This is a genomic window from Actinoplanes sp. NPDC051851 (assembly GCF_040681165.1).
Taxonomy (GTDB): Bacteria; Actinomycetota; Actinomycetes; order Mycobacteriales; family Micromonosporaceae; genus Actinoplanes.
Map to the genome: position 1 here is coordinate 1 of NZ_JBFAYF010000066.1, position 48,755 is coordinate 48,755.

The 48,755-nt window shown below is 73.4% G+C and carries 43 protein-coding genes and 1 riboswitch; of the genes, 21 read left to right on the top strand and 22 right to left on the bottom strand.

Going from position 1 to position 48,755, the window contains the following annotated elements:
• Positions 1-163: 163 nt before the first annotated feature.
• On the bottom strand, positions 164-322 hold the full coding sequence (locus AB0M08_RS39420; protein ID WP_364505130.1) for a hypothetical protein: 159 nt from the start codon (positions 320-322) through the stop codon (positions 164-166).
• Between the two features lie 131 nt (positions 323-453).
• Here AB0M08_RS39420 and AB0M08_RS39425 point away from each other — a divergent pair, with 131 nt between their 5' ends.
• The 6 genes from AB0M08_RS39425 to AB0M08_RS39450 all read left to right on the top strand — a co-directional run bounded on the left by AB0M08_RS39425 (position 454) and on the right by AB0M08_RS39450 (position 7,045).
• Positions 454-1,965, top strand: coding sequence for an MFS transporter (locus AB0M08_RS39425; protein WP_364505132.1), 1,512 nt, complete (start codon positions 454-456; stop codon positions 1,963-1,965).
• A complete protein-coding gene (locus AB0M08_RS39430; protein WP_364505134.1) occupies positions 1,962-2,567 on the top strand; it encodes a TetR family transcriptional regulator in 606 nt (201 codons plus the stop codon). The genes AB0M08_RS39425 and AB0M08_RS39430 overlap by 4 nt, the downstream gene beginning before the upstream one ends.
• A 91-nt stretch (positions 2,568-2,658) precedes the next feature.
• Positions 2,659-3,648: an ABC transporter substrate-binding protein gene (locus AB0M08_RS39435; protein ID WP_364505136.1), complete on the top strand. Its 990-nt coding sequence runs from the start codon at positions 2,659-2,661 to the stop codon at positions 3,646-3,648.
• On the top strand, positions 3,648-4,448 hold the full coding sequence (locus AB0M08_RS39440; protein ID WP_364505138.1) for a methyltransferase domain-containing protein: 801 nt from the start codon (positions 3,648-3,650) through the stop codon (positions 4,446-4,448). Before AB0M08_RS39435 ends, AB0M08_RS39440 begins: the two co-directional genes overlap by 1 nt.
• Positions 4,449-4,497: 49 nt before the next feature.
• Entirely contained in the window at positions 4,498-5,256 is a 759-nt protein-coding gene (locus AB0M08_RS39445) for an ABC transporter permease (protein WP_364505139.1), read from the top strand.
• Between the two features lie 256 nt (positions 5,257-5,512).
• The gene (locus tag AB0M08_RS39450; RefSeq protein WP_364505141.1) at positions 5,513-7,045 is read left to right on the top strand and encodes an SLC13 family permease; all 1,533 of its coding nucleotides are present in this window, start codon (positions 5,513-5,515) and stop codon (positions 7,043-7,045) included.
• Here the strand turns inward: AB0M08_RS39450 and AB0M08_RS39455 are convergent.
• Positions 7,029-7,649, bottom strand: a complete 621-nt coding sequence (locus AB0M08_RS39455) for an ATP-binding protein (protein ID WP_364505143.1) — start codon at positions 7,647-7,649, stop codon at positions 7,029-7,031. The genes AB0M08_RS39450 and AB0M08_RS39455 overlap by 17 nt on opposite strands.
• Positions 7,650-7,806: 157 nt before the next feature.
• Positions 7,807-8,031 (bottom strand): hypothetical protein, encoded by a 225-nt coding sequence (locus AB0M08_RS39460; RefSeq protein ID WP_364505145.1) that lies wholly within the window; start codon positions 8,029-8,031, stop codon positions 7,807-7,809.
• Between the two features lie 445 nt (positions 8,032-8,476).
• Here AB0M08_RS39460 and AB0M08_RS39465 point away from each other — a divergent pair, with 445 nt between their 5' ends.
• The gene (locus tag AB0M08_RS39465) at positions 8,477-8,668 is read left to right on the top strand and encodes a hypothetical protein (protein ID WP_364505147.1); all 192 of its coding nucleotides are present in this window, start codon (positions 8,477-8,479) and stop codon (positions 8,666-8,668) included.
• Positions 8,669-8,791: 123 nt separating this feature from the next.
• Here the strand turns inward: AB0M08_RS39465 and AB0M08_RS39470 are convergent, their stop codons facing one another.
• The 3 genes from AB0M08_RS39470 to AB0M08_RS39480 all read right to left on the bottom strand — a co-directional run bounded on the left by AB0M08_RS39470 (position 8,792) and on the right by AB0M08_RS39480 (position 10,665).
• Positions 8,792-9,349: a hypothetical protein gene (locus tag AB0M08_RS39470; RefSeq protein WP_364505149.1), complete on the bottom strand. Its 558-nt coding sequence runs from the start codon at positions 9,347-9,349 to the stop codon at positions 8,792-8,794.
• Between the two features lie 86 nt (positions 9,350-9,435).
• The gene (locus tag AB0M08_RS39475) at positions 9,436-10,206 is read right to left on the bottom strand and encodes an LLM class F420-dependent oxidoreductase (RefSeq protein ID WP_364505151.1); all 771 of its coding nucleotides are present in this window, start codon (positions 10,204-10,206) and stop codon (positions 9,436-9,438) included.
• A 9-nt stretch (positions 10,207-10,215) separates the two neighbouring features.
• Complete coding sequence (locus tag AB0M08_RS39480; RefSeq protein WP_364505153.1) at positions 10,216-10,665, bottom strand: hypothetical protein; 450 nt, start codon at positions 10,663-10,665, stop codon at positions 10,216-10,218.
• 184 nt (positions 10,666-10,849) lie between these two features.
• On the opposite strand from AB0M08_RS39480, the gene AB0M08_RS39485 reads away from it, so the two are divergent.
• The 3 genes from AB0M08_RS39485 (at position 10,850) to AB0M08_RS39495 (ending at position 14,788) form a co-directional block, all read left to right on the top strand.
• Positions 10,850-12,622, top strand: coding sequence for a LamG domain-containing protein (locus tag AB0M08_RS39485; protein WP_364505154.1), 1,773 nt, complete (start codon positions 10,850-10,852; stop codon positions 12,620-12,622).
• Positions 12,623-12,671: 49 nt separating this feature from the next.
• Positions 12,672-13,301 carry a DUF4241 domain-containing protein gene (locus tag AB0M08_RS39490; RefSeq protein WP_364505156.1) on the top strand — a complete coding sequence of 210 codons (630 nt, stop codon included), beginning with the start codon at positions 12,672-12,674 and terminating at the stop codon, positions 13,299-13,301.
• A gap of 419 nt (positions 13,302-13,720) precedes the next feature.
• Positions 13,721-14,788, top strand: coding sequence for an amidohydrolase family protein (locus AB0M08_RS39495; RefSeq protein ID WP_364505158.1), 1,068 nt, complete (start codon positions 13,721-13,723; stop codon positions 14,786-14,788).
• On the opposite strand, the gene AB0M08_RS39500 is transcribed toward AB0M08_RS39495, so the two are convergent.
• Positions 14,777-15,340, bottom strand: coding sequence for a TetR/AcrR family transcriptional regulator (locus tag AB0M08_RS39500; protein WP_364505160.1), 564 nt, complete (start codon positions 15,338-15,340; stop codon positions 14,777-14,779). The two genes, AB0M08_RS39495 and AB0M08_RS39500, sit on opposite strands and share 12 nt — an antisense overlap.
• A gap of 72 nt (positions 15,341-15,412) precedes the next feature.
• Here AB0M08_RS39500 and AB0M08_RS39505 point away from each other — a divergent pair, with 72 nt between their 5' ends.
• Positions 15,413-16,819, top strand: a complete 1,407-nt coding sequence (locus tag AB0M08_RS39505; RefSeq protein ID WP_364505162.1) for an MFS transporter — start codon at positions 15,413-15,415, stop codon at positions 16,817-16,819.
• 10 nt (positions 16,820-16,829) lie between these two features.
• Here AB0M08_RS39505 and folP read toward each other — a convergent pair whose 3' ends face one another.
• Positions 16,830-17,696, bottom strand: coding sequence for a dihydropteroate synthase (gene folP / locus AB0M08_RS39510; protein WP_364505164.1), 867 nt, complete (start codon positions 17,694-17,696; stop codon positions 16,830-16,832).
• Between the two features lie 183 nt (positions 17,697-17,879).
• On the opposite strand from folP, the gene AB0M08_RS39515 reads away from it, so the two are divergent.
• Together AB0M08_RS39515 and AB0M08_RS39520 are read left to right on the top strand one after the other, a co-directional pair.
• On the top strand, positions 17,880-18,095 hold the full coding sequence (locus AB0M08_RS39515; protein ID WP_364505166.1) for an LLM class flavin-dependent oxidoreductase: 216 nt from the start codon (positions 17,880-17,882) through the stop codon (positions 18,093-18,095).
• Between the two features lie 224 nt (positions 18,096-18,319).
• Complete coding sequence (locus AB0M08_RS39520) at positions 18,320-18,874, top strand: hypothetical protein (RefSeq protein ID WP_364505167.1); 555 nt, start codon at positions 18,320-18,322, stop codon at positions 18,872-18,874.
• Between the two features lie 4 nt (positions 18,875-18,878).
• Here AB0M08_RS39520 and AB0M08_RS39525 read toward each other — a convergent pair whose 3' ends face one another.
• Positions 18,879-20,186: a DUF222 domain-containing protein gene (locus tag AB0M08_RS39525; RefSeq protein WP_364505169.1), complete on the bottom strand. Its 1,308-nt coding sequence runs from the start codon at positions 20,184-20,186 to the stop codon at positions 18,879-18,881.
• 397 nt (positions 20,187-20,583) lie between these two features.
• Between AB0M08_RS39525 and AB0M08_RS39530 the strand changes: the two genes are divergently transcribed.
• Positions 20,584-21,126 carry a GNAT family N-acetyltransferase gene (locus AB0M08_RS39530; RefSeq protein WP_364505171.1) on the top strand — a complete coding sequence of 181 codons (543 nt, stop codon included), beginning with the start codon at positions 20,584-20,586 and terminating at the stop codon, positions 21,124-21,126.
• On the opposite strand, the gene AB0M08_RS39535 is transcribed toward AB0M08_RS39530, so the two are convergent.
• From AB0M08_RS39535 to AB0M08_RS39550, 4 genes are all read right to left on the bottom strand, one after another.
• Positions 21,105-21,659 carry a helix-turn-helix domain-containing protein gene (locus AB0M08_RS39535; protein ID WP_364505173.1) on the bottom strand — a complete coding sequence of 185 codons (555 nt, stop codon included), beginning with the start codon at positions 21,657-21,659 and terminating at the stop codon, positions 21,105-21,107. The genes AB0M08_RS39530 and AB0M08_RS39535 overlap by 22 nt on opposite strands.
• A 9-nt stretch (positions 21,660-21,668) precedes the next feature.
• Positions 21,669-25,424: a thiol reductant ABC exporter subunit CydC gene (gene cydC / locus AB0M08_RS39540; RefSeq protein WP_364505211.1), complete on the bottom strand. Its 3,756-nt coding sequence runs from the start codon at positions 25,422-25,424 to the stop codon at positions 21,669-21,671.
• Between the two features lie 161 nt (positions 25,425-25,585).
• Positions 25,586-26,566 carry a cytochrome d ubiquinol oxidase subunit II gene (cydB, locus tag AB0M08_RS39545; RefSeq protein WP_364505175.1) on the bottom strand — a complete coding sequence of 327 codons (981 nt, stop codon included), beginning with the start codon at positions 26,564-26,566 and terminating at the stop codon, positions 25,586-25,588.
• Between the two features lie 12 nt (positions 26,567-26,578).
• On the bottom strand, positions 26,579-28,000 hold the full coding sequence (locus AB0M08_RS39550; protein WP_364505177.1) for a cytochrome ubiquinol oxidase subunit I: 1,422 nt from the start codon (positions 27,998-28,000) through the stop codon (positions 26,579-26,581).
• Between the two features lie 76 nt (positions 28,001-28,076).
• Here AB0M08_RS39550 and AB0M08_RS39555 point away from each other — a divergent pair, with 76 nt between their 5' ends.
• The 3 genes from AB0M08_RS39555 (at position 28,077) to AB0M08_RS39565 (ending at position 30,594) form a co-directional block, all read left to right on the top strand.
• On the top strand, positions 28,077-28,430 hold the full coding sequence (locus AB0M08_RS39555) for a BlaI/MecI/CopY family transcriptional regulator (RefSeq protein ID WP_364505179.1): 354 nt from the start codon (positions 28,077-28,079) through the stop codon (positions 28,428-28,430).
• The gene (locus AB0M08_RS39560; protein WP_364505181.1) at positions 28,427-29,341 is read left to right on the top strand and encodes a M56 family metallopeptidase; all 915 of its coding nucleotides are present in this window, start codon (positions 28,427-28,429) and stop codon (positions 29,339-29,341) included. The genes AB0M08_RS39555 and AB0M08_RS39560 overlap by 4 nt, the downstream gene beginning before the upstream one ends.
• Before the next feature lie 119 nt (positions 29,342-29,460).
• Positions 29,461-29,594: riboswitch (cyclic di-AMP (ydaO/yuaA leader) on the top strand.
• A gap of 16 nt (positions 29,595-29,610) precedes the next feature.
• Positions 29,611-30,594, top strand: a complete 984-nt coding sequence (locus AB0M08_RS39565) for an NlpC/P60 family protein (protein ID WP_364505183.1) — start codon at positions 29,611-29,613, stop codon at positions 30,592-30,594.
• Positions 30,595-30,702: 108 nt separating this feature from the next.
• On the opposite strand, the gene AB0M08_RS39570 is transcribed toward AB0M08_RS39565, so the two are convergent.
• Positions 30,703-31,122 (bottom strand): MarR family transcriptional regulator, encoded by a 420-nt coding sequence (locus AB0M08_RS39570; RefSeq protein ID WP_364505185.1) that lies wholly within the window; start codon positions 31,120-31,122, stop codon positions 30,703-30,705.
• 68 nt (positions 31,123-31,190) lie between these two features.
• On the opposite strand from AB0M08_RS39570, the gene AB0M08_RS39575 reads away from it, so the two are divergent.
• The 4 genes from AB0M08_RS39575 (at position 31,191) to AB0M08_RS39590 (ending at position 36,233) form a co-directional block, all read left to right on the top strand.
• Positions 31,191-32,288, top strand: coding sequence for an epoxide hydrolase family protein (locus AB0M08_RS39575; protein WP_364505187.1), 1,098 nt, complete (start codon positions 31,191-31,193; stop codon positions 32,286-32,288).
• Between the two features lie 177 nt (positions 32,289-32,465).
• Positions 32,466-33,935 (top strand): AAA family ATPase, encoded by a 1,470-nt coding sequence (locus AB0M08_RS39580; RefSeq protein WP_364505189.1) that lies wholly within the window; start codon positions 32,466-32,468, stop codon positions 33,933-33,935.
• The gene (locus tag AB0M08_RS39585) at positions 33,932-34,912 is read left to right on the top strand and encodes a tetratricopeptide repeat protein (RefSeq protein WP_364505191.1); all 981 of its coding nucleotides are present in this window, start codon (positions 33,932-33,934) and stop codon (positions 34,910-34,912) included. Before AB0M08_RS39580 ends, AB0M08_RS39585 begins: the two co-directional genes overlap by 4 nt.
• Before the next feature lie 214 nt (positions 34,913-35,126).
• Positions 35,127-36,233, top strand: coding sequence for a phosphatase PAP2 family protein (locus tag AB0M08_RS39590; RefSeq protein WP_364505193.1), 1,107 nt, complete (start codon positions 35,127-35,129; stop codon positions 36,231-36,233).
• Here the strand turns inward: AB0M08_RS39590 and AB0M08_RS39595 are convergent.
• From AB0M08_RS39595 to AB0M08_RS39630, 8 genes are all read right to left on the bottom strand, one after another.
• Positions 36,230-39,697 carry a hypothetical protein gene (locus tag AB0M08_RS39595; protein WP_364505195.1) on the bottom strand — a complete coding sequence of 1,156 codons (3,468 nt, stop codon included), beginning with the start codon at positions 39,695-39,697 and terminating at the stop codon, positions 36,230-36,232. The genes AB0M08_RS39590 and AB0M08_RS39595 overlap by 4 nt on opposite strands.
• Positions 39,694-41,382 carry a toll/interleukin-1 receptor domain-containing protein gene (locus tag AB0M08_RS39600; protein ID WP_364505197.1) on the bottom strand — a complete coding sequence of 563 codons (1,689 nt, stop codon included), beginning with the start codon at positions 41,380-41,382 and terminating at the stop codon, positions 39,694-39,696. The genes AB0M08_RS39595 and AB0M08_RS39600 overlap by 4 nt, the downstream gene beginning before the upstream one ends.
• Entirely contained in the window at positions 41,379-42,899 is a 1,521-nt protein-coding gene (locus AB0M08_RS39605; RefSeq protein WP_364505199.1) for a tetratricopeptide repeat protein, read from the bottom strand. The genes AB0M08_RS39600 and AB0M08_RS39605 overlap by 4 nt, the downstream gene beginning before the upstream one ends.
• Before the next feature lie 77 nt (positions 42,900-42,976).
• Positions 42,977-43,213 carry a hypothetical protein gene (locus AB0M08_RS39610; protein WP_364505201.1) on the bottom strand — a complete coding sequence of 79 codons (237 nt, stop codon included), beginning with the start codon at positions 43,211-43,213 and terminating at the stop codon, positions 42,977-42,979.
• Positions 43,213-44,757 (bottom strand): hypothetical protein, encoded by a 1,545-nt coding sequence (locus AB0M08_RS39615; protein WP_364505203.1) that lies wholly within the window; start codon positions 44,755-44,757, stop codon positions 43,213-43,215. Before AB0M08_RS39615 ends, AB0M08_RS39610 begins: the two co-directional genes overlap by 1 nt.
• Complete coding sequence (locus AB0M08_RS39620) at positions 44,754-46,214, bottom strand: hypothetical protein (RefSeq protein ID WP_364505205.1); 1,461 nt, start codon at positions 46,212-46,214, stop codon at positions 44,754-44,756. Before AB0M08_RS39620 ends, AB0M08_RS39615 begins: the two co-directional genes overlap by 4 nt.
• 100 nt (positions 46,215-46,314) lie before the next feature.
• On the bottom strand, positions 46,315-48,234 hold the full coding sequence (locus tag AB0M08_RS39625) for an Hsp70 family protein (protein ID WP_364505207.1): 1,920 nt from the start codon (positions 48,232-48,234) through the stop codon (positions 46,315-46,317).
• A 6-nt stretch (positions 48,235-48,240) separates the two neighbouring features.
• Positions 48,241-48,546: a hypothetical protein gene (locus AB0M08_RS39630; protein ID WP_364505209.1), complete on the bottom strand. Its 306-nt coding sequence runs from the start codon at positions 48,544-48,546 to the stop codon at positions 48,241-48,243.
• Positions 48,547-48,755: the final 209 nt, after the last annotated feature.

Consider the following 48,755-nt stretch of genomic DNA (forward strand, 5'->3'; position numbering starts at 1 on the left):
GGTTGGGGCCGTGGGTGCCCATGCAGGGCATAGACGCTCCACCGCCCTGCATGGGCACCCACGGCCCCAACCGTCCCAGGGCGAGAAAGCCACGTTCCCCGCATCGCCGCCGTGCACCGGGAGTCCACCCCGCCCGGCTGAGGAGAGGGCCGGCGCGCCCGGTTCAGCCGTGGGCGAGGTTGACGAAGAACGTGCCGATGTTCGTGAAGATCTGGGCGAACCCGTCGCCGATCCCGCGCGCCACGTCGGCCGCCGGCCCCGGGTTGGTGCCGATCCAGAAGACCAGCAGGAACACCAGTACCCAGCCGAGGATTTTCTTCATGTCAGCCCCACCCTAGCGTCGCCATCCAAGATCGTGACATAACCACGCCGTTCTGTGGTGTCGGCACGCTGACGCTGAGGAGAAGCTGAGCGAACTGAAAGCGGCTGTGTTTTGACAGTTACTCTCAAATCATGGTTACTTCCACAGCGCGCTGGTTCGCGCTCGCGGCACTCTGTTTCTGCACCCTGGCGATCGGATTGGACGGGACGGTGCTCAGCGTGGCGTTGCCCACACTGGCTCAGGACCTGGGCGCCTCCACCGGTGATCTGCAGTGGTTCACCACCTCCTACCTGCTGGTCCTCGCCGCCGGGCTGCTGCCGGCCGGGATGCTCGGGGACCGGTTCGGGCGCAAGCGGTTCCTGCTCGGGGCGCTGGTGCTGTTCGGGGTGGCGTCCGCCTGGTGCGCGTGGGCGGCCACCACCGGGCAGCTGATCGCGGCCCGGGCGGCCCTCGGGCTCGCCTCGGCGGTGATCATGCCGCTGATCGGGGCGGTGCTCACCGTGGTCTTCGACGAGGAGACCCGGCCGCGGGCCCTCTCCATCTGGGTGACCATGAACGCGCTCGGCATCCCGCTCGGGCCGCTGCTCGGGGGCTGGCTGCTCGACCACTTCTGGTGGGGCTCGGTCTTCCTGATCAACCTGCCGATCGTGGTGTTCGGGCTGCTCGCCGTGGTGGCGTGGGTGCCCGAGTCGCACGGTGACCGGAACCGGCGCCTGGACGTGCCCGGCGTGCTGCTCTCGGCGACGGGTCTGGTGGCGCTGACGTATGGGATCATCGAGGCGGGCGAGCGGGGCCTGACCGACCCGTGGGCGCTGGCCACCGTGGTGGCCGGGGTGGTGGCGCTGGGCGGGCTGGCCGTCTGGCAACGGCGGGCCGCGTCTCCGCTGATCGATCTGGACCTCTTCCGGTCCCGGGGATTCACCGGCGGGGCGCTGCTCTCCACGGTGGCCAGCTTCGCGTTCTTCGGGCTGCTCTTCGCGCTGCCGCAGTTCTTCCAGGCGGTCGGCGGGCAGGACGCGTTCGGCACCGGGCTGCGGCTGCTCCCGGTCATCGGCGGGCTGCTCGTCGGGGCGCGGCTGGTGGCGAGGCTGGGCGTACGGCTCGTGGTCGGTGCCGGGCTGGTGCTGATGGCGGGCGCGTTGCTCGCCGGGGCGCGGACCGGTGCGGACTCCGGATACGGTTACGTCGCGGCCTGGGTGGCGGTGGCCGGGGCCGGGCTCGGGTTCACCATGCCGCCGGCGATGAACGCGGCGATCGGCGCGCTCACCCCCGAGCGCAGCGGGGTCGGCTCCGGGCTGATCCAGGCGATGCGCCAGGTGGGCAGCGCGATCGGGGTGGCGATCCTCGGGACGGTGCTGAACGCCGGGTACCGGGATCAGGTCGACGTCACCGGGCTGCCCGCCGGGGCGGGGGACGCGGTGCGGGACAGCGCGGCGGCGGGGGTGGCCGTGGCGCGGCGGCTCGGGGACGCGGAGCTGCTGGACTCGGTGCGGCGGGCGTTCACCGGCGGGATGGACACGGCGCTGGTCGCCACCGGGCTGGTCGCGCTCGCCGGGGTGATCCTGGTGCTGATCCTGCCGCGACGGCGGGTGCGCCCGGCCGGCGGGGAGGAGACGATCGTGCTGGCAGAATCGGGGGTATGACACCGCCCCCGACCAGCCTGCGCGAGCGCAAGAAGGCGAAGACCCGGGCCGCCATCCGCGAGCACGCGATGCGATTGTTCGAGGAGCAGGGGTACGGCGCGACCACCGTGGACCAGATCGCGGAGGCGGCCGAGGTCTCGCCGAGCACGTTCTTCCGGTATTTCCCGGCGAAGGAGGACGTGATCCTGGTCGACGACTGGGACACGGTCATGGTGGCGGCGGTGCGCGCGCAGCCCGCGAAGGTCACGCCGATCCAGGCGGTGATCCGCGGGATGGAGCAGTCGCTGGCCGGGTTCACCCCGGAGGACTGGGCGGCGGAGGCCCGTCGCCAGAAGCTCTTCGCCGAGGTTCCGGAGCTTCGGGTACGCGCGATGCACCAGCTCGGTGCCACCGTCGACCTGATGGCCGAGGTGATCGCCGAACGGGCCGGGCTGACGGCCGGGACGCTGTCGGTGCGCGCGATGGCCGGGGCGATCATCGGGGTGGTCATGGCGACCGTGCCGGCGGGGAATCTCTCGGGCGAGAGCGTACTGGAGAAGTCTGATTTTGATCAGTTGAAGACGGCGCTGGGGCTGCTGGAGCGCGGGCTGCCCCTGGAGTGAGGCGGGTCGGCTCCCCGACTCTGCGGGACCGTGACCATGGCATCGATGTGTATCGTTTGCCTAGGTTGTCGCTGACGTGGGGGTTCCGGCCATGAGGCGTCTCTCCGCAACATTCGCCGCGATCGTCGTGAGTGTGCTGATCGTCGCGGGCTGCGGCTCCCCGCAACAGGACGGGGAACCGGCGGCGGACCAGGTCACCTACCTGACGGCCTTCGGCGCGGTGGGGCGGGACGCGTTCGCCTGGGTGGCGCTGGAGAAGGGCTACTTCCGCGATGCGGGACTGGACGTCACCATTCAGCTCGGGGCGGCCACCGGGGAGAACCTCAAGGTGATGGCGGCGGGCCGGGCCCAGTTCTCCAACCTGGACCTGACCGGCACCTGGATCCTGGCCGGCAAGGGGCAGTACACGGACGTCCGGGCGATCGCGGCGATCCACCAGCGGTCCCTGGTCTCGATCGTCAGTCTCGAGGGCTCCGGGATCACCGCACCCCGCCTGCTGGAGGGCCACCGGATGGGCGCCGCGACCGGGTCGGTCAATCAACTGCTCTTTCCCGCGTACGCGAGACTGGCCGGCATCGACCCGGAGAAGGTGACCATCGTCGACGCACAGCCGGCCCAGCTGGCGGCGCTGCTGGCGAGCGGGCGGGTCGACGCGCTGAGCACGTTCCTGATCGGCGTCCGCGGGGTCGAGAAGGCGGCCGGCGGGCGGCGGACCGTGGTGCTGCCGTACAGCGACTACCTGCCGGACCTGTTCGGGAACGGGATCATCACCACCGCGGCGATCGCGCGGGACCGGCCGGAGCTGGCGGAACGGTTCCGGGACGCGGCGCTCAAGGGGCTCGCGTACGCGATGGAGCACCCGGACGAGGCCGCGCAGATCATGAAGAAGGCCCAGCCCGCGGCGGACGTCACCGCGGCGGTCGGCGAGATCGAGCTGATGGCGCCGTACGTGAAATCCTCGGGAGTGATCGAGCGGAGCCGGGTCGAGAAGGCGCTCGGTACGCTCCACGACGCGGGGCTGATCCCGGCGGGTGTCCCGGCGGACGCGGTGGTGGACTTCGACCTGGCGCCGGGCAGCTGATGGCGGGGCCGTCGTACCGGTACTCGTTCGACAACGGCGACCCGATCGCGGCGCGGCGGCACCGGATCCTGGCCGAGATCGGCGACCCGGTCACCGTGGCGCGCCTCGAGGCCCTGGGCGATCTCCGCGGGCGGCGGTGCCTGGAACTCGGGGCCGGCGCCGGCAGCGTCGCGGCGTGGCTGGCCGGGCGGGGCGCCGAGGTGCTCGCGACCGACCTCGACGTGCGGCACCTGCGGGCGGACCGGGGCTACACCGTGCTGCGGCACGACCTGACCGCCGAGCCGGTGCCGGAGTCGCCGTGGGATCTGATCCACGCCCGGCTCCTGCTGCTGCACCTGCCCGGCCGGGAGGAGATCCTGCGCCGGCTGGCGTCGGCCCTCGCGCCGGGCGGGGCGCTGCTGGTGGAGGAGTGGGCCTCCGGGTACCGCGGGCTGGTGCTGGCGGCGCCGGACCCGGAGTCGGCGGCGCTCGTCGACCGGTACCAGGACGTGCTCGTCGAGAGGCTGCTGCCGGGGAACGGGCACGATCCGTACTGGGCCGGGCGGGTGCACGGGGCGATGGTGGAGGCCGGGCTGACCGGGGTGGATACCGAGATCCGCGCCGGGTCGTGGGCGGGCGGGACGGCGGGGGCGCTGCTGCACGCGGTGAACCTGGTCCAGTTGCGGGAGGGGTTCCTGGCGGCGGGGTTCAGCGCGGCGGAGCTGGACCGGCTGTCGGCGCTCTGCGCGGATCCGCGGCTGGTGGTGCGCGGGCACCTGCTCTATTCGACCCTGGGGCGGGCTCGGCGCGATGCGGGCTGACGGGGTGCGGGCTGACGGGGCGCGGGCTGACGGGGCGCGGGCTGACCGGGTGCCGCGGTGGGGTGGGTGGTGGCTGCCGGTGCTCGGGCCGGGGGTGGCCGTGGGGGTGTGGTGGGCGGTGACCGTGGTCTTCGGGATCCGGGAGTTCTTCCTGCCGGGGCCGGGGGACATCGTGGCGGCGTTCCGGGCGCAGCCGGGGTACCTGTTGCGGGAGGCGGGGACGACGCTCGTCGAGACGGTGGTGGGGTTCGGGGTCGCGGCCGCCGGTGGGCTGGTGCTCGCGGTGGTGCTGACCGCCTGGCGGGGGCTGGAACGGGCCGCGATGCCGGTGCTGGTGGCGCTGAACGCGGTGCCGAAGGTGGCGGTGGCGCCGCTGCTCGTGGTCTGGCTCGGGTTCGGGATGCGGCCCAAGATCGTGCTGGTGGTGCTGATCTGCTTCTTCCCGATCCTGGTGTCGGCGATGGCCGGGCTCACCTCGACGCCGGCCGAACTGGGGGAGCTGAGCCGGTCGCTGTCGGCGTCGGTGCGGGACACCTACCTCAAGATCCGGCTGCCGTGGGCGCTGCCGCAGGTCTTCGTGGGGCTGCGGGTGGCGGTCTCACTCGCGGTGATCGGGGCGGTGGTGGCGGAGATCAGCAACCCGGGTGCGGGCCTCGGGGCGGTGATCGTGCAGTCCGGGATGTCGTTCGACACGCCACTCGCGTTCGCGGCGATCGTGCTGCTGGCGATCCTGAGCACCGGGCTGTTCTACCTGGTCGTGGCGGTGGAACGGGCGCTGGTGCCGTGGGCGCGGGCGATCACCGGGTGAGCGCGCCGCCGGGTGGGGCGCGGGCGCGGGGTGGTCGCACGGGGCGGGGGTGGTCGTGCGGGGGCGGGGGTGGTCGTGCGGGGGCGGGGGCGATCGCACGGGGCGGGGGTGGTCGCGCGGGGCGGGGGCTTTTGAGTGCGGTGGGGGAGCCGTGGAGTGTCACTCAACGGCGGGGAGGGCCTTTTGAGCGCGGCGGGGGAGTGGTGGCGCGTACCGGAAGAGGTTGAAAGGTTTTCGGAAAGGGTAAGGGCGGCGGATGTACTACGCGGCGGAGACGATCACGGATGCGGGGACGGGGCAGCTCGTCGTGGCGGCGGTGCTGGGGATCGCGGTGGTGGTGCTGCTGATCGCGTGGGCGAAATGGCATCCGTTCCTGGCGCTGATCGTGGGGTCGGGGGTGCTCGGGCTGGTCGCGGGGGCCTCGCCGGGGGACACCGTGGACTCGTTCACCGGCGGGGTGGGTACGACCGCGGGGAACGTGGGGGTGCTGATCGCGCTCGGGGCGATGATCGGGGCGCTGCTCGCCGAGTCGGGCGGGGCGGACGGGATCGTCAACCGGATCGTGGACCGGGTGCCGGGGCGGGCGCTGCCGTGGGCGATGGCGGGGGTGGCGGCGCTGATCGGGCTGCCGCTCTTCTTCGAGGTCGGCGTGGTGCTGCTGGTGCCGATCGTGCTGCTGGTGGCCCGGCGGACCGGCGCCGGGCTGCTGCGGCTGGGCATTCCGGCGCTGGCCGGGCTCTCGGTGCTGCACGGGCTGGTGCCGCCGCATCCGGGGCCGCTCGTGGCGATCTCCAACCTGAACGCCGACCTCGGGCTGACGCTGATGTTCGGGATCGTGTGCGCGATCCCGACCGTGATCGTTGCGGGGCCGGTGTTCGCTCATGTCATCGCGCCGCGGGTGCCGGTGGCGGTGCCCGCTGCGTCCTCTTCATCCTCCGCTGCCTCGCCCTCCGCCACCGCCTCGTCCTCTTCCTCGTCCGCCTCTTCCTCGTCCGCCTCGTCCTCTTCCTCCGCAGTCTCTTCCTCTGCCGACGCTGATCAGAATCGGGCGGAAGGGCGGCCCGGGAACCCGGAGGATCTCGACGCGGACGGGGTGCCGGACCGGGCCGAGAGGGCGCGGCGGGATCCCGGGTTCGCGGCGGCGGTGCTGACCGTGCTGCTGCCGGTGGCGCTGATGCTGGCGCGGGGGACCGCGGAGATCGCGCTGCCGGACGGGAACACCACCCGGGAGGCGCTCGAAGTGATCGGGGAGCCGGTGGTCGCGCTGCTGGCCGGGGTGCTGGTGGCGATGTGGGCGCTCGGGTACCGGGCCGGATTCGATCGGCGGCAGACGTCCGCGGTGGTCGGCGGGGCGCTTCCCGCGATCGCCGGGATCCTGCTGATCGTGGCGGCCGGGGGTGGGTTCAAGCAGGTGCTCGTGGATGCCGGCGTGGGGGACGTGATCGCGGACGCGGCGACCGGCGCCCACGTGAACGCGCTGGTGCTCGGATTCCTGGTGGCGGTCGGGATCCGGGTGGCGACCGGGTCGGCGACGGTTGCCACGATCACCGCGGCAGGGATCGTGGCGCCCCTCGCGGCGAGCCTGGCGAAGCCCGAGGTGGCGCTGCTGGCGCTCGCGATCGGTGCCGGGTCGCTCTTCTTCTCGCACCTCAACGACGCCGGGTTCTGGCTGGTCAAGGAGTACTTCGGGATGACGGTGGGCCAGACGATCAAGACCTGGTCGGTGATGGAGACGATCATCTCGGTGGTGGGGTTCGGGTGCGTGATGCTGCTCAGCCTGGTGGTCTGATCCCTGTCGCCGTCCTGAGGGGCAGGCGCACTGAGACCAGGGTGCCGCCCTCCGGGCACGCGCCGATGTGGGCGGTGCCGCCGAGCTCGGTGGCGCGCTCCCGGATGCCGGCCGGGCCGACGCCCGCGCGGTACCGTTCCGGCAGGCCGCGGCCGTCGTCGCTGATCTCCACGGTGAGGTCGTCGTGCTTCTCCGGGCCTGTCATAGCCGGGCCTGTCATCGCCGGGCCCGCCTTCGTCAAGCACACCTTCGTCACGCGTATCGAGCAGCGGGTCGCGCCCGCGTGCCGGACCACGTTGGTGATCGACTCGGAGACGATGTGGTATGCCGCCACCTCGACGGCGGCCGGCAGCGGCACGATCCCGCCGTCGTCGTCGACCGTGATCGCCACGGTGCCGCCGCCGCTCAGGTGCAGGGCCCGCTCGCGCAGCGCGGCGAGCAGACCGAGCTGGTCCAGCGCGGGCGGGCGCAGGCCGTAGACCAGGCGGCCCACCACCCGGCGCAGGTACCGGTGGGTCGGGGAGAACGCGAGCGCGACCACGGCGGCGGGCAGCACGCTCCTGCCCGCGCCCAGCGCGGTGGCCACCAGCAGGTACGCGAGCATCAGGCCGGCGGTGGCCAGGCCGTGGACGAGTGCCGCGCAGCACCACCTGGATGTCGAAGAGCCGGTAGCGGAGTACGGCGAGACCGAGCGCGAACGGGAACGGGGTGAAGACCAGGGTGGTCAGCATGTCCCAGGGCAGCAGCGGGTGGCTGGTGATTTACTTCGGTATTCGGCCGAGGAGCATGTAGAGGGTGGCGCCGAAGCCGAACGTGGACACCGAGAGCCGCATCAGCCGCCGCGCCTCCGGGCTGGGCGCGACCCGGTAGCCGGTGAGGAACGCGGCGCCGATCAGAAACGGGAAGACGTTCGCGGCCGGGGTGGAGGGGGAGGCCCGGATGCGGTACGAGGCGCTGCGGGAGCGGCTCGCGGAGGAGCTCGGCATCGATCCGAGTCAGCGGATGGACGGCGTTCGGGTGGAGCTCCTGAGCGGCGTGCCGGAGCCGGGCTGTGTGGTCCCGGGCGGTGCGTCTCCGGTTGCCGCGCTGCCGGGCGGTGCGTCTCCGGTCGGCGCGTCGGCGGGTGGGGTGCACCGGGGTGCTCACGTTGCTGCTGGCCGGGGAGGACACCACGGCGGCGGCTGCGGGGTGGGCGCTGTATCACCGGTTCTCCGTTCGCTTCTCAGCCCGGTTCTCTGCAGGTTCTCAGCCGGGGGCCGTTGCGGTCGGGCGGGTGATCGTTCCGGTGGACGGGCGGACCGGTGGACTCGCCAGCGGTATCGGGAGTACGCGCGGAGCCGGCAGGAGCGCACGCTGCGGCCGCACGGGGAACGGCGGACGCTCTTCGCTCCCGATCTGGTCGGGACGGCGGAGGAGATCGTCGAGCGGCTGGTGGCGGATCCCGTGGTGGCGGGAGCGAGCGCGTTGCGGCTGGAGCTGCCGTACGAGTCCGACAGGGAGGAGTACGAGCAGATCCTGAGCGACACCGTCACCCTGATCGCGCCGCGTCTCGGCTGGTCCGGGGTGCGCGACGACGCGGCTGCGGTGGGCGTACCGGAAGGAGGGGTTGACCGGTCGTTGTGATCGTGCGGTTCGTGTGGCTCGTGTGATGAGGGTCGGTGACCGGCCGTGCGACGATCGCGTTGGTGTGGTGCCGGCTGTGCCGTCGCCGGTCGTCGGCCGGGGTGGGGGCGTCGCGTCGTGCTGTCAGATCCAGGCGATGGGATCGTCGATCCGGTGCAGCTGGAGGAAGACGCCGTAGGTGTACGCGCCCAGCTCTCGTGGTCGGCGGATCTCCTCGGAGGCGGGACGACCGGCGGGATCGAACGGGTGGAACCGGCCCCTCGCGTCCATGCCGATCCGCTGGGTGCGGCCGGTCAGCAGGAGGAGTTTCGCCAGGTCGTGTTCCTCCTGCCAGCGAGGGCAGGGGGCGGCCTTCACCTCGATGGCGAGGTGGTTCACCGAGGTGCCCCGCTGGTGGTAGACCAGGTCCGGGACGATCTTCCGCCTCCGTCGTGCGCCGGTGGGCGGGTTCGGTCGCTCGAAGGACTTGACGGAGCGGGCGCTTCGTTCGTACTCCATGTCGAGGCGCAGGTGCGGGGAGGCCGGCAGCCGAGTCAGCTCGCGATCCAGGTAGATCATCAGCCGGGCGACGACGGCCCGCTCGGTCGTACCCGTCAGATCGCCGTCGCGGGAGCGCAACGTCTCGATCGCGGCGTCGAGGGCGGTCGCGAGCTCGGGGCGGCCCGGAAGCGTCAGGGGCACCGTTCCTCGTCTCCTCGCTGGTCAGGGGAGTCCACGCCGGAAACCGGGGCGTGGCGGAAGGCCGGTCGGGGCCCTCCGCCACGGGGTCATGCGTTGCGCTTGTCTCGCCATGACAGGATCTCGCGGAGCTCGGTCAGGTCCGGGTCCGGGCCACCCGTGCCGACGGTGAAGAGGCGGGCGCCGAGTTCGTACATGCGGTCGCGGGAATCGGGGCCGCCGGCGACCGAGACCTCGATCTCGGACGGGTCGCGGCCGATCGTCGCGCAGTGGCCGCGCAGCACGCCCAGCTTGTGCTCCAGGGTGTCGGCGTCGGCGAAGCTGTGCCAGATGTCGGCGTGCTTCGCGACCAGGCGGAGCGTCTTCTTCTCACCGCCGCCGCCAATCAGGACCGGGATGTCGCGGGTCGGGGGCGGGTTGAGCTTCGCCCAGCGGGACTCGATGCGGGGGAGCGCGGTGGCCAGGTCGTCGAGGCGGCCGCCGGCGGTGCCGAACTCGTAGCCGTACTCGGTGTAGTCGCGTTCGAACCAGCCGGAGCCGATGCCGAGGATGAGGCGGCCACCGGAGATGTGGTCGACGGTGCGGGCCATGTCGGCGAGCAGTTCGGGGTTGCGGTAGCTGTTGCAGGAGACCAGGGCGCCGATGTCGACGCGGGAGGTGGACTCGGCCCAGGCGGCGAGCATGGTCCAGCACTCGAAGTGCAGCCCGTCCGGCTCGCCGTAGAGCGGGTAGAAGTGGTCCCAGTTGAACAGGATGTCGACGCCGAGGTCCTCGGCCTCGGAGGCGGTGCGGCGGATGGTCGCGTAGTCCATGTGCTGGGGCTGAAGTTGGAGCCCGATGCGGACCGGCCTATCGATCATCCGTCGAGATTACGTGCACGTGCCGTCGAGTTTCTGGCCGATCGTGCTGAAGTCACCGTCCAGGAAGGCCTTCGGGTCCTCGGCCGTGGAGCCCGTGGTGAGGGTGGCGGCGATCTCGTCGACGGCGGCGCGCTGGGTGGCGTCGGCGCTCTTCGCGCCGGCCGCGGTGACGTCGGTGGCCATGGTGGCGAAGGTGGTGCGCAGGCCCTCCTCCGCGGCGTCGGTGCTGCCGGTCGCGTACTCGGCGAGGCGGACCGCGCCGTCGGTGAGGATCTTGTAGATGGCGGTGCAGACGTACTCCGGGCGGCTCGCGGAGGCGGAGGGGACCGGGGCCACACTGAACGGCACGGGCACGGAGCCGGGCGCGACGGCGATCTCGCAACCCGCGGCCGAGGCCGCGGACCCCAGCAGGAGCGGCGCGATCAGGGTGAGGCGCAGGGCGGTGCGGCGAGCCGGCACGGCATTCCTCCTTCTCGATTCGCGTACGCGGGCAGCATAGTGCGTGCTCACCACCGGCGCTCGCCGTCGCCGCGGCAGCGGTGGACATCGGCGCGACCTTTGCCGGGCGGGGAAGTTAACCACCAACGTGGCCAACAACCCCAAAAAAGGAAAATCAGCTGTTCGGCGCGTGCTATTGCTCGGAATGTCGACCCTCCTCGTCGCGGTGGGCGGCACCGCGTTCGCCGAGATCGTCTCCTCCGACCCGGTGAGTTCTCCCTCCTTCGACGGCCCGGTCTACGCGGTGGCGTACCGGGGGGACACCGTGTACGTGGGTGGCAGCTTCACCCGGGCGGTGGTCGGCGGCAAAAGCGTGCCGCGGGCCCGCCTGGCGGCGTTCGACGGGCGGACCGGGACGCTGCTTGACTGGAAGCCCAGCGCGGACGGGGTCGTACGGGCCCTCGCCGTCGACGGTGACGTGGTCTACGCGGCCGGCGACTTCGACGAGATCAACGGGGAGTGGCGGGACGCGGTCGCCGGGATCGGGGCCGCCAGCGGTGCCCTGACCTCGCTGCGGCACAGCGTGCAGGGCCAGCCGAACGCGCTCGCCGCCGGTCACGGGCGGGTCTACCTCGGGGGCAGGATCACCGCGGTCGACGGGGTGCCACGGACCAACCTGGCCGCGTTCACCGTCGCCACCGGTGCGCTGGACCCGTGGCGGCCGAACACGGACGACACGGTACGGGCGCTCGCCGTCGGGTCCGACCGGGTCTACCTGGGCGGCTCGTTCCACAAGACGAACCGGGTCAGCTCGACGCTGCGCCTGACCGCGGTCGACCCGGTCACCGGGCTCGTCGACCGCAGCTTCCAGCCCAGGCCGGTGTCCCAGGTGTTCGCGCTGGCCACGGCGCCGGACGACGACGGGGTGTACGCGGCACTGGGTGGGCAGGGGGGACGGGCGGTGTCGTACACCCGGGGCGGGGCCACCCGGTGGACCCGGGTCTTCGACGGGGACGCCCAGGCGATCACGGTGCTCGGCGGGACCGTCTACGTCGGCGGGCACTTCGACAGAGCCTGCACGACCGGCAACAACGGGACCCGGGGGCTCTGCACCGACGGGTCGGTGGCCCGGGGCAAGCTGGCCGCCGTCGATGAGCAGGGCAACCTGCTGGCGTGGGCGCCCCAGGCGAACGGGGTGGCCGGGACACGGTCGCTGGCGGCGAACGCGGCGCTCAGCGAGGTCAGCGCGGTCGGCGACTTCACGGTGATCAACGGGATGTCCCGCAAGCGGTATGCGGCGTTCGCGGATCCGGACCGCTACATGGAGAGCACGGCCGCGCAGGCGGAGCCGGGGTATGTGGCCGCCTACAACTTCGACACCACGGTGGCGGACGGGACGTTCGACGACGGGTCGGGACACCGGCACCTGTTGCGGGCGGTGACCAGGAACGGGGGCGTACCCCAACTGGTGGATCATGGAAACGGCCAGGCGCTGAGGTTCCCGGCCAAGTGCACCGGCGCGGCCTGCCCGCGCCTGGTGCTGCAGGCCGAGCCCTCCGCGGAGCTCGACCCCGGCAGCCGCCCGATCCGGTTCGGGGCGACCGTGCTGCTCTCGCCGGCGGAGACGTCGAGCGGCGAGAACATCGTGCAGAAGGGGTACTCGCACGGCGGTGGCCAGTACAAACTCCAGGTGGACGGGGTGTCCGGGAAGCCGAGCTGCGGCATCGGGGACACCGTCCTGTACCTGGCGCGCAGCCGGGCACCGGTGTCGGACGGCAGATGGCACTCGCTGGAGTGCCGGCGGACCGGGTCGACGCTGTCGATGGTGGTGGACGACGTGGTGCAGGCGATCGTGCCGGTGCCGGCCGAGCTGGCGGTGCGGACCGCGGCGCCGTTCACGGTCGGGGGCAAGGGCGCCGGTGTGGACAACGACCAGTTCCACGGGACGCTCGACGACGTCTGGGTTCATATCGGGTAATCAGGTTCACGGGGGTTGATGGGTAACCCTGGTCCGGTACCTTCCCCGCATGCTTGATCTCGACCGGCTTCTGCGGGCCGGAGCCCGCTACCCCTCCGACGACGTGACGTTCGTCGTCGAGCGGCATCCGCTCGGCGACGTCGTCCTCCCCACCGGCCAGGTCGTCGGGTTCGACCCGGGCGTCGCCGACGACGTCGACCAGCCCTTCACGGCGACCGTCCCACCCGGCGCGTACCCGGCGGTGGCCTGGATCGCGGCGCTGTACAAGGAGGACGAGGAGTGGCAGCGGCGGGTCGCCGCGCTGCAGCTGGTGATCCGTGACGAGCCGGTGGCGTCGTGGGAGCCGGCGCTGGTCGACGGGGACGACCCCGGTGAGCTCGGCGATGACGAGTACTTCGGGTACGGCGTGGACACCGGGGCGGGCACGCTCGCCGACATCACGGTGTCGCACGTGCTCGCCGACTGGGACGCCGAGGAGTTCGAGTCGGCCTTCGACCCGGAGGAGTTCCCCGAGGCGCCGGTCCCCGGGCTGTACGACGTGGTGGTCGACGAGCCGTCCGGGGCGAACCTGATCATGGTGGAGTCGGGGTGGGGGGACGGGTTCTATCCGACCTTCGTGGGGCGTACCGCGGAAGGTGAGGTCGCCTGTTTCCTCACCGACTTCATGGTCATCCCCTGATGACGGACCGGTGATGGGCGGCGCAGCGTGTGCCGGTCGGAGGTCCGGCACACGCTGTCCTGCGTCGCCACCGGTGTGACCGGCGGGCGGTGCTCTCCGCGCCGGGCGCCTGGCCGGGCGAGACGGGGTCGGACCGGCCGGACGAAGCCGGTGCCGCTCGCGGTGACCATCGCCGTGCGGGATTGAAGGTCATGGTTGCAGGCGTGTTGCGTCAGTGCAACAGTCCGCACCCGGATCGTTTCACCGGTATGGCCCCGCCGGCGTGGGCCCCGCCGGCGTGGGCTCCGCTGGTGCGGGTTTCACTGGTACGGCTTCGTCGGTATGGGCTCTGTTGGTGCGGGTTTCGTCGGTGCGGGTTTCGTTGGTATGGGCTTCGTTTGGTACGGGCGTCGTCGGCATGGCGAGGACGGAGTGACATCGTGGCGGTGCTGAGGGTTCGGGGGCGTGCGCTGCCGGACGGGGAGCCGGTGGATCTGTACGCCGACGGTGACCGCTGGACCGACGACCCGGTTCCGGGCGCCACCCTGGTGGCCGAGGGCTGGCTGTTGCCGGGGCTGGTGGACGCGCACACCCATCCCGGCGCGGAGCGGGTCGGCCTGCCGCTCGACGAGGAGACCCTCCGGGCCGACCTGCGGGGGCACCTGGACGCCGGAGTGGCGCTGATCCGGGCGCCCGGCCTGGCGGGCGACGGTGAGCCTCCCGCCTGGTTCGGGCGGGATCCGGACAGCCCTCGGGCGGTCCACGCCGGACCCTGGATCGCGCAGCGGGGACAGTTCTTCGACGGCTGGGGGCGGCGGCCCTCGCTCGCCGACCTGCCGGACGTCGCGGCGGCGCAGGCGGCCCGGACCGGGTGGGCGAAGATCGTGGTCGACTGGCAGCCGGAGGACGAGGTGATGCCGGTCGAGGTGCTGCGTGAGGCGGTCGCGCGGGTGCACGCGGTGGGCGGGCGGCTCGCGGTGCACTCGCAGCAGGCGGCCGGCGGGGTGGTCGCGGTCGAGGCCGGAGTGGACTCGCTGGAACACGGGATGTGCCTGGACTCGGCGCTGCTGCCCCGGATGGCCGCGCTGGGGATGGCACTGACGCCGACGCTCGCGGCGATCAACCAGTCGCTGGCCCGGCGGCTGGCGTCGCCGGACGACGCGGTGCGGACGGGCTCGTACGTCCAGGGTGCGAGCGCGCACGGCGGCCTGGTCGCCGCGGCGGCGGAGGCGGGGGTGACCGTGCTGGCCGGGACCGATTCGCGGCCGCACGGGCGGGTCGCCGGCGAGGTCAGGGCGATGGTGGCGGCGGGGGTACCGTCGCATCAGGCGCTGGGCGCGGCCTCGTGGGGCGCCCGCGCCTACCTGGGCCTGCCGGGCCTGGTCGCGGGCGCGCCGGCCGACGCGGTGGTGTACGACGTCGATCCCCGGGACGATCTCGGGATACTGGACCATCCGCGGGCGGTCGTCCTCCGCGGGAGGCTGGTTCGCGGCCGGTCACTGCTCTGAGGCGCCGCCGGGTGTGCCGAAGGTGCTGATCAGCTCGGTCATCCAGGGCTGGAGGGGGACCTGGTCCGGGCCCATGACGTGCATGGAACCCAGGACCGTGATCAGCATGCCCATGGCGAAGAAGTCGCGGGCCTCCTCCGCGGTCGCGCCGGTCAGCTCGCGGACCGTCTCGTAGAGGCTGCCGTAGCAGGCGCGCACGGCGTCGCCGACGGCCGGGTCGGCGCTGGCGGCGAAGCCGTGCAGCAGGACGATCAGCAGCTCGCGTTCGGCCAGCAGGTCGGTGTAGGCGTCGCCGAGGCCGGCCAGGGTGGGGTTCGACGCCGCGGCGTCACGCCACTTCTGCTCGATCCGTGAACCCGCGTAGCGCAGGGTGGCGAGGAAGAGTTCCTGCTTGCTGCCGAAGATCCGGATCACGTACGGCTGGGAGACCCCGGCCAGCCGGGCGACCTGGTCGGTGGTGGTGCCGGCGTAGCCGCCCTGCGTGAACGCGGTGAGGGCGACGGTGACGAGCTGCTCCTGGCGTTCCTGGGCGGTGAAGCGTGTCCGGGTCATGGTTGACATGTTATCAGTCGATGCTTACCTTCTTTAGTTATCAGTGAATAACAACTTCAGGGGGTACGTGTCGTGAGCACCGCCGTACAGGAAGAAGCGACGCAACCGGCAGGAGGCCGGGCGGCCAGGCCGTTCGCCGCTGTGCTGGCCGCCGTGGGGATCCCGACCTTCATGGTCGCGCTGGACAACCTGGTCGTGAGCACCGCGCTGCCGGTCATCCGCACCGAACTGCACGCGTCCATCACCGACCTGCAGTGGTTCGTCAACGCCTACACGCTGCCGTTCGCAGCGTTCCTGCTGACCGCCGCCGCGCTCGGCGACCGGCTCGGGCGGCGACGGATGTTCCTGACCGGGCTCGTGGTCTTCACACTCGCCTCGGCCGGCGCCGCGCTCGCCACCGAAGCATGGCAGCTCACCCTGGCCCGGGCGATCCAGGGCCTCGGCGGAGCGGCGATCCAGCCGCTGGCGCTCACACTGCTCGCCCAGGCGGTGCCGGACCGGCTGCGCAACGCGGCGATCGGGGTCTGGGGCGGCATCACCGGGCTCGGCGTCGCGGTCGGACCGGTGGTCGGCGGGGCGGTCGTCGACGGGCTGCACTGGTCCTGGATCTTCTGGCTCAACGTGCCGATCGGCGTGGTCGCGGTGGTGCTGGCCCGCGGGGTGCTCGACGAGTCGCGCGGCGGCGGCCGCAGGCTGGACCCGCTCGGCCTGCTGCTGTCGTCGAGCGGGATGCTGCTGCTGATCTGGGGCGTCGTCGACGGGCCCGACCGAGGCTGGACCGATGGCCGGGTGCCGGTGATGCTCGGCACGGGTGTCGTGCTGATGGCCGCGTTCCTGGTCTGGCAGGGCCGCAACCGTACGCCGATGCTGCCGCTGGCATTGTTCCGTGCGCCCGGATTCAGCCTGGTGAACGTGGTGACGCTGACCTTCGCGGCCGGGGCGTTCGGGTCGGTCTTCCTGTTCGCCCAGTTCTTCCAGGTGGTGCAGGGGCTGAGCCCGCTGCAGTCCGGGGTGCGCACGCTGCCCTGGACCGCGGCGCCGATGATCGTCGCCCCGCTGGCCGGGCTGCTCGCCGGGAGGGTGGGGCAGCGGGTGCTGATCGTGACCGGTCAGGTCTTCCTCGCGGCAGGAATCGCCTGGATGGGGCTGGTCACCTCGGCGACGATGACCTACCCGGAGCTGATCGGCGGGCTGGTACTGGCCGGTATCGGGATGGGCCTGACCTTCGCGCCGATCTCGACGCTGGTGCTGGCGAGTGTGGACGAGTCGCAGCGAGGGGTGGCGTCGGGAGCCAACAACACCATCCGGGAGTTCGGGGTGGCGGCGGGTGTCGCGGCCCTCTCCTCGATCTTCAGCTCGTACGGGGGGTTCACGAGCCGGCAGGCGTTCGTCGACGGGACGGTGCCGGCGGTCCTGGTCGGGGCCGGGGTGATCGCGGCGGGCGCGGTCGTCGCGCTGTGGCTGCCCCGCCGGGCCTGAGCGCCCGCGCTCAGATGTTGTGCCGCAGGCGGACGGGGTCGCGCCAGCCGAGCATGGCCTCCGTCATGCGGATCGCGTCGACGGCGGCGCGGACGTCGTGGACCCGCATGATCCGGGCGCCGCGCAGGATGCAGAAGACGACGGCGGCGAGGGTGCCGGGGAGGCGTTCGTGCTGGGGACGGTCCAGGGTCTCGCCGATGAAATCCTTGTTGCTGAGGGCCGCGAGCAGGGGGTAGCCGATCGCGGTGATCTCGTCGAGGCGCCGGGTCAGGTCGAGCGAGTGGCGGGTGTTCTTGTTCAGGTCGTGGCCGGGATCGATGATGATCTGGTCCGGGCGGACGCCGCGGGAGAGGGCGAGCTCGACCTTCTCCCGCAGGAAGGCACCGACCTCGGTGGTCACATCGTCGTAGCGGGGGCTGGGATAATGGGTGCGCGGCGCGGCCAGGCTGTGGCAGATGACCAGTTGGGCGTCGGTGCCGGCGACCGCGTCGGCCATCGCCGGGTCACGCAGGCCCGAGGTGTCGTTGACCACCCCGGCGCCCATCGCGATCACCTCGCGGGCGACCTCGGGGCGGAACGTGTCGACCGAGACCACGGCAAGGTCGCGGGCGGCCTCGACGACGGGCAGCACCCGGTCCAGTTCCTCGGCGGCGGTCACCTCGGGGCCCGGCGCGAACGGGACGCCGCCGATGTCGATCCAGTCGGCGCCGTCGGCTGCCGCGGCGCGCACCGCCTCGGTCGCCTTCTCCAGGGCGAAGGTGCGCCCCCGGTCGTGGAACGAGTCCGGCGTGCGGTTCACGATCGCCATCACGGCGACCCGGCGGGAGAAGTCGAAGGTCCGGCCGCCGATCACCCGTACGCCGCTGTCGTTGCCCACGATAGGCGACCCTAACAGGCCGTTCATGCTCCCCCGCCGGGGGAATGGCCAGGTCATGAGAGTGGGGTACAGGCTCGAGGCCGAGGTGTTCGGCCCTCGGGAGCCGATCCGGCAGGCGCACCGTGGGAGCGGGCCGGATTCGACTTCGCGGCGATCGGCGATCACTGCCATCCATGGCTGGCCGTGCAGGAACACTCGCCGTTCGCGCGGAACGTGCTGAGCGCGATCGCGGCGCAGACCGGCACGCTGGGGCCGGCGACCGGGGTGACCTGCCCCTCGATGCGCTACCACCCGGCGATCATCGCGCAGGCCGCGGCCACCCTGGCGATCATTTCGGAGGGGCGGTTCGCGGCTCGGGGTGGGCTCAGCACGGGGTCGGCCAGGGATTTCCCGTGCTAAGGGAAGAGCAGGCCCGGCTTGCCAGGTGTTGTAGCGCATCAACCTGCTGTGGCATCGGGGCTGCCGGCTGAGGCGCTCACCGGACGCCTTCGTCCGGATCACTATTCCGCTGCCGGCCGGGGATCGTTCACGGCGGACTGGGGCGTCGCCCCAGGCATTGATGGAACATATCAAGCGAGAGCCGGTCGAACTGGGTCATTGACCGCGCTGTCTAGCTTGGGCGCATGCGGATCCCGTTCGCCCGGACCAGCGCTGAGACCAACCTCTTCATGGAACTCAACCCGTGCTCGTGCGGGAACGGGGCCTTTCCCGGGCGGCAGCTGCCGTGGGGGATATCGGTACTGGAGGTGTCCCGTCAGCTGACGGTGCGGTACGACTGGGACTGCCCCGGATGCGGGACACACCGCGAGTTCGACTTCCGTACCCCGAAGGACCCGGAGCCGTTCCCCCGTCCCGGCGAACAGTTCCGCTGGGGTGACGGGACCACACCCTCCGAACTGCTCGACCCGGGTGAGTGGATGCTGGTCGCGGACCGGTACGCCGGATCCGTCCGGCTCACCGACCCGGACCGCCGGGTGCACTGCGCGATGGCCGCCGCGGCGGTCGACGAGGTGCTGCTCTTCGTGAAGCGCCGGCTGGTCGGGGCGCACGCGGTGCCCAGGTCGGCCTTCTGGACGCCGGTGGGCAAGGCCCGGTACGAGGAGATGCCGTTCCTCTTCGAGCGGCCGATGCTCGAGGTCACCCGGGACACGTACCGGAACCTCGCGAACGAGCCGTGAGGGATCAGGGATCGGGCTGGCGGACCGGTGGCCGGTGCAGGATGTTGCGCTGCGGCGTTTGACGGGGATCGACCCAGCGGGGCGGGATGAAGTCGGGTAGCCCGTCGGAGCCGCACCGCACCCGCCAGCCACCCTCGTGGACCAGCCGATGATGTCGGCGGCACACCATGACGCCGTTCGAGACATCGGTGTTCCCGCCCTCGGCCCAGGAGATCATGTGGTGGGCGTCGCACCAACGGGACAGCATGTCGCAGTCGGGGAAGGCACATCCGCCGTCCCGGGCCGCCATCGCCTGGCGCTGCGCCGGGCTGAACAACCGCCGGCCGCGGCCCAGATCCAGAGGCATCCCCTCACCGTTCAGAACGATCGGGACGAGCCCCGCGTCGCAGGCCATCCGCCGCGCGACCTCGGCGCTGACGCGGGCACCGCTCTCGGTGGTCGCCGCGCCGGTGCCGGTCAGCAGGGATTCGTAGTCGATGATCACGGTGACCTGCGACGACTGACCGCCACTGGTGGGGAGGTCTTCCGTGCGCATCGCCAACCGGCAGATCTCCACCAGCGCGTCGGCCCGCCGCTGCCGTGGTGACCGGTTGTCGCCGTGGCCGGCGCCCTCATCGCTGCCGAGGTGATCGGTGGAGACCTTGTCCCTCGCTCCGGGCGCCGGGGTGCACAGTGGCGCGAGCGCGGCCTGCACGACGGCGGCGTCCTCGACGGTCAGGCATCCGGTGATCCGGACGTTTCCGGCGACCGGCGCGCAGAGCGTGAGCCCGCGCCGCCACCAGGCGCGCTGTTCGGCCCGGCGGAGCGATTCCGCCTCGACACGCTCGGCCACTTCGGGCGCGACGTGCTCCAGGATGCGTTCGCCGAGGCGCCGGAGCCGGGACGGTTCGAACCGCTGTGCATGGCCGAGCAGCGCCAGTTCGGCCTCGCCGATGACGGCTTCGCCGACGGAATCCGGTAGGAAGGACACCGCCTCGCCGATCGCCCGGACCTGCTCGGCGCTGACCTTTCCGCTGGTCAACGCCTCGTCCAGCACGGGGCGCCGGTCGAGCAGACCGGCCGCGGCCACCATGGACCGGGCCGTGTGCAGATCGACCTTCAGCGCATCGCGGAGCCAGGCGGCGGTGTCGCGGGCGCCGTCCGCGGTCGCGTGCCCGCTCTGATCCAGGACCCGGACCAGGTGGGAGCGGGCCGCGGTGAGCGACTGGATCGTCTCGTGCAGCGCGCGGAGGCAGGCGACCGCCTCGGCGGTGGGCAGCTCGGAGGCAGGCCGGGCCGCCACCGCGACCGCGTCCTCTCTGAGCTGACTCATCGCCTCCCACATGCCCGCCATTCTCGGGCTCTCACGCGACGGCGCCAGACCCCGGACGCTCGCCCTGTGGATTGTGGATAACCTCGCGGGATCACCAGCCGCCGGGTGGAGACTGGACGGTTTGGCCATGGTCAGCTCGTCGGGTGGCTCGGGTCGTGTCCGAACCACCGCTCCCCGTCCCGGCGCGCCGCTGTGAACGTGCCGCCGCTGTCCCGGCTGCGGGCGGCTCGTCGAGGACGCCGATACGGCCGATCCGCGCCCGCGTGGTGTGGAGCGCATCGCCGGGCTTCCGCTGCCGCGGCTCCGTGGACGTCCGGCCGACCGGACGGGCGCATCCCGCTCCGCCGGTGGTCACCGCTGCCGAGATCCTGGCAGCCTGCGTCCAGCTTCTCTCTGCTTGACTGCCGGGGTGGGCTACTACGAGGTGCGACTGATCGGGACGGACGGTCTGACCAAGCCGGAGACGGCCGCGATCACGGCGATGGTGCGCGAGCTCGTGGCCGGGGGAGCGGCACTCGGCTGGGTCGACCCGCCCGAGCCCGACGAGGTGGAGTTGCTCCTCGCCGAGGTGACCACCGGGATCCACTCGGGGGACGCGGCGCTCGCGGTCGTCTTCGACGCGGAGGACGTGGTGGCCGGGTTCGGGTACTGGCGGCGTTACCTGCGGCCGACTCACCGCCCGCACGCCGACGTGGAGAAGCTGGCCATCGCCCAGTCCCTCCGGGGCCGGGGCGCTGGTCGGGCGGTGATGACCAGCCTGATCGCGGCGGCGCAGGCCCGGGGCGTCGAGGTGCTGACCCTGGACCTGCGGGGGGACAACACCCGGGCCGCCGTCCTCTACGAATCGCTGGGCTTCCACCGCTACGGCGTGCTGGAGCGTTTCGTGGCCGTCGGCGGCGCCCGGTACGACAAGCTGCTCTACGCGATCGACCTGCGCTGAACGATCTCGGTCACCCAGTCCACCGCGACCCTGGCCTGATCGGGCGGTCCGGCGTGCAGTCCGTCCACCACCAGCCAGACCCGGTCCGCCATCAGGTCGTCCCCGCCGAGCTCGCTGACGAGTGCGGCCACCTGTGTACGGCTGTCCGCCAGATACTGCTTGGCGACCCGTGCCGGCTCGTCGTTCTCGCCGGGGAACTCGGTCAGGTAGTTCCGGAACGCGCACCCCCGGTACCCCGGTCGCCGCACCATCTCGGCGATCTCCCCGACCAGGGTGACCAGTTTCGGTCCCGGCCCGTCCGCCCAGCGCAACGCCTCGGCCACCGACCGCTCCCGTTCGGTCCGGTACAACCGCAGATACGCCGCGGCGAGGGACGCCTTGCTGGGAAAATGCCGGTAGAGCAGGTTCTTCCCGCAGGCCGCGGCCTCGACCACCTGCGCCATCCCGACCGCGCGCACGCCGTACCGGTAGAACAGCCCGGCGGCCGCGGTCAGGACGGTGTCCCGGGTGCCCGGGACCGGCGTGCGTGCCATACCGCCAGCTTAGTGGACCAATCGGTCCATCCGGACATTCGATGCGATCAGCCGGCCACCGGACAGTTCGAGCACCCGGTCCACCAGGTCGAGTCCCTCCCCCCGGTGTGCGAACACCAGTACGGTCCGGCCACCCGCCGCGTCCAGCAGATCCGCCATCAGTGCCCGCGCCCCGGCCTCGTCGATCCCCTCGGTGGGCTCGTCCAGTACCAGCACGTCCGGTTCCGCGAGCAGCGCCCGTGCCGTGGCGAGCCGCCGCCGCTGCCCACCCGAGATCGTGCTTCCCCCGGTGCCCAGCCAGGTGTCCAGCCCGTCCGGAAGCCCGGCCAGCCACCCACCGAGCCCGACCCGGCGCAGCACCTCCACCAGTGCCGCGTCGCTCACTCCGGGCGCCGCGAGCCGCAGGTTCTCACGCACCGTCGACGCGAACACGTGCCCCGTCTCCTCCCCGACGACCACGATCTTCCCTCCGGCGCGGACCTCCCCGCTCCGTGCGGGCAGCAGCCCGCCGGCGACCGCCGCCAGCGTCGACTTCCCGGCCCCCGACCGCCCGGTGACAGCCACCCGTTCCCCGCGCCGCAGTTCGAGATCCAGCCCATCGAGCGCCGCGGCCCCTGTGGGATCCCACCCGGCCACCAGCCCCCGCACACACAGCGTCCCCGTTTCGGCGGTCTGATCCCCGCGGTCGGCGTCCGGGTGGGCTTCATCCGCGGGGAGGCACTCCTGAGCTCCTGCCGAAGCCGGAACCGGATCGGCCGTCAGGGCGGCCACCCTCGCCTCCGCACCGGCCGCGTGCCGCCGCGCGATCGCCGCCTCCGGCAGCGCCACCAGCGACTCCCCGAGCGCCACCACGCCCAGCAGCAGCACCGCGTTCCACTCCGCCGACAGCCCGCCACGCGCCAGCGCCATCGCCGCCCCGGCCACCGCGATTCCCCACCCCAGGTGGGCCAGCGCCAGGCTCAGACCACCGGTCCGCGCCTGCCGCGCCTCCAGCTTCGCGAGGGTGTCACTGCGCGTTTCCGGTACGCCCGCAGCCCCGCCCCCGCCCCCGATCTCCTCGACGCCGTCTACCGCTTCGACCAGCGCGTCGCGCAACTCCGCACGGGCCTTCCCGGTGGCCGCCTCCTGCCGGTCCGCCAGCCACCCGGCCGTCATCGGCGCCACGACTCCCGCCACGACCACCCCGGCGGCCAGCGGAATCGCGATCACCGGCGCCGCCCAGACGGCCGCCACCCCGGCGATCCCGGCCGTCAGCGCCGCCGCGGCAGCCGGCAGCCGTCCCCGGAGCAGCCCGTCCACGCGGGCGTCCACGTCGTCGACCAGACGAGTGAGCAGTTCCCCGCGCCGGTGCAGTCGCGGCCCCGGCACGCGCGGGATCAGCTCCGCGTAGACCCGGGCCCGTCGCCTCCCCAGCCGTGCGAACGCCACATCGTGTGCCACGAGCCGTTCCAGGTACCGCAGCAGCGGACGTGCCACCGCGCTACCTCGCACCAGCACGACCGCCGCCGACAGCGTCAGCACCGGCGGCAACGAGGCGGCCCGCACCAGCAGCCAGGCCGCGGCCCCGGTGAGCACCAGCCCCCCGATCGACGCCGCAGCCCCGAGCACGACGGCGACCCCGACCCGCCGCCCCGCTCCCTCCGCCTCGTCCCGCCTCGTCTGGTCCCGCTCCACCGCGACCTCGTCCACGCCGGCAGAGACGTCCACGCCGGCAGAGACATCCACGCCGGCAGAGACATCCACGTGGGCAGAGACGGCCACGTGGGCAGAGACGTCAGAGCCAGTACCGCTGTCCACGCCGGCGGAGGCGGCAGGGTCTGCAGGGATGTCAGAGCCTGCAGAGACGCCAGGGCTGGCTGGGCTGGCAGGCGTGGCGCCCGCGCCCGCAGCCGGGCGGCCCGTACTCGCCTCCGCCACCGTGGGCGGATACACCGTCACGACCCGATCCGCCGCGTTCAGCAGAGCGGGCCGGTGCGCCACGACCAGCACCGCGCACCCACGCTCCGCGAATTCCCGCAACCGCCCCACGACCAGCCGCTCCGCCGCCGCGTCCAGATGCGCCGTCGGCTCATCCAGCAGCAGCGTCACGACCGGGGTCGCCCGCGGTAGAGGCCCGCTCCCCGAGAGGCGCGACACCCTGAGATCGCCGCTCCCCCCGGACCGGGAAGCCTCGGACGGCTCCCCGTGCACACCCCGGCCCGACCGCTCAGCGGTCGTCGCGGTCGTCGCGGCCCCCCGCCCGGCCCGGTACAGCAGCGCCGCGAGCGCCAGCCGCTGCCGCTGCCCGGCCGAGATCCCGCCCCCGTGCTCCCCGAGCGCCGTACCCGCCCCGATCTCCCCGTCCAGCCCGACGGTCTGCAGCGCTGCCCGGATCTCCCCCAGGGAGGCACCCTCGGGGAACACGTCCCCCACGACGCGCGCGTGCGGCAGCGACGGCTTCTGCGGCAGGTAGAACGCCGTCCCCACCGCGACAGCGCCCGCCTCCGCCGGATGCAGCCCGGCCAGCACCCGCAGCGCCGTGGTCTTCCCCGTCCCCGACTCCCCGCGGAGCGCGACCATCTCCCCGCCGCGCACCGCCAGCTCATCGAGCCGTACGGCATCCCCGGCCACCCCGTCATAGCGCGCCCGCAGCCCGGCGGCGACCACCCCCCACCGCACCCCGCGGTCGGAGTGGGACCCCCCGGAGACCACCCCCACAAAGGACGCGGCGGCACCGGATGCCGCGACGCCGGCGGAACGGACACCGGCGGAACGGACGCCGGGAGAGGGGACGTCCGGCGCGGACACCGGAGACGTCAGGATCTCGTCCACATCGGCGATCACCGCGCTCGCGTCCGTCGACGCGTGGTACTTCGCCGCCATCTCCCGCAGCGGCCGGTACGCCTCCGGCGCCAGCAGGATCACCAGCAGCGCCGGCCCCAGCTCCATCGACCCGGCCGCCACCCGTAGCCCCGCCTCGACCGCGATCAGCCCCACCGACAGCGTTCCCACCAGGTCGAGCGCCGTCGACGACAGGAACGCCACCTTGAGCACCCGCATGGTGGCCCGCCGGTGCCGGTCGGTCAGCTCGGCGATCACGCCGATCTGCCGTTCTGCCCGCCCGTACATCCGCAGTGTCCCGAGCCCGCGCACCACGTCGAGGAAGTGCCCGGCCAGCCGCGCGTCGGCCGCCCACCGCTGACGCGCCCGGGCCTGCGTCGCCCACCCGATCAGCGCGCCGAGAACCGGGATCAGCGGCAGCGTGACCAGCGCGATCAGGCCGGACGCCGGGTCCACCAGCGCCATCACCACGATCACCGCCGGTGGCAGCAGTACCCCGAGCACCAGCGACGGCAGGTACCCGGAGAACCACGGCCGGAGGGCGTCCAGCCCGGTGCCGAGCACGGTGCTGAGCCGGCCCTGCCCGTACCCGGCGACCCAGCCGGGCCCCCTGCGTACGATCGTCGCCAGAAGTGACCGGCGCAGCTGGCCGGTCACCCGCGCCGCGGTCCGCCGCGCCACCACCTGCTCGGCCCAGGCGAGTAGCCCGCGCGCCGTGAACGCGCCCGCGAGCAGCGCGACCGCCTCCCCGCGCGAGTCACCCGGCAGCCACCGGGCCACCCCCGGCCCGGCGATCGCCAGCGTCAGCGCGTACGCGATCGCCAGCGTCACCGCCGCTTGACCGCTCCCGATCAGGGCGAGCAGTGCGATCCCACCCCGGCTGGCTCGCGCGTGCCGTAGCAGCCGCGGATCGATCGGCCCGCGCGATTCCCGCCGCCCCGGCATCCGTCCCCGCTCGTCGCGGGCGGATTCCGCCGAGCCCGCGCCGACACCCGAAACCGCCGCGCTGCCGGAGCCCGCCGCGCTGCCGGAGCCCGCCGCGCTGCCGGAGCCAGCGCCTCGCCCGCCCGGCACCGCCTTCCCCGTGGACCCGAACGCCATCGCACTCACGACGCCACCCGTTCGCTGGCGATCCGCCGCCGGAACACCCAGTATGACCAGGTCTGGTACGCGACCACCCCGGGCAGCACGATCACCCCCGCCACCGTCAGCAGGCGCAGCGCCGAGGGTGTCGCCGCCGCCGACTCCCGGGTCAGCGACCACGCCGGATCCAGCGTGCTCAGCAGCACCACGTCCCCGTGCGCCGTGAACACCGCGACCACCGCCCCGGCGACCCCGGCCGCGATGACCGCGAACGCCCGTCCCTCCCAGCCCCGCCGGGCGAGTAGTCCCGCCCCGAAGCTGAGTGCCGCCGCGAGCAGGGTCAGCTTCGACCCGGTGGCGATCCCGGCCGCGAGCAGCGCCACCGCCCCGAGGCTGCCGCCGTGCTTGGCCAGGGCGCGGGCCCGCCGCCGGACCGGCCCGGTGGTCCGCAGCGCCAGGAACGCCGCGCCGAGCAGGATCGCCCCGAGCAGCGCGGCGCCCGCGCCGAGCCCGGCAGCCGGGGTGAAGAGCGGTGACAGGCTGCGCCCGAGCCCGCTGCCGGTGACCGATCCGTCCGCGCCGAGCGCCAGCCCGTCCACGAAGACCCCGAGCTGCGCGCCCCAGAGCAACACTATGCCGGCCGACGACCCGGCGAGCAGCAGGTCGCAGCGCCGCCGCCAGCCGGGGGAGTCGTGCTTGCCGCGGAATTCGAGGGCTACCCCGCGGACCGCCAGCAGCAGCAGGATCGCGACCATCGGCAGGTAGAGCGCGGAGAGCAGGACCGCGTACCAGTCGGGGAACGCCGCGAAGGTGACCCCGATCGCGGCGACCAGCCACACCTCGTTGCCGTCCCAGAACGGCCCGACCGTACGGATGACCGCACCCCGCTCGTGGTCGTCGCGCCCGAGTAGTGGCGCGAGGATGCCGACGCCGAAGTCGAAGCCCTCGAGGACGAAGTAGAGCACCCAGGCGAGGACGAGGATCGCGAACCAGAAGGTGATCATGAGGGGGGTCTCCTAGTAAGCCGGGGCGAGTTCGGCTGACTTATCAGAAATATCCGAGATATCAGGACGCAGCGGCTTCCGCGACAGGTGGACGACGAGCCTGCACCACGCCACCGCCAGGAACCCGTAGATCACGGTGAACCCCACCAGCGATGCGATCACCTCGGCACTCGTCAGCCCCGGCGAGATCCCGTCCGACACCTTGGAGATCCCGAACGCGAGCCACGGCTGCCGCGCCGTCTCGGTGAACACCCACCCGAACGTGTTCGCCGCCGCGGGCAGTGCCGGCGAGATCAGCAGCACCCGCTTCACCCAGGTGGGCGTACCCGAACCCATCTGCAGGAAGCGGGGCAGAAGCGGAATCCGGAGGCGGCGCGAAGCGGCCGACACCCAGAGGTAGTACGCCGCGAACGCCATCCCCAGCACCCCGGCCCCGATCATCAGCCGGAACGTCCAGAACGCCACCGGGATCATCGGCACGTAGCTCCCGGCCCCGTACTGCGCGCTGTACTGCGCCTGCAGGTCGTCGATCCCCTGGACGGTCCCGTTGAACGACCCGGTCCCCAGGAACGAGAGCAGCTTCGGGATCTCGATGGTCAGGAACGGCTTCTCGTGCCCGAGCCTGCCGAGCGCGAAGACCGAGAACGGCGCCCCGGTGGTGGTCTCGTAGAGCGCCTCGGCGGCCGCCATCTTCATCGGCTGCACCGCGGTCATCACCTTGCCGAGGTGGTCCCCGCTGAGCGCGGTCCCGGCCCCGCCGATGAGCATCAGCCACGCGCCGAGCCGCCCCAGCGTCCGGAAGGCGTTGTCCGCGACAGTGCGCCACACCCCGATCGCCATCAGCAGCCCGCCGCCGGCCATCATCGCCCCGGCCATCGTGTGCGGGAACGCGGCGAGCACCACCTCGTTGGTCATCAGTTCCCGGAAGCTGGTCAGGTGGGCGCGCCCGGTGGTGGCATCGATGGCGTACGCGACCGGGTTCTGCATGAACGAGTTCGCCGCCAGGATGATGTACGCCGAGAGCAGCGTCCCCACCGCCACGATCACGATGGTCGCCGTGTGCACCGCCCGGGGCAGCCGTTCCCACCCGAAGTACCAGAGCGCCAGGAACGTCGCCTCGAGGAAGAACGCGAGCATCCCCTCGATCGCCAGGGTCGGCCCGAACACGTCGCCGTAGAACTTCGCGAACGCGCTCCAGCCGAGCCCGAACTGGAACTCCTGCACCAGTCCGGTGACCACGCCGACCGCGAAGGTGACGATCAGCAGCTTGCCGACGAACTTGGTGAGCAGCAGGTGCCGTTCGTTCCGCGACCGCAGCCAGGCGATCTGGAGCCCGGCCGCGGTCGCGCTCAGGCAGATCGAGAGCGGCACGAACAGGTAGTGGTAGATCGTCACGACCGCGAACTGCAAGCGCGTCAGGTCGAGCACGTCCATCGGGTAGCCCCTTCTACGACTCTTCGTAGTAGATACTACGCAACGTAGTACGACTGGCCCTAGTAGGATGGGACACATGGCACTTGGCGACCTCGAACGTGAGGTCATGGCACAGCTCTGGGACGCTCGCGAGCCGCTGACCGTACGGCAGGTTCACGAGCGGGTCGGCCGCGACCGTGATCTGGCGTACACGACCGTGATGACCGTGCTCGACCGCCTCGCCAAGAAACGCCTGGTGATCCAGCAGAAGGCCGACCGCGCGTACCGGTACGTGCCGGCGCAGAGCCGCGAGGAGATGACCGCGGCCCTGATGATGGACGCGCTCAGCTCCACCACCGACCAGGACGCCGCCCTCGCGTACTTCCTGGGCCAGCTCCCGCCGGGTACCCTTGCGGCCGCCATGGAAGAAGCTAAAAACAACGAGACGTGACGGCACTCGTCCTGGGTGCGCTCGGGCTGACCCTCTCGCTGGTCGTCCCGGGTGTGCTGGCCGCCGCACGCTGGCCGGACCGCGCGCCGGCCGCCGCCGTCCTGCTCTGGCAGGCGATCACCCTGACCGCGGTGCTCTGCGCCCTCGGTGTGGTGCTCGCCGGCCCCGAGGAACTGACCCGCGAGGCCGGCGCCGAGCACCCGATCACCGCCGCCGCGCTGGTCTTCTCGCTCCTGGTGGCCGGGACGATCGTGATCCGGCTGCTGATCTCGCTCGGCCGGGTGACCTACCGGGCGCGGGCGCGACGGGCCCGGCACCGGATGCTGGTCGACCTGCTCGACCGGGTGGAGCGCCACCAGGAACTGAGCGGCGACGAGGTACGGGTCCTCGACGGCCCCCTGCCGCTGGCCTACTGCGTCCCCGGGCGCGAACCCCGCGTGGTGCTCTCCGACGCCGTGCTGCGTGTGCTGGACGCCCCGCAGGTCGACGCGGTCCTCGCCCACGAGCGGGCGCACCTGCGGCACCGGCACGAGCTGGTGATGGAGAGCTTCACCGCGTTCTATCAGGCCGTGCCGCCGCCGCTGCGGAGCCGGGCGCCGCTGGACGCCGTACACGAGCTGCTGGAGATGGTGGCGGACGACGCCGCGCGCCGCCGCACCGGGCCGGACCCGCTGCGGGCCGCGCTCGCCCGTCTCTCCGACGCCGTGCCGCTCGCCGGGGAGGCCGCGCCGGCCGGCCGGGCGGGGGAGGCGCGGCGCCGCCGACTGGACCGCCTGGACGGCCCGGACCGGACCTCGAGCCCCCTCACCGCCGTTGCCGGCGCCGGGGCGATCGGGCTCGTCGTGCTACCCACCGTGATCGTCGTGGTGCCCTGGCTCACGCTGGCCCTGAAAGCCTGGCCGTTTCGGTGACCCTGCGTATCGGGGGGTGTGCGTGCGGTATCCCTCCCGGCGCGCGCTTCATTTGGCCCCATGATCCGAGTACGGTGGTCCCCGGTTCGGCAGCCCCCCATCGTCCATCCGGCCGATCTGACGAACCACCGCCTAATCGCCGAGAGGCGAGCCGGGGACCCACGTTCCCGGGGTGAAGCCGCGTACCCCGCGGCCGGGCGTGCTTCCCGCCCGAACCCGACAGCTAACCCGGTCGGCGGCCGAGTGGGAAGAAAGGACAACGCGCCCACGTGAAACGGATTGGTGTGCGCGGCCTGGTGCACAGTGTGCTGTGCGCCGTCGCCGCGGCCGGAATCGTTCTCACCGGTCCTGCAGTTGCCCACGCCACACCCTCGCCGTCCAGCGTCGAGGACAAGATCGACAAGCAGTGGAACGAGCTCGAGCCCGTCATCGAGGACTACAACGACGTGCACGGCAAGCTGACCAAGCTGCAGAAGCAGCAGAAGGATCTCGCCAAGAAGCTCGATCCGCTGGAGGCTCAGGTCGAGGCCGCGATGAAGGACGTGCGCGGTCTCGCCGCGGACGCCTACATGCAGGGCCCGCCGAGCGTCTTCACGGCTCTCCTGGAGAGCGGCTCGGCCGACGGACTGACCGAGAAGCTCACGTATCTCGACCAGTTCTCCCAGAGCCGCGAGGATTCGATCGCCAGTGTGGTGAAACTGCGCAACAAGTACGCCGCCGACAAGCAGACCCTGGACAAGCTTGCCGCCGAGATCTCCACCCGCGACGCCGACCTGAAGACCAAGAAGGTGGCGATCGAGAAGGAGATCACGTCGCTCCAGAAGCTGCGGCTGACGGCGTACAAGGCGTCGGACGCCGACGACGGCCCGTACAAGACGGGGCCCTGCCCGGTCACCTACACCAACGACAAGGGTGGACGGGCCGCTCAGAAGGCGTGCGACCTGATCGGCAAGCCCTACGTCTTCGGCTCGGAGGGTCCGAACAGCTACGACTGCTCGGGTCTGACGAAGGCGGCGTGGGCCTCGGTCGGCGTCAGCCTGGAGCACTACACGAAGGATCAGTGGAACTCCACCAAGGCGGTCAGCCGGAGCGAATTGAAGCCCGGCGACCTGGTCTTCTACTACTCCGACGTGCACCACGTGGCCATCTACATCGGTGGCGGCATGGTGGTCCACGCCCCGCACACGGGCGACTATGTGCGGATGGCGACGATTGATCGAGGGCCGATCGCGGGCTATCGCCGACCGGCTTAGTGGTCATTCCGCGCAGAGGGCCGCTTCCGCTCCGGCGGTGGCGGCCCTCTCTGCCCCGGCTTCTCCCGTACGCCCGGAAGCTTCTCCCGTACGCCCGGAGCAGTGCGGTCACCCGCCCCGATGATGGTCGAGCAGCCTCCGCAGCAGTCTGGTGAGCTGCTCCCGCTCGGCCTCCGACAGCGGCTCCAGCAGTTCGTCCTGGACCTCGGCCACCCGTTCCCCCAGCTCCTTCGCTCGCGCCGCCCCCGCCCCGGTCAGCGTGATCACGTTCCGCCGCCGGTCCGCCGGATCGGGTGACCGGGCCACGAAGCCGGCCCCCTCCAGCTCGTTCAGCGCGCCGACCAGGTCGCTGAGATGGATCCCGGTCCGCCGCCCGAGCGCCGCCTGACTGGCCGCCCCGTCCGCCTCCAGCGACGCCAGCAGCCGGTAGTGGTATCCCCGCGCCCCGACCGCCGCGAACCCGTCCCCGACGAGCCGATGCGCGTACGCGGCCGTCTGTGACAGCAGCCAGCTAGCCAGATGATCCATGTGTCCAGGATAACATTGGCCCTCCTAACGTTAGTGAGTCTAACGTTAGTCATATGAACGTTAGAGACATGAATGAATTCCGCCTCCACGTCCCCCGGTCCGACCTCGACGACCTGCATGCCCGCCTCGCCGGTGCCCGCTGGCCCGATGAGCTCCCCGGTGCCGGCGCGAGCGACGACTACGGCATCCCGCTCGCCCGGGTCCGCGCGCTCGCCGCCCACTGGGCCGCCTTCGACTGGCGCGCCCACGAGGAAGAGTGGAACGCCCTCCCGCAGTACGTCGCCGAGATCGGCGGCGACCGCGTCCACTTCCTGCACCTGCGCCACCCCGACCCGCACGCGTTCCCGATCGTGCTGACCCACGGCTGGCCGGGTTCCAGCGTCGAATTCCTCGACGTGGTGCGCCCCCTCGCCGAGCACTTCCACGTCGTCGTCCCCGCCATCCCGGGCTTCGGCCTCTCCGGCCCCACCACCCGCCCCTGGGGGGTGCGGCGCGTCGCCACCGCCTGGGCCGCGCTGATGTCGGCCCTGGGCTACTCCCGCTACGGCGCCCAGGGCGGCGACGTGGGCGCCGGCGTCTCCCTCCACCTGGCCGCCGTCGCCCCCGGCGAGGTCGCCGCCGTCCACGTGAACTACCTCCCGACGCCCCTCCCGCCGGGTACTCCCGCGTCCTTCGGCGATTCTCTCTCCGATGCCGACCGGTCCCGCCTCGCCGCGATCACGGCCTTCGCCGCCCGCCGTCACCCGCACCAGATCCTCTTCGCGGCGACGCCGCAGACCCCGGCCTACGCCCTGAACGACTCCCCGGTGGGCCTGCTGGCCTTCCTGGCCGAGAAGTTCGACCGCTGGTCCGACCCGTCCACCCCGGTCCCCGTGGACCGCGTCATCGCCGACGTCGCCCACCACTGGCTGTTCCGCACCGCGGCGTCCTCCGCCCGCTTCTTCAAGGAGACCGGCCTCGGCGCCCCACCGGCCCCGTGCCGGGCTCCGGTGGGCGTGGCGGTCCTCCCCGCCGACATCACCCGGTCCGTCCGCCCGCTGGCCACCCGGCGCTACACCATCCCGCACTGGACGGAGTTCCCCCGCGGCGGCCACTTCGCGGCTCTGGAGGTCCCCCGCCTCTTCACCGCGGACGTCACCACCTTCTTCCGGACCCACGCCCCATGACCCCTCCCGGTACGCCCGGGCCCGCGCGAACCGGTCGCTCCGGTCGCCGCGCGCGAGGTCCTGGCTGGTTCCCGGGGGTGTCCCGGGGTCCCCGGGGCACCCGTGGGGGCCGGCCGAGAGGGGCGACCGGGCGGTGGTGCGGCCCGCGCACGGGAAGCGCGGGCATAATCGCCTCTCATGAGCGACGCCTTGATCGACAGCCTCACCGCGGCGGTGCAGGCCCGCCCCGACGACCTGCCGCTCCGGCTGCACCTCGCCGAACTGCTGGTCTCCGCCGGTCGCCCCGCCGAGGCCATCGGCCACGCCGCTCAGGCCCTCGCGGGCGACCCCGCCAACCCGGCCGCCCAGCGCCTGATGGCCGCCGCCCTCGGCACCACGCCCCACAGCGGCCCCACCGGTTCCGCGCTCGCCGAGCCCGCCACCCCCGGCTCCACGGGTTCCGCACTCACCGAACCCGCCGCCCCCGGCCTCGCCGGTCCTATCGCTCCCGGCGCCACCACCCCCGATTCATCCGGGCGAATCGGAAATGTCGACAATGGGAGCGCCGCGAACGGCGCACCGACCGGGAACCACGCAGCCGGACCGGCGAGCGGGACCGGCGCGGCCGACCCGGTGAGCGGCGCCGACCCGGCCGGAAACGGCACCGGCGCGCCGGGCAACGGGGCCGGCGTCGACTGGGCGGCCATGGAGGAGCAGTTCGGCGACGTCGTCCCGCCCCGCTTCGCCGCCGGAGACCAGCACGAGCCCGTCCAGGGCCACGCCGACCGCGCCTTCGACGTCGAGCGCTCCACCGTCACCCTCGCCGACGTCGGCGGGATGGCCGAGGTGAAGAAGCGCCTGGAGGTCTCCTTCCTCGCTCCGCTGCGCAACCCGAAGATGCGCGCCCTCTTCGGCAAGAGCCTCCGCGGCGGCCTGCTGCTCTACGGCCCGCCCGGCTGCGGCAAGACCTTCCTGGCCCGCGCGGTCGCCGGAGAGATGGGCGCCTCGTTCGTCTCGCTCAGCATCACCGACGTGCTGAACATGTGGGTCGGCAGCTCCGAGCGGAACCTGCACGACCTCTTCGAGTCGGCCCGTACCCACGCGCCCTGCGTGCTCTTCCTCGACGAGATCGACGCGCTCGGTCACAAGCGCAGCCAGCTGCACTCCTCGGCGATGCGCACCGTGGTGAACCAGCTGCTCACCGAGCTCGACGGCGTCCAGGGCGGCAACGAGGGGGTCTTCGTCCTGGCCGCCACGAACGCCCCGTGGGACGTGGACGCGGCGCTGCGCCGTCCCGGGCGGCTGGACCGGACCGTGCTGGTGCTCCCGCCGGACCGGGCCGCCCGCGCCGCGATCGCCGAGTACCACCTGCGCGACCGTCCGGTGGCCGGCGTCGACCTGGACGGGGTGGCCGCCGCGACCGAGAACTTCTCCGGCGCGGACATGGCCCACCTCTGCGAGACGGCCGCCGAGTTCGCCATGCGCGACTCGATCGCCACCGGCGAGATCCGGATGATCAACCAGTCGGACATGCTGGCCGCCGCCCGCGAGGTCCGGCCCTCCACCGACGCCTGGTTCACCACCGCCCGCAACGTCGCAATGTTCGCCAACCAGAGCGGCGAGTACGACGACCTGGCCGCGTACCTCAAGAAGCGCAAGTCTCGGTGACGGCGGCGTCGCGCGCGCGACTGCTCGCCGACCTGGGACGTTACGCCGCCGCCGAGGAGGAGATCCGGATCGGTCTGGCGGCCGCGCCCGGCGACCCGGAACTCCTCGTGCTGCTCGCCGCGGTGCTCCGCCTGCAGCGCCGGCACGAGGAGGCGCTCGCCGCGAACACGCTGACCGGCGCCGCCGCGTGCGTCGAGCGGGCCGAGTCCCTGCTGGCTCTCGGCCGTACCCCGGAGGCGATCGGCAGCGCGACCGAGGCGATCGGCCTGCGCCCCGCCGAGCCGGACGGCTACCGGGTCCTGGCGCGGGCCCGCGCGGCGGCCGGCGAGTTCGGCACGGCGCGCGACGCCGCCCGGCAGGCCCTCGCGCTCGGCCCCCGCTCGGTGCCCAGCCTGCTGGTCCTCGCCGAGGTGGAGCGCCTCGCCGGGCGGACCCGTGCCGCCGCCCGGGCCACCCGCGCGGCGCTCGCCGAGGATCCGGAGAGCCCGGGCGGCCGCTGGCTGATCGCCGTCCTCAACGCCGAGCGCCTGCACGTCGGCGAGGCGATGCGGGGGCTGCGCGCGCTCGCCGCCGACCATCCCGGCCGGATCGAGGGCACCGCCCTGGCCTGGCCGGTCCTCGGGCTGCTCGCCGGGTTGCGCCGGGGTCTCGGGGTGGGCGTGCCGCTGGTGGTGGCGGTCCTCCTGGCGGAACACCGGTGGCCGCCCTCGGCCGGGTTCGCCCGTGCCGTCGCGCTGGTCGTCGCGGGGGTGATGGCCGGGTTCGCCGCCCGGGTTCTCCTCCCGGCGGGCCGCCTGCCCTGGCGGTCGCTCGGCCTGCTGCCGCGCCGCCGGGTGCGTGCCGTCGCCCTGGTCGCCGCCGCGGCCTCGGTCACGCTGCTTCTCGCGTACGCCGCGACGGGCGGGTGGGCTCCCCTCCTGCTCGCCCTGGGGGCCACCCTGGTGCTGCTCGCGACCGGTAGGGCCGAACGAATGTAACGGCCGTGTTTCCGGTGCGCGTTACATCACTTCCGCCGGTAAAAACTTGCCCAGCAGGCAAGATCGGTCGGATGCTGACTCCCTCAGCGTCGACGGGGGAGAGCGTCATGGCGAATTCAGGCTCACCTTGACCGGCCGTCACCCGCGCGCCGCCTCCGGGTGCCGCGGGTTCACCCGCCCGTCATCACGCCGTCCCGCTCCCGAGGAGCCAGCCGTGAGCGTCGCCACCCCGGCCACCCCAGCCGTCCCAGCCGTCCCAGCTGTCCCGGCCGTCCCGGGGAACCCGGTCCCGGCCGCCCCGCGTTCCCGGCTTCTCGCCGCGCTGCGCGAGCTCGGCCTGGTCGCGGTCCTCTTCCTGGTCTACAAGATCGGTCGCCTGGCCGCGAACGGTCACGTCGGCGAGGCCTTCGACAACGCGCGTACCGTCTGGGATCTGGAACGCCGGCTGCACCTCCCCGGCGAGCTGAGCGCCCAGCACACCCTGCTGGGCCTCGGCACCCCCGTGATCGAGCTGATCAACAGCTACTACGCGTACGTGCACTTCCCCGCCACCGCCGCCTGCCTGATCTGGCTGTACCTCTACCGCCCCGCGCACTACCGCTGGACCCGCAACGTGCTGGTCATCCTCACCGGCACGGCACTCGCGGTGCACTTCGTCATCCCCCTCGCGCCGCCCCGGATGCTGACCGACACCGGCATGCTCGACCTCGGCCGCCTCTACGGCCCGGCCGTCTACGGCGCCCCGGAGACCGACCAGCTCTCCAACCAGTACGCCGCCATGCCGAGCCTGCACTTCGGCTGGGCGCTGGTGGTGGCGATCGCCCTGATCACCGCGACGTCGGCCCGCTGGCGGGGGCTCTGGCTGATGCACCCGGCGATCACCCTGGTGGTCATCGTGACCACCGGCAACCACTACTGGCTCGACGCGATCGCCGCCTCCGCCCTGCTCGGCCTGGCCTACTTCGTGACCCGCTACCAGCGCCCCGGCGCGGCCACCGCCCTACCCGTGCCCGCCCCGTCCGTGACCTCCCCGTCCGTGCCCTCCCCGCTCATGCCCGCTCCACCCCTGCCCGCTCCACCGGTGCCCGCCCCACCGGTGCCCGCGCTGGCACGGGTCGCGCCGTCCCTGCCCGCGCGGGCAGGAGTCGCGCGGGCAGGAGTCGCGCGGGCACGGGCGGCGGTGAACGTCCCGGCGCTGGGCGTCTCGCTGGCCGCGGCGCTGGGCGCACCCGCCCTCGGCGTCCCGGTGACCGTCCCGGCGCCCGCCCCCGTGCCGGTCCCCGCACCCGCCCCGCCCGAGGAACCCCGCCGGCCGGTCTAACCCCCGAGCTGCTGGAGGAAGTCGCTCAGCACCTTGCGCCGGTTCTCCGCCAGCGGGTCGTCCGGGTCGTCGGGCTCGGCCAGGTACGCCCGGCAGCACGTCCGGCACAGGTCGAGCAGCGTGGTGCGCTCCTCGAAGATCCGCCGCCGGGCCGGACCGGCGCTGTTCCGCTCCCGCAGCCGGATCTCCTCCAGCTCCCGGTAGAGGCCGTCCAGGACCAGGTGGAACGCGGCATCCCGGTTACCCGGGTCGTCCCGGACCAGCCCGCGCATCGCCTCCTCGACGGTGGCGCCCGGCGCGCCCTCGAGCCGTTTCAGTGTGGCCCGGACCACCAGGAGCCGCCGTTCCCGGACCGACTCCGGATCGGTCCAGGAACCGAAGTCCCGGGCGATCTCGGCCGGATCCGGCCCCGGCCCGCCCGCGGTGATCCACCGGAGGTACACCCGGCCCAGCAGCCGCTTCCCCGCGTCCTCCGTGTCGCCGGCGAGCAGGGTACGGGTCCGGGCCACCGCCGAGGCGAACCGCCCGGTGCCGAGGTCGACGGTGATCCGGGCCCGTTCGATCCGGCCCCCGGGCGCGAACACCACCGTGGCCGCCGCGTCCAGCACCCGGTACGCCTCCGTGTGCAGCCCCAGCGCGCAGAGCAGTTCGGCCTGGTCGGCCGGCGGCCCGGACGCCCCGCGCAGCCGTGCCGTCCACCCGTCCAGGGTCCGGACAGCGCCCTCCACGACCTCGCGGGCCGTGCCGGTGAGCTCCCCGTCCGCGTGCCCGGCCAGCGTCATCGCCTCGCGGACGATCTGCGGCTGGGCGAAGCCGGGGGCGTCCAGGATGCCCAGGTACCGCTCCGGCACCGCCGCCCGGACCCAGGACTCCCCGGTGGCCCGGTACCGGCCGGGGAACTGTGGGTCGTCCCCCTCGGCCTCGGTGAACACCTGGTCCAGGGCGACCCGGCAGGCCACGCCGGCGAGCTGGTTGAGCTCCGCGACCAGCGTCGCCGGATCCCGGTTGCCGCGGAACTGCTGGACCGCCGCGACGGTCGCGTCGTCGTCCCCGTCGAGCGGCATCCCGTCGATCCGGCGGAGCCCGGCGATCACGTCGCCCGAGTAGACCGAGAGACACCAGGTCCGGTCCTGGGAGAGCAGGCCCCGCAGCCGCTGCTTCTGCCGGAGGAGCCGGTCCACCAGCGCGGCGTGCCCGGCCCCGTCGGCCTCGGCCGTGCCCGGGCGGCCCGGCGCGGTCAGCGTCGCGGCGCACAGCTCCGCGAACGGTCCCGCGATCCGCCGGGGGAGGTGCTCGCACGCGGCCCGCGCCTCGGCGACCGCCCGGTCCCGGGCCGCCGCCAGGGTCTCCTCCGGCGCGTCCGGTGCGACGCCCAGCCGCAGCCGTGCCCCGCTCCCGGCGAGCCGCCGGTTCAGGATCTCCAGCCGCAGGTGCCGCTCGTACGCCGCCATCCGCCCGCTCCCCGCGAGGATCGCGGTCACCTCGGGGGCGCGTTTCTCCTCCGCGTCGTGGTTCTCGGCCGGCACGGTCAGCGCCAGGGTCCCGAACGCCCCGGCGAGGACCCCGTGGACCCTGGCCCGCTCCGCGGCGTGGCCCCGGGGGTCACCGGCCGCCAGGTCCCGGGCGTAGAGGGCGGTGAGGTACGCCTGCCACCCCTCCGCCGCCGCGGGCAGGTCCCCGGCGACGGTCTGCGCGGCCGCCAGGTTGTGCAGCACCACCGGGTCGTACGGGTCGTCGCCCAGCATCCGGCTCCACAGTCGCCGGGCGTGCGCGGTGTGCCCCAGCCGGTACGCCGCCTCCGCCTCCCGGCCGCGGACCTCCCGGACCAGCAGGTGCCGTGCCTCCCCGGGCGGCATGCCGTCCAGGGCCGCGTGCGCCTGGGTGAAGACCTCGCCCATGGTGGCGTCCGCGATCGCCAGCGCCGAGGCGACCAGTTCCCGCCCGGTGCCGGACGGCTCGGGCCGGGCCGGGCGGGCCGGCGGCCGGTCCGCCGTGCCGGGCAGCAGGGCGTCGCGCAGCGCCGCCACGCCGGCCGAGGGCGGTCCGTCGCCGGTGGTCTCGCCGAGGGCGGTCCGCGCCGCCTTGAGCTGTTTGCGGGCCTGCCCGTGCCGGGTGTTCTGGAGCTTCTGCTTGACCGCGCCGTAGCGCCGCTGCAGATCCTCGGACGGCAGGTCGCCCACCGCGTCCCACTCCGCGAGCAGGGCGGCGACCAGCGGTTTCAGTGCCCCGGTCACCTCCTCCAGGGCCGCGACGTCGGCCGCCAGCCGTACCCGCGCGGCGCCGTCGGCCGTCCTGACGGCGGCGCGGGCCCGCTTGGCCAGGGTGAACGCCGCGTCGTCCTGGGTACGGAACCGCTCGGTGGCCTCCTCCAGCCGGGCCAGCGACTCCCCGGCGCCGAGGGCGGCCCGCGCCACCACGGCGTCCGTGACCCGCTGCACCGGCGCCGGGTCGAGCCGCCGGACCGCGGTCATCAGCGCGGCCGCGCACCGCTCGGCCGCCCCGGGGTCCGGTTCGCCCTCCTCGGCCACCAGTTCCTGGGCCGCCCGGTACGCCCCCAGGTCGGGGAACTCCAGCGGCCGCCGCAGCAGCAGCGCCCGGTACAGCAGCAGGATCAGGAACTCCGGCAGCGTGCCGGCGCGCTGGTGCCGGGCGAGCGCCGCGGGCACCTCCGCCTCCGGCAGTTCGTGGACGCCGAGCACCGCGTCCAGCAGCACGAAGCCGGGGTCGTCCGCCCGCAGCGGCTCGGCCAGCGCCCGCAGGGTCGCCGCCGGGTAGCCGCGGAGCAGCCACTGCACGCCGAGGACCGCGAAGGCCCCGGTGCCCCCGCGGCGCCGGGGTGTCAGCCGGGCCAGTTCGGTCAGTTCGGTCAGCAGCCGGTCCCGGCTCCGCTCGCTCGCGGTGCCGAGCAGCCGCTCCTCCACGTCGAGATCCCGGACCCCGGTCCAGCGGCACCGCCCGGCCCGGCCGATCCGGACCGCGGTGACCCCGAGGTGCGGGTTCGGCTCCGGCCCGTCCGGACCGGGATCGGGGTCGTCCACACCGTCCCGGATCGCCGTGGTGATCCGCTCGGCCCGGCGCCGGAACTCGCCGGCGTACCCCGCGGTGCCGACCCTCTCCTCGTCCAGGCGCCGCTGCAGGATCGCCAGGTGCGCCCAGATCCGGTGGCTGGTCGGCGCCAGCCGCCCGGCCTCGCGCAGCTCCGCCGCGGCCTCCGGCAGTCGCCGGTGCCGGAGCAGGAGCAGGCCCAGGTGGTAGACGTGCCGCGGGTCGGCCGGGTCGAGCCGCCGGGCGCGCCGCAGCAGGATCAGCGCCTCCCCGGCCGGCGTCGACGGGTGCACGGCGAGCCGGAACGTCGCCTCCACGAGCGCGCCGAACACCGCGGGTTCCAGCGGTGCCCCGCCCTCCCGCGCCGCCCACAGGCCCAGCGCGATCCGGCGCAGCTCGGCGGGCTCGTTGAGGGTCATCCGCCCAGGTCCGTCCGCGGCACGACGCGGACACCGCCGCCGGTGGGCTCGGCGATCAGCGACGCGTCCGGCGAGACGCCCATCGGCCCGGTGTCACAGGTGTAGACCACCCGGCCGTCCTCCATCAGCACGTGCGCCCGCTCCGGATAGGACAGGATCAGGAATCTTCCGGTACGGTCCCCCGCCACCAGCCGCGCCCCCCGGTTGCCGTGGAACCCCCGCCGCACCGAGAGCTCGTGATCGATCCGCACGCCCCGCCCGTCCGCGTCCACGACCACCACGCCCTCCTCGGTGAAGAGCGCCCCGGTCTGCCGCCCGACCGGCGGGGACAGCTCGGCGACCTCCCCGGTGACCGGGTCCACCCGGTACACCCGGTTCTCGCCCGCGACCAGTAGCCGCCCGCGGACCATCCGGCACCCCAGCAGGACCGGTTCCAGCGCGTGCTGCCAGCCGTCCGGCCCGAACGCGGCCACGGCACCGTCCAGCCGCCCGGCCAGCAGCCGCCCGTGCGCCACCGCCAGCGTCTGCACCCCCTCGGGGAGGAACGCCACCCGGGACGGCTCGGCGGCGCCGGGCGCCAGCCGGTAGACCGCGCCGTTCCACATCCCGGCCAGCAGGTCGGCGCCGTCGTGCACCAGCGCGCTCGGCACCCGCAGCGGGTTCGCCGCGTTCTCGCCCGGCAGGTCCACCGTGGTGGTGCCGCCGTCGGTGCCGAGCCGGACCACCCGGCCGGACCAGTCGGCGACCGCGAACGACTCCGCGCCCACCGCCACGTCCTTGATCCGCGTCGGTGCCGGCGCCCGGGCCAGCACCCGGGCCTCCAGGTCGTAGAGGACCACCTCGTCCGCGCCGAGCAGCGCGATCGCCGTCCCGCCGCTCAGGAAGTACGGCTGTCCGGACCCCGGCAGCACCGGATGCCCGGTCCCGGCCGGCGCGGGGGCCGGCCGTCCGGGCGGGTCGACCCCGAACCACCCGGTGGTCGCCTGGTCGCACCCGGGTGCCCGGGCCACCAGGCGGACCCGGTCGTACGGCGCGGGGAACGACAGGTCGGAGAAGACCGCGGTCCGCCCGTGCGGCGAGCGGACCGCCGTCCCGGTGAACGGCACCTCCGCCCCGGTCGCCGCGCGCGCCGACACCTCGATCTCGGCGGGCGTGTCACCCTCCGCCTCGACCACGATCTCCGGCAGGGTCAGGTTGACCGTGGTCCGGTCGAGGGCCGCGCCGGTGAAGCGCAGGCGCCCCGGCGGCCGCCCGGAGGTCAGGCCGAGGGCGTGCCGGACCCGTTCGAACCAGTCCGGGTCGGTGGTGTCCTGCCACTGGACCCGGCTGAGCTTGTGCGGCACCAGCGGCTTGCAGGCCGGGTCGAGGACCACCGGGACGATCTTCAGCCCGGCGGTCATGCTCAGGTCGAAGGCCTCGTCCAGCTCCCACTTGCAGATCGTCTTCCGGTCGTCGAAGTAGAGCGGCGAGTAGAGCGGGACGAAGCAGCGGCTCTCCTGCAGCGCCTCCGCCAGCGAACTGGTCCACTTCTCGCCGGGCGCGATACCGTCGCGCGAGGTGTCCAGGAAGACGATCGGGCGGCGGCCGTCCGCGGTGCTGCAGCCGAGCAGTTTGTCGTAGAGGCGGTTGGCGGGCAGGCTCTCCTCCCGGGCGTAGCTGATGAAGACGTCCCACTTCTTGGTCATGACCGCTCCCGTACGGTTCGTGCCGCCTGCTCCAGCTCGCCGAGGAGCCGGAGGGTGTCCGGGACACGGGTCTCCCGGCGCAGCGCCCGGCACCGCTGCACGATCCGGTCCATGGTGTCCCGGGTGCCGCGCCGTGGCCCGGCGCCCGCGAGCTGGTTGAACGTGGACACCAGCAGCACCAGCTCCAGCTGGACGGCGTTCTCGGCGAGGACGCCGGTCAGCGACTGGAGCGGGGCCCGGACCAGCTCACCGGCGCTCGTCAGCATCCCGCGCGCCTCGTCCCGCAGGCCTCGGGTCCGTGTCACCGCCGCCTGCAGCCGGTCCGGCGGGCACGCGTTGATGTCGCCGAGGGACTTCTGGACCCGCACCGCCGCCTGGTCCAGCCGGCGTAGCCCGATCACGTCCAGCAGGTCACGGGCGCTGGGGATCCGGCCGTCGTCGGCGGCGACCCGGGCGGCCGTCTCCGCCTCGGCCAGGTCGCCGCCGGTGGTCAGCAGGCAGATGCCGAGCACGAAGTGGGTGGTCGGGTCGGCGGGTGCGAGCCGGGCGGCGCGCCGCATCAGCGCCACCCCCTGCTCCGGCTGTCCCCGGTCCAGCAGGTCGCCGGCCACCTCGACGTCGCGCCCGGTGAGCAGGTCGTGCAGCACGTCGGCCCGGTCCGCGGGCAGGTCCGGCCGCCCGGGCCCGGTCCGGCCGAGCCGGACGATGTACCCGGCCAGGTCGCCGACCGGCTCGAACCGGTTCCACTCCGGCCCGAGACCGCGCAGCGCGTCCAGCGCCGCGGCGTACGAGCCCCGGTGCAGCATCTCGGCGATCCGGGGTGACACGGTCCGCAGCACCAGCAGCCGGATCCGGTACGCGAGCCGCGCCAGTTCCTCCCGGTCCGCGGCGGTGTCGGCGGCCCCGGCCCCGGTCTCCGCGGCGGCGACCGCGCCCTCCGGGTCGCCGCCGACCGCCCGCAGCAGGGCCAGCGCCCGCCAGCAGGCGCCCTCCTCGGGGACCAGCCGCAGGTAGGCGGCGATCGCCTCGGCGTCCTGCCCGTCCAGCAGCCGGCCGGTGAGCCGCCCGCGCAGCGTGGTTCGCAGGTCCCGGACCCGTTCGGCCAGTTCGGGCGGCGCGCCCTCGGCGCGCAGCGCCTCCAGGGCGGTCAGCGCCTCGGTCTCCCGGCCCAGGCTCAGCAGGCAGTACGACCGCAGGTAGCGGGCCTCCGGATGGCCCGGCTGGGTGCCCAGTACCTCGTCGAGCTGGGCCAGCGCCAGGTCCACGCCGCCCGCGGCGATGTTCGCCTTGGCGTCCTCGATCAGCCCGTCCTCGTAGGAGGCGAACGTCAGCGACAGCGGCGTCTCGCCGTCCTCGAACACGCGCAGCGCCGGGACCGCCTCCTCACGCCGGTGCTCCCGCCGGGCCCGCGCGAGCTCCTCGCCCAGGTCCACCGCGGCGGCCCGCTCCGGTACGGCGAAGGCCGGCGTCCGCAGCGTCGAGGTGTCGAGCGTGTGCAGCGTCTGTGGCTTGTCCACGTGCCTCTCCAGGGAAGCTCGGTGCAGGGAAGGGCGGGAAGGGCGGGGAGGGCTCAGAAGGGAAGGGCGGGAAGGGCTCAGAAGGGGAGGGCGCCCGGCTCGGGTTCGGCGCCGAGCCGGTGCCGCGCGGCGTCGTGGCAGAGCGTGAACGCGGCGTCCTGGTCGAGGCCGACCAGCAGCGGCAGCACCCGCCCCAGCCCGGCCTGTTCGAAGAGCTGCTTCTCGTCGGCGTCCGGCGTGTACGTGATCCGGCTCAGGTGCCCGGTCAGGACGCTCCGGTCGGGCCGCCCCCGGCGGCGGGGTACCAGGTTCATCAGTTCTCCTCCTGCAACAGGAACTCGCCGGTCTGCACGATCAGCCGTTGCCGGGCGTCCAGCACCGCCTCGACGCCGTCGTTGAACCGGGTGTTCGCGTCCTCCATCCGGTCGATGCCGGCCCGCAGCTCGTCCACCCCGGCCCGGTCGGGGTCGTCGCGGAGCAGCGGTCCGGCGATGCCGCGCAGTCGTGCCCGCATCAGGTCGTTGCCCTCGCGGATGTCCCGGACGCTCGGGTGCTCGGTCTCCGCCGGCCCTACCTCGACCTGCTCCGGCGGGGCGTACCGCAGCTGCCAGTCGTCGCGGATCGCGGTCAGCTGCCGGCGCCGGTCCGGGTCGACGGTGCCGTCCCGGAGGGCCTCGTCGACCAGGTCCGCGTACCGCTCCCGGCCGGTGGCCCGGTCGCCGAGCGCCCGCTCGAACCGCACCATCCGACGGACCTCCGGGTGCAGGATCGGCGTGGCCGTCCCCAGCCCGCGCTCCAGCATCGCCACCCCGGGCTCACGCAGGTCCGGGTGGCGGACCGAGAGGTAGTACCGGCACAGCCCGGCGATCAGCAGCGCCTCGCCGTGGTCCGGTTCCGCGCTCAGCACCCGCCCGGTCCGTTCGTCGAGGCGGGCCAGGTCGTCGCGGCCGGGCGGGACACCGGCCAGCTCCGGCCGCTGCCACTCGTGCAGCAGCGTCGCGACGTGGAACAGCGCGGCGTTCAGCCACAGGCGGCGCTCGTCGGGGCCGGGCTCGGCGGTCCGCTCCAGCTCCGCGAGCACGGCGCCGACTCCGGCGTCGGCGCCGCCGCGTTCCCCCTCGCGCCAGTCGCAGACGATCAGGCCGAGCGTCGCCCGCGCGGCCGGTTTGTTCCCCTGTACGGCATGTGAGCGCGCGCTCGCGAAGCAGCGGCGCGCGTCGGCGGGCCGGTCGTCGAAGAGCGCCTGGATCCCCTCGACCAGCTCCAGGTCGTCCACGTGCTCCGGGATCTCGTCGGTCAGCGTCCCCAGCTCGCGGACCCGGCGGAAGTAGTGCAGCGCGCCCTGCGGTTCCCGGCGCCGCCAGCTCGCCACCGCCTGCTTGAGGAACGAGATGGAGGCGATGAGCCGGGCGTCCCCGGAGCCGGCCAGCAGCGCCTGTTCCTGGTCGAACAGGTCGCAGACCCGGGAGTGCTGCCCGAGCCGGGACCGCAGCCACAGGTCGAGGAAGGCGGTCGCCTCGTCGTACCCGGACGCGGCGACCAGGTCGGCCAGCCCGGCGGCGGCCGCCGCGTACTGGTCCGGGTCGGTGTCGCCCAGCCGCGCCCGGACGTACGCCTGGGCGAACCGCGCGTCGTCCAGCACCCGGCCACGCGGCCCGGCGGTGAGCGCCTGCGCGATCAGCCGGTCGGCCTGTTCCAGGTCGGCCCGGTCGCCGCTGTGCAGCAGCGGCCGTGCCTGGTCGAGCGGGATCCGCCACCGGCGCGGCACGATCCCGAGGAAGTAGGTGCCGCCGCCGATCAGGATCAGCGCCAGCACCGCGATCAGCAGCACGTCGAGGCCCATGATCTCCCCCCTCACCGGTCCCGCATCGTGCGGAGGTCGTGCCGGAGCGCGTTGAGCCGGCGCCCGTACTCACCGATCTCCGCGCTTCTCATCGACTGGTTCGCGCGGACCTTCTGCAGGCCCTGCCGGATGGTCTCGGTGACCGACTCGGCCTCGGCCAGGCGGTCCAGCAGCATGAACGAGGCGGCGTAGTCGAGCATCAGGTCGAAGCGCCACCACTCCAGCCGCCCGCTTCCGGTCAGCCAGGCGTACGCCGTCCGGTTCGCCTCCTCGGCGTGCCCCCGGTCCAGCAGGTAGACGGCGAGGTCGTGGGCGCGGGCGCCCTGCCCGTCCGTGCCGTCCGCCGGCAGGTGCGCGAAGGCGGTCCGGACGGTGGCGTCCATCCGCTCGGCGAACGACGGGTCGACCGCGTCCGACAGCCGGCCCGCCAGGTCCCGCCGGAACCGGCTGACCAGCGCGAACTGTGTCACGTACGCCTCGCGCCGCCCCTGCTGCAGGCGGACCGCCCGCTCCAGCAGGTCCCACGCCTCCAGCGGCTGCGGCGCGTGCAGGTCCTGGTAGGAGAGTTCGGCGGCGAGCACCAGCAGCTCGTACGACGGATCGGTGAGCAGGATGGTGTGCGCCAGGTGCAGGGCCCGCTCCGGGTTGCCCCCGGCGCGCAGCCGGCGGACCGCGACCAGCGGGTCCATGCTCTCCCGGCACTCGTCCAGCCGGTCCGCGATCGCCGCCGGGTCGGTGCCGAGCCGCTCGGTGTGCCCGGCGGCGAGCACGCCCCGCAGGTAGTCGATCGTCCCGGTGACCGCGCCGACCTGCCGCATCCACGGCGGCAGCCGGCTCGGCCCGTCCTCCGGGCGCCCGGCCGCGGCCCATCCCAGCAGCCGCTCCGGCTCCGCGTCCGGCGCCTCGACGAGACAGCGCAGCGCGGTGACGGTGAGCGCGTACACGTCGGCGGCCCGGTCCGGTCCGGCCGCGCCCCGCACGATCTCCGGGGCGAGGTACGGGATCCGCTCCGGCGAGCGGAGCAGCGTGCCGATCGACGGCACGCCCCAGGCCGGCAGCTCCAGCAGGTGCGGCCGGCCCAGCGCGAACACGATGTCCGCCCCGGCCGGGATCATCCCCTCGACCCGTCCCCACCAGCCGGGCAGCGCCCGCAGCGCGGCGGCCACCGCGGCGAGCCGCTGCTCCGGGCGCGGCCCGGCCACCAGTGCGGCCAGGGTGGCGTCCACCTCCAGCTCGTACGTGACGACGTCGTAGTAGCGGCCGTCCCGCTCGACGACGTCGCCCTCCTCGTTCTCGACCAGCGGCGCGACCCCGGTCCACCGGGCCCGCTTGCGCAGGTCGTCGAGCCGTCCGCGCTGGCTGGCGACCAGTTCGTCGGTCGGGATCAGCCGGTAGCAGCGGCGCCGGCCGGCCCGGCTGTGGATGCCGCCCCACATGCCGTCGCCGACCGCGACCGTCTCCGTCTCCGTCACGGTCCCCCTTCCCGTGCTCCCGCCGTCCCCCGCCGGGCCGTCCCCGTGCTCCCCGCCGTCTCCCGCCGCGGGCCGTCCCCGTGCTCGCCCGTCCCCGTTCTCAGCGCGCGCCGTCGTACGCCGTCTCGAGGCGGTCGAAGAGCGCCTCGATCTCCGCGTCCGGTGCCTTCTCCGCGATCGCCGACCCGAACGCCGCGTACGCCGAGCGCACCGCCGGGGCCGGCTCCGCGCCGTTGAGGTACTCGGCGATCCGCCGGTACGAGCGCCGCAGCTCGACCGGCACCGCGTCCACCGGCAGCACGGCCGGGCCGGGCGCGGGCACCGGCTCCGGGATGCTCAGGTCCGGCACATCGGGATACCGCGGCTGGATCGGTACCGGCGGCGGCGCGGTGACCCGGCCCTCCGGGTCGTAGAGCGCGACCAGCAGCGCGCGCCGCTCGGCCAGTTCGTCGTGCCGCCCGATCTCGGTGCTGCGCTCGAACTTCGCCGCGAAGGTACGCCCGGTGTTCAGGTGCTGGACGGCCACCTCCAACAGGCCGTTACGGGTCATCGTGTACTCCACCTCGAACCGGTGGTAGCCCTCCGGCCGGGGCTCGATGTCGTCCAGGTTGACCGTGCCGACCAGCGCGTTCTCGAAGGTGTACTCGCCCTCGCCCTGGTAGACCACGGCCGCGATCCGCTCGGCCATGTCCGGGTTGGTGTAGACCTTCTTCCGGCTCGCCGGGATCCGGGTGCCGCGCGGGATCAGGCTGTCGAACCGGTCGTTCTGCACGGCCAGCCCGAGCGTGTGCTCGGTGATCAGGCTGACCTGCAGGCTGTCCTCGTCCGGGTCCGGGTCGGTCGGCGGCCGCTCGGCCAGGTCGAAGGCGCCCGAGGCGGCGAAGTCCTTGGCGACCAGCGCGGCGCCCCGGGCGACCAGGGTGTCCGGGTCGGCGTCGCTGCGCACGAAATCGTCGCCCTTGTCGAAGTGGTCGAGCAGCATCCGCTTTACCAGCGGGATCCGGGTCGAGCCGCCGACCAGCAGGATCGCGTCGATCTGGGTACGGTCCACGCCCTTGCTCTGCCCGGCGAACCGCAGCGCCTCCTCGACCTGGGTCAGCGAGCGGTCCAGCACCGGCGTGATCGTCGCCTCGAACTCGCCGCGGGTCAGCTCCCGCGTCCCGCCGTCCGGGTAGGTCACCGTGGTGGTGGCGGCGAAGGAGAGCGACCGCTTGGCGTTCTCGGCCGCCATCTTGAGCCGCAGCCGGTCCTCGGCGGACGGTGCCGGGCGCCCGGCCAGCAGCGCGTCGACCAGCGCGTCGTCGAAGTCGCCGCCGCCCAGCCGCTGGTCGCCCGCGGTGGCCAGTACGTCGATCGCGTCCTCCCGGGACTCGATGATCGACACGTCGAAGGTGCCGCCGCCCAGGTCGTAGACGAGGTAGATCTGGCGCTCCTCGTCGGCGCGGTCCACGCCGTACGCGATCGCCGCCGCGGTCGGCTCCGGGATGAGCTGGCGCGGGTAGAGCCCGGCGAGCAGGGCGGCCTCCTCGGTCGCCTTCTTCTGCCGTTCGGTGAAGTACGCCGGGACGGTCACCACCGCGTCGTGCACGCCGCCGCCCAGCCCCGCCTCGGCGATCTGCTTCATCTTCATCAGGATCAGCGCGCTGATCTCCTGCGGCCGCATCCACTCCTCGCCGACCCGGACCCGCACCGGGTCGTCCACCCGGTGCTCGGTCCCCGCGGCGAACCGCGCCAGCGAGTCCGCGGTGAAGACGGCGCCCATCTCGCGCTTGATCTCGATGATCGTCTGGGCGTCGCCCCGGGTGCCGGCGATCGCCTCCTTGGCCTGGTGCCCGACCACGGTCCGCCGGTTCTCCGGCTGGTACCGGACCACCGACGGGGTGGCCGCGCCGATCTCCTCGTCCAGCGTCGTGTCCGGGATGATCTCCGCGTACGACTCCTCGGTGTTGTACGCGGCCACGGCCGAGTAGGTGGTGCCCAGGTCGATGCCGATGACCCGGTGAAGCGGCGACTCGTCCATGCTTCCTCAGCTTCCGTCGTGGTCTCCGCCGGGCAGGTCTCCGCCGGGCCGGGGTCCGTCGAGCAGCGGGTGGTACGCGTGGTCCGCGGTGAAGTCCGCACGGTTCAGGTCGGACGGCTGGTAGACCGGTGCGCCCCGGTCCCGGAGGAACTCCTCCAGCTCCCGCCGCAGCGTCTGGGCGAGCAGCGGCCCGTCCTCCAGCACGGGATGCCCGGTCTCCCGGATCCGGAGCAGCGCCAGCGGGGGATGGGCCGTGTCGTAGGCTTCCCGGTCCGCCGTGCTCTCCAGCCGGATCGCGTGTGCCGCCGCCATCTCCTCGTCGGTCGCGCCACGCCTGCGCAGCCGCTGGTCGAGCCGGCTGGACGCGGCCCGGATCTCGTCGATGGTGGCCTCCGGCCCGACTCCGAGCCGTGCGTAGTCGGTATCCCGGCTCTTCGAAGTTGAGCGGGGTTCGCGGCTGAGTCCGGTCCGAGTGTGAGGGCTCGCAGCTCATCAGTGATCATCTGAGTGTCTAGATCGGA

Coding starts and splice junctions, on each gene's coding strand:
- AB0M08_RS39420 (WP_364505130.1), bottom strand. CDS start 322: ATGAAGAAAATCCTCGGCTGGGTACTGGTGTTCCTGCTGGTCTTCTGG.
- AB0M08_RS39425 (WP_364505132.1), top strand. CDS start 454: ATGGTTACTTCCACAGCGCGCTGGTTCGCGCTCGCGGCACTCTGTTTC.
- AB0M08_RS39430 (WP_364505134.1), top strand. CDS start 1,962: ATGACACCGCCCCCGACCAGCCTGCGCGAGCGCAAGAAGGCGAAGACC.
- AB0M08_RS39435 (WP_364505136.1), top strand. CDS start 2,659: ATGAGGCGTCTCTCCGCAACATTCGCCGCGATCGTCGTGAGTGTGCTG.
- AB0M08_RS39440 (WP_364505138.1), top strand. CDS start 3,648: ATGGCGGGGCCGTCGTACCGGTACTCGTTCGACAACGGCGACCCGATC.
- AB0M08_RS39450 (WP_364505141.1), top strand. CDS start 5,513: ATGTACTACGCGGCGGAGACGATCACGGATGCGGGGACGGGGCAGCTC.
- AB0M08_RS39455 (WP_364505143.1), bottom strand. CDS start 7,649: ATGCTCGCGTACCTGCTGGTGGCCACCGCGCTGGGCGCGGGCAGGAGC.
- AB0M08_RS39460 (WP_364505145.1), bottom strand. CDS start 8,031: ATGCCGAGCTCCTCCGCGAGCCGCTCCCGCAGCGCCTCGTACCGCATC.
- AB0M08_RS39475 (WP_364505151.1), bottom strand. CDS start 10,206: ATGATCGATAGGCCGGTCCGCATCGGGCTCCAACTTCAGCCCCAGCAC.
- AB0M08_RS39485 (WP_364505154.1), top strand. CDS start 10,850: ATGTCGACCCTCCTCGTCGCGGTGGGCGGCACCGCGTTCGCCGAGATC.
- AB0M08_RS39490 (WP_364505156.1), top strand. CDS start 12,672: ATGCTTGATCTCGACCGGCTTCTGCGGGCCGGAGCCCGCTACCCCTCC.
- AB0M08_RS39500 (WP_364505160.1), bottom strand. CDS start 15,340: ATGACCCGGACACGCTTCACCGCCCAGGAACGCCAGGAGCAGCTCGTC.
- AB0M08_RS39520 (WP_364505167.1), top strand. CDS start 18,320: ATGCGGATCCCGTTCGCCCGGACCAGCGCTGAGACCAACCTCTTCATG.
- AB0M08_RS39525 (WP_364505169.1), bottom strand. CDS start 20,186: ATGAGTCAGCTCAGAGAGGACGCGGTCGCGGTGGCGGCCCGGCCTGCC.
- AB0M08_RS39535 (WP_364505173.1), bottom strand. CDS start 21,659: ATGGCACGCACGCCGGTCCCGGGCACCCGGGACACCGTCCTGACCGCG.
- cydC (WP_364505211.1), bottom strand. CDS start 25,424: ATGCCGGGGCGGCGGGAATCGCGCGGGCCGATCGATCCGCGGCTGCTA.
- cydB (WP_364505175.1), bottom strand. CDS start 26,566: ATGATCACCTTCTGGTTCGCGATCCTCGTCCTCGCCTGGGTGCTCTAC.
- AB0M08_RS39550 (WP_364505177.1), bottom strand. CDS start 28,000: ATGGACGTGCTCGACCTGACGCGCTTGCAGTTCGCGGTCGTGACGATC.
- AB0M08_RS39555 (WP_364505179.1), top strand. CDS start 28,077: ATGGCACTTGGCGACCTCGAACGTGAGGTCATGGCACAGCTCTGGGAC.
- AB0M08_RS39570 (WP_364505185.1), bottom strand. CDS start 31,122: ATGGATCATCTGGCTAGCTGGCTGCTGTCACAGACGGCCGCGTACGCG.
- AB0M08_RS39575 (WP_364505187.1), top strand. CDS start 31,191: ATGAATGAATTCCGCCTCCACGTCCCCCGGTCCGACCTCGACGACCTG.
- AB0M08_RS39580 (WP_364505189.1), top strand. CDS start 32,466: ATGAGCGACGCCTTGATCGACAGCCTCACCGCGGCGGTGCAGGCCCGC.
- AB0M08_RS39595 (WP_364505195.1), bottom strand. CDS start 39,697: ATGACCCTCAACGAGCCCGCCGAGCTGCGCCGGATCGCGCTGGGCCTG.
- AB0M08_RS39600 (WP_364505197.1), bottom strand. CDS start 41,382: ATGACCAAGAAGTGGGACGTCTTCATCAGCTACGCCCGGGAGGAGAGC.
- AB0M08_RS39610 (WP_364505201.1), bottom strand. CDS start 43,213: ATGAACCTGGTACCCCGCCGCCGGGGGCGGCCCGACCGGAGCGTCCTG.
- AB0M08_RS39625 (WP_364505207.1), bottom strand. CDS start 48,234: ATGGACGAGTCGCCGCTTCACCGGGTCATCGGCATCGACCTGGGCACC.
- AB0M08_RS39630 (WP_364505209.1), bottom strand. CDS start 48,546: ATGGCGGCGGCACACGCGATCCGGCTGGAGAGCACGGCGGACCGGGAA.